This is a genomic window from Shimia sediminis (genome assembly GCF_003990645.1).
GTDB lineage: Bacteria > Pseudomonadota > Alphaproteobacteria > Rhodobacterales > Rhodobacteraceae > Shimia > Shimia sediminis.
Map to the genome: position 1 here is coordinate 282,879 of NZ_RYZK01000001.1, position 55,926 is coordinate 338,804.

The 55,926-nt window shown below is 59.0% G+C and carries 54 protein-coding genes and 1 tRNA gene (2 of these 55 running past the window's edge); 21 read left to right on the plus strand and 34 right to left on the minus strand.

All coding sequences use genetic code 11. The features are described 5' to 3' along the window. Positions 1-1,325, plus strand: partial view of an alpha/beta hydrolase gene (locus EK369_RS01385; RefSeq protein ID WP_127111895.1) — the 3' portion only. The gene continues 337 nt to the left of window position 1, outside the view; the window shows 1,325 of its 1,662 coding nt (coding positions 338-1,662); its start codon lies beyond the left edge, outside the window; the stop codon is at positions 1,323-1,325. Between the two features lie 85 nt (positions 1,326-1,410). Here the strand turns inward: EK369_RS01385 and EK369_RS01390 are convergent, their stop codons facing one another. Together EK369_RS01390 and EK369_RS01395 are read right to left on the minus strand one after the other, a co-directional pair. After that, positions 1,411-4,470 carry an efflux RND transporter permease subunit gene (locus tag EK369_RS01390; protein WP_127111896.1) on the minus strand — a complete coding sequence of 1,020 codons (3,060 nt, stop codon included), beginning with the start codon at positions 4,468-4,470 and terminating at the stop codon, positions 1,411-1,413. Between the two features lie 6 nt (positions 4,471-4,476). Beyond that, positions 4,477-5,544 (minus strand): efflux RND transporter periplasmic adaptor subunit, encoded by a 1,068-nt coding sequence (locus EK369_RS01395; protein ID WP_164726784.1) that lies wholly within the window; start codon positions 5,542-5,544, stop codon positions 4,477-4,479. Between the two features lie 175 nt (positions 5,545-5,719). Here EK369_RS01395 and EK369_RS01400 point away from each other — a divergent pair, with 175 nt between their 5' ends. Continuing rightward, positions 5,720-6,448 carry a Hint domain-containing protein gene (locus tag EK369_RS01400; RefSeq protein WP_164726786.1) on the plus strand — a complete coding sequence of 243 codons (729 nt, stop codon included), beginning with the start codon at positions 5,720-5,722 and terminating at the stop codon, positions 6,446-6,448. Here the strand turns inward: EK369_RS01400 and EK369_RS01405 are convergent. Together EK369_RS01405 and EK369_RS01410 are read right to left on the minus strand one after the other, a co-directional pair. Beyond that, a complete protein-coding gene (locus EK369_RS01405; RefSeq protein ID WP_127111899.1) occupies positions 6,445-7,038 on the minus strand; it encodes a nucleotidyltransferase family protein in 594 nt (197 codons plus the stop codon). The genes EK369_RS01400 and EK369_RS01405 overlap by 4 nt on opposite strands. A 90-nt stretch (positions 7,039-7,128) precedes the next feature. Then, positions 7,129-9,546, minus strand: coding sequence for a GcvT family protein (locus EK369_RS01410; RefSeq protein ID WP_127111900.1), 2,418 nt, complete (start codon positions 9,544-9,546; stop codon positions 7,129-7,131). Positions 9,547-9,699: 153 nt separating this feature from the next. Here EK369_RS01410 and EK369_RS01415 point away from each other — a divergent pair, with 153 nt between their 5' ends. Beyond that, entirely contained in the window at positions 9,700-10,251 is a 552-nt protein-coding gene (locus tag EK369_RS01415) for a YceI family protein (RefSeq protein ID WP_164726788.1), read from the plus strand. Between the two features lie 2 nt (positions 10,252-10,253). On the opposite strand, the gene EK369_RS01420 is transcribed toward EK369_RS01415, so the two are convergent. Next, complete coding sequence (locus tag EK369_RS01420) at positions 10,254-11,123, minus strand: hypothetical protein (RefSeq protein ID WP_127111902.1); 870 nt, start codon at positions 11,121-11,123, stop codon at positions 10,254-10,256. Positions 11,124-11,321: 198 nt separating this feature from the next. Here EK369_RS01420 and EK369_RS01425 point away from each other — a divergent pair, with 198 nt between their 5' ends. After that, positions 11,322-13,745: a GcvT family protein gene (locus EK369_RS01425; protein ID WP_127111903.1), complete on the plus strand. Its 2,424-nt coding sequence runs from the start codon at positions 11,322-11,324 to the stop codon at positions 13,743-13,745. Positions 13,746-13,751: 6 nt separating this feature from the next. Here the strand turns inward: EK369_RS01425 and EK369_RS01430 are convergent, their stop codons facing one another. Further along, a complete protein-coding gene (locus EK369_RS01430) occupies positions 13,752-14,618 on the minus strand; it encodes a LysR family transcriptional regulator (RefSeq protein ID WP_127111904.1) in 867 nt (288 codons plus the stop codon). Positions 14,619-14,741: 123 nt separating this feature from the next. Between EK369_RS01430 and EK369_RS01435 the strand changes: the two genes are divergently transcribed. Next, a complete protein-coding gene (locus EK369_RS01435; RefSeq protein WP_127111905.1) occupies positions 14,742-15,149 on the plus strand; it encodes a GFA family protein in 408 nt (135 codons plus the stop codon). 16 nt (positions 15,150-15,165) lie between these two features. After that, positions 15,166-15,366, plus strand: a complete 201-nt coding sequence (locus tag EK369_RS01440; RefSeq protein ID WP_127111906.1) for a DUF1059 domain-containing protein — start codon at positions 15,166-15,168, stop codon at positions 15,364-15,366. 4 nt (positions 15,367-15,370) lie between these two features. Here the strand turns inward: EK369_RS01440 and EK369_RS01445 are convergent, their stop codons facing one another. Continuing rightward, positions 15,371-15,781, minus strand: coding sequence for a Fur family transcriptional regulator (locus EK369_RS01445; RefSeq protein WP_127111907.1), 411 nt, complete (start codon positions 15,779-15,781; stop codon positions 15,371-15,373). A 344-nt stretch (positions 15,782-16,125) separates the two neighbouring features. Between EK369_RS01445 and EK369_RS01450 the strand changes: the two genes are divergently transcribed. After that, positions 16,126-17,415, plus strand: a complete 1,290-nt coding sequence (locus EK369_RS01450) for a DEAD/DEAH box helicase (protein WP_127111908.1) — start codon at positions 16,126-16,128, stop codon at positions 17,413-17,415. A gap of 52 nt (positions 17,416-17,467) precedes the next feature. Here the strand turns inward: EK369_RS01450 and EK369_RS01455 are convergent, their stop codons facing one another. The 3 genes from EK369_RS01455 to EK369_RS01465 form a co-directional block, all read right to left on the minus strand. Further along, positions 17,468-18,310, minus strand: a complete 843-nt coding sequence (locus tag EK369_RS01455) for a PhzF family phenazine biosynthesis protein (RefSeq protein WP_127111909.1) — start codon at positions 18,308-18,310, stop codon at positions 17,468-17,470. Beyond that, positions 18,310-19,572: a cation:proton antiporter gene (locus EK369_RS01460; protein ID WP_127111910.1), complete on the minus strand. Its 1,263-nt coding sequence runs from the start codon at positions 19,570-19,572 to the stop codon at positions 18,310-18,312. The genes EK369_RS01455 and EK369_RS01460 overlap by 1 nt, the downstream gene beginning before the upstream one ends. A gap of 64 nt (positions 19,573-19,636) precedes the next feature. Beyond that, on the minus strand, positions 19,637-20,332 hold the full coding sequence (locus tag EK369_RS01465) for an endonuclease/exonuclease/phosphatase family protein (RefSeq protein WP_127111911.1): 696 nt from the start codon (positions 20,330-20,332) through the stop codon (positions 19,637-19,639). A gap of 129 nt (positions 20,333-20,461) precedes the next feature. Between EK369_RS01465 and EK369_RS01470 the strand changes: the two genes are divergently transcribed. Then, the gene (locus EK369_RS01470; RefSeq protein WP_127111912.1) at positions 20,462-21,337 is read left to right on the plus strand and encodes a DMT family transporter; all 876 of its coding nucleotides are present in this window, start codon (positions 20,462-20,464) and stop codon (positions 21,335-21,337) included. Between the two features lie 52 nt (positions 21,338-21,389). On the opposite strand, the gene EK369_RS01475 is transcribed toward EK369_RS01470, so the two are convergent. The 4 genes from EK369_RS01475 to EK369_RS01490 form a co-directional block, all read right to left on the minus strand. Beyond that, on the minus strand, positions 21,390-22,796 hold the full coding sequence (locus tag EK369_RS01475; protein WP_127111913.1) for a protein adenylyltransferase SelO: 1,407 nt from the start codon (positions 22,794-22,796) through the stop codon (positions 21,390-21,392). Positions 22,797-22,940: 144 nt separating this feature from the next. Beyond that, positions 22,941-23,390, minus strand: coding sequence for a GNAT family N-acetyltransferase (locus tag EK369_RS01480; RefSeq protein WP_127111914.1), 450 nt, complete (start codon positions 23,388-23,390; stop codon positions 22,941-22,943). Continuing rightward, positions 23,387-24,328, minus strand: coding sequence for a nucleoside hydrolase (locus EK369_RS01485; protein WP_127111915.1), 942 nt, complete (start codon positions 24,326-24,328; stop codon positions 23,387-23,389). Before EK369_RS01485 ends, EK369_RS01480 begins: the two co-directional genes overlap by 4 nt. Positions 24,329-24,475: 147 nt before the next feature. Further along, positions 24,476-25,651 carry a trans-sulfuration enzyme family protein gene (locus tag EK369_RS01490; RefSeq protein WP_127111916.1) on the minus strand — a complete coding sequence of 392 codons (1,176 nt, stop codon included), beginning with the start codon at positions 25,649-25,651 and terminating at the stop codon, positions 24,476-24,478. Between the two features lie 163 nt (positions 25,652-25,814). Between EK369_RS01490 and EK369_RS01495 the strand changes: the two genes are divergently transcribed. Further along, entirely contained in the window at positions 25,815-26,276 is a 462-nt protein-coding gene (locus EK369_RS01495) for a GNAT family N-acetyltransferase (protein WP_127111917.1), read from the plus strand. Positions 26,277-26,324: 48 nt separating this feature from the next. Here the strand turns inward: EK369_RS01495 and EK369_RS01500 are convergent, their stop codons facing one another. Next, the gene (locus tag EK369_RS01500) at positions 26,325-26,915 is read right to left on the minus strand and encodes an HD domain-containing protein (RefSeq protein ID WP_127111918.1); all 591 of its coding nucleotides are present in this window, start codon (positions 26,913-26,915) and stop codon (positions 26,325-26,327) included. A gap of 102 nt (positions 26,916-27,017) precedes the next feature. On the opposite strand from EK369_RS01500, the gene EK369_RS01505 reads away from it, so the two are divergent. Then, a complete protein-coding gene (locus EK369_RS01505; RefSeq protein ID WP_164726790.1) occupies positions 27,018-27,893 on the plus strand; it encodes a LysR family transcriptional regulator in 876 nt (291 codons plus the stop codon). Here the strand turns inward: EK369_RS01505 and EK369_RS01510 are convergent. The 3 genes from EK369_RS01510 to mazG form a co-directional block, all read right to left on the minus strand. Continuing rightward, on the minus strand, positions 27,890-28,903 hold the full coding sequence (locus EK369_RS01510; protein WP_127111920.1) for a Fe(3+) ABC transporter substrate-binding protein: 1,014 nt from the start codon (positions 28,901-28,903) through the stop codon (positions 27,890-27,892). The two genes, EK369_RS01505 and EK369_RS01510, sit on opposite strands and share 4 nt — an antisense overlap. Positions 28,904-29,056: 153 nt before the next feature. Then, the gene (locus EK369_RS01515) at positions 29,057-29,485 is read right to left on the minus strand and encodes an acyl-CoA thioesterase (RefSeq protein WP_127111921.1); all 429 of its coding nucleotides are present in this window, start codon (positions 29,483-29,485) and stop codon (positions 29,057-29,059) included. A 31-nt stretch (positions 29,486-29,516) separates the two neighbouring features. Further along, a complete protein-coding gene (mazG, locus tag EK369_RS01520) occupies positions 29,517-30,341 on the minus strand; it encodes a nucleoside triphosphate pyrophosphohydrolase (RefSeq protein WP_127111922.1) in 825 nt (274 codons plus the stop codon). Positions 30,342-30,405: 64 nt separating this feature from the next. Here mazG and EK369_RS01525 point away from each other — a divergent pair, with 64 nt between their 5' ends. The 3 genes from EK369_RS01525 (at position 30,406) to EK369_RS01535 (ending at position 33,223) form a co-directional block, all read left to right on the plus strand. Beyond that, positions 30,406-31,566, plus strand: coding sequence for a M20 aminoacylase family protein (locus EK369_RS01525; protein WP_127111923.1), 1,161 nt, complete (start codon positions 30,406-30,408; stop codon positions 31,564-31,566). 81 nt (positions 31,567-31,647) lie between these two features. After that, positions 31,648-32,613, plus strand: coding sequence for an agmatinase (speB, locus tag EK369_RS01530; protein WP_127111924.1), 966 nt, complete (start codon positions 31,648-31,650; stop codon positions 32,611-32,613). 205 nt (positions 32,614-32,818) lie between these two features. Then, positions 32,819-33,223: a DUF1499 domain-containing protein gene (locus EK369_RS01535; protein ID WP_127111925.1), complete on the plus strand. Its 405-nt coding sequence runs from the start codon at positions 32,819-32,821 to the stop codon at positions 33,221-33,223. On the opposite strand, the gene EK369_RS01540 is transcribed toward EK369_RS01535, so the two are convergent. After that, on the minus strand, positions 33,146-33,463 hold the full coding sequence (locus EK369_RS01540; RefSeq protein ID WP_127111926.1) for a hypothetical protein: 318 nt from the start codon (positions 33,461-33,463) through the stop codon (positions 33,146-33,148). The genes EK369_RS01535 and EK369_RS01540 overlap by 78 nt on opposite strands. 61 nt (positions 33,464-33,524) lie before the next feature. On the opposite strand from EK369_RS01540, the gene prfA reads away from it, so the two are divergent. The 4 genes from prfA (at position 33,525) to EK369_RS01560 (ending at position 37,967) form a co-directional block, all read left to right on the plus strand. Beyond that, complete coding sequence (prfA, locus tag EK369_RS01545) at positions 33,525-34,580, plus strand: peptide chain release factor 1 (RefSeq protein ID WP_127111927.1); 1,056 nt, start codon at positions 33,525-33,527, stop codon at positions 34,578-34,580. A gap of 17 nt (positions 34,581-34,597) precedes the next feature. Next, positions 34,598-35,404 carry a peptide chain release factor N(5)-glutamine methyltransferase gene (gene prmC, locus EK369_RS01550; protein ID WP_127111928.1) on the plus strand — a complete coding sequence of 269 codons (807 nt, stop codon included), beginning with the start codon at positions 34,598-34,600 and terminating at the stop codon, positions 35,402-35,404. A 215-nt stretch (positions 35,405-35,619) separates the two neighbouring features. Continuing rightward, positions 35,620-36,204, plus strand: coding sequence for a DUF4167 domain-containing protein (locus tag EK369_RS01555; RefSeq protein ID WP_127111929.1), 585 nt, complete (start codon positions 35,620-35,622; stop codon positions 36,202-36,204). A 185-nt stretch (positions 36,205-36,389) separates the two neighbouring features. Further along, entirely contained in the window at positions 36,390-37,967 is a 1,578-nt protein-coding gene (locus EK369_RS01560) for a trimethylamine methyltransferase family protein (protein ID WP_164726795.1), read from the plus strand. A 3-nt stretch (positions 37,968-37,970) separates the two neighbouring features. Here EK369_RS01560 and rsmA read toward each other — a convergent pair whose 3' ends face one another. From rsmA to lptF, 6 genes are read right to left on the minus strand one after another with little or no spacing between them, the layout of a single operon-like run. Next, positions 37,971-38,810: a 16S rRNA (adenine(1518)-N(6)/adenine(1519)-N(6))-dimethyltransferase RsmA gene (gene rsmA, locus EK369_RS01565; protein WP_127111931.1), complete on the minus strand. Its 840-nt coding sequence runs from the start codon at positions 38,808-38,810 to the stop codon at positions 37,971-37,973. Positions 38,811-38,832: 22 nt separating this feature from the next. After that, on the minus strand, positions 38,833-39,810 hold the full coding sequence (gene pdxA, locus EK369_RS01570) for a 4-hydroxythreonine-4-phosphate dehydrogenase PdxA (protein WP_127111932.1): 978 nt from the start codon (positions 39,808-39,810) through the stop codon (positions 38,833-38,835). After that, positions 39,807-41,039, minus strand: coding sequence for a peptidylprolyl isomerase (locus EK369_RS01575; protein WP_164726797.1), 1,233 nt, complete (start codon positions 41,037-41,039; stop codon positions 39,807-39,809). Before EK369_RS01575 ends, pdxA begins: the two co-directional genes overlap by 4 nt. 23 nt (positions 41,040-41,062) lie before the next feature. Next, positions 41,063-43,237, minus strand: coding sequence for an LPS-assembly protein LptD (locus tag EK369_RS01580; protein ID WP_127111934.1), 2,175 nt, complete (start codon positions 43,235-43,237; stop codon positions 41,063-41,065). Continuing rightward, positions 43,234-44,331 carry an LPS export ABC transporter permease LptG gene (gene lptG, locus EK369_RS01585; RefSeq protein ID WP_127111935.1) on the minus strand — a complete coding sequence of 366 codons (1,098 nt, stop codon included), beginning with the start codon at positions 44,329-44,331 and terminating at the stop codon, positions 43,234-43,236. The genes EK369_RS01580 and lptG overlap by 4 nt, the downstream gene beginning before the upstream one ends. After that, positions 44,328-45,551: an LPS export ABC transporter permease LptF gene (lptF, locus tag EK369_RS01590; RefSeq protein ID WP_235871313.1), complete on the minus strand. Its 1,224-nt coding sequence runs from the start codon at positions 45,549-45,551 to the stop codon at positions 44,328-44,330. The genes lptG and lptF overlap by 4 nt, the downstream gene beginning before the upstream one ends. A 16-nt stretch (positions 45,552-45,567) precedes the next feature. Between lptF and EK369_RS01595 the strand changes: the two genes are divergently transcribed. Then, positions 45,568-47,049, plus strand: a complete 1,482-nt coding sequence (locus EK369_RS01595) for a leucyl aminopeptidase (protein ID WP_127111936.1) — start codon at positions 45,568-45,570, stop codon at positions 47,047-47,049. Then, positions 47,050-47,520: a DNA polymerase III subunit chi gene (locus EK369_RS01600; protein WP_127111937.1), complete on the plus strand. Its 471-nt coding sequence runs from the start codon at positions 47,050-47,052 to the stop codon at positions 47,518-47,520. It begins immediately after the preceding gene. Positions 47,521-47,530: 10 nt separating this feature from the next. Here EK369_RS01600 and EK369_RS01605 read toward each other — a convergent pair whose 3' ends face one another. Genes EK369_RS01605 through EK369_RS01620 form a run of 4 tightly spaced genes read right to left on the minus strand, consistent with a single transcriptional unit; the run spans position 47,531 to position 50,975 of the window. Further along, complete coding sequence (locus tag EK369_RS01605; protein WP_127111938.1) at positions 47,531-48,112, minus strand: retropepsin-like aspartic protease family protein; 582 nt, start codon at positions 48,110-48,112, stop codon at positions 47,531-47,533. Positions 48,113-48,164: 52 nt separating this feature from the next. Then, positions 48,165-48,785: a MarC family protein gene (locus EK369_RS01610; RefSeq protein WP_127111939.1), complete on the minus strand. Its 621-nt coding sequence runs from the start codon at positions 48,783-48,785 to the stop codon at positions 48,165-48,167. Positions 48,786-48,789: 4 nt separating this feature from the next. Then, a complete protein-coding gene (locus tag EK369_RS01615; protein ID WP_127111940.1) occupies positions 48,790-50,646 on the minus strand; it encodes an ABC-F family ATP-binding cassette domain-containing protein in 1,857 nt (618 codons plus the stop codon). Between the two features lie 47 nt (positions 50,647-50,693). Then, a complete protein-coding gene (locus EK369_RS01620) occupies positions 50,694-50,975 on the minus strand; it encodes a hypothetical protein (protein ID WP_206198008.1) in 282 nt (93 codons plus the stop codon). 195 nt (positions 50,976-51,170) lie between these two features. Here EK369_RS01620 and ndk point away from each other — a divergent pair, with 195 nt between their 5' ends. Beyond that, positions 51,171-51,593 carry a nucleoside-diphosphate kinase gene (gene ndk, locus EK369_RS01625; RefSeq protein ID WP_127111941.1) on the plus strand — a complete coding sequence of 141 codons (423 nt, stop codon included), beginning with the start codon at positions 51,171-51,173 and terminating at the stop codon, positions 51,591-51,593. Positions 51,594-51,661: 68 nt separating this feature from the next. Here ndk and EK369_RS01630 read toward each other — a convergent pair whose 3' ends face one another. The 3 genes from EK369_RS01630 to EK369_RS01640 all read right to left on the minus strand — a co-directional run bounded on the left by EK369_RS01630 (position 51,662) and on the right by EK369_RS01640 (position 53,392). Further along, positions 51,662-51,994, minus strand: coding sequence for a TfoX/Sxy family protein (locus EK369_RS01630; protein ID WP_127111942.1), 333 nt, complete (start codon positions 51,992-51,994; stop codon positions 51,662-51,664). 328 nt (positions 51,995-52,322) lie between these two features. Next, a tRNA-Asn gene (locus EK369_RS01635) sits at positions 52,323-52,397 on the minus strand. A gap of 80 nt (positions 52,398-52,477) precedes the next feature. Further along, a complete protein-coding gene (locus EK369_RS01640; RefSeq protein ID WP_127111943.1) occupies positions 52,478-53,392 on the minus strand; it encodes an MBL fold metallo-hydrolase in 915 nt (304 codons plus the stop codon). Between the two features lie 39 nt (positions 53,393-53,431). Here EK369_RS01640 and EK369_RS01645 point away from each other — a divergent pair, with 39 nt between their 5' ends. Further along, a complete protein-coding gene (locus EK369_RS01645) occupies positions 53,432-54,745 on the plus strand; it encodes an ATP-binding protein (RefSeq protein ID WP_127111944.1) in 1,314 nt (437 codons plus the stop codon). On the opposite strand, the gene EK369_RS01650 is transcribed toward EK369_RS01645, so the two are convergent. Continuing rightward, positions 54,742-55,677 (minus strand): NAD(P)-dependent oxidoreductase, encoded by a 936-nt coding sequence (locus EK369_RS01650; RefSeq protein WP_127111945.1) that lies wholly within the window; start codon positions 55,675-55,677, stop codon positions 54,742-54,744. The two genes, EK369_RS01645 and EK369_RS01650, sit on opposite strands and share 4 nt — an antisense overlap. A 124-nt stretch (positions 55,678-55,801) precedes the next feature. After that, positions 55,802-55,926, minus strand: partial view of a tyrosine-type recombinase/integrase gene (locus tag EK369_RS01655; protein WP_127111946.1) — the end only. The gene runs 949 nt beyond the window's last position; the window shows 125 of its 1,074 coding nt (coding positions 950-1,074); its start codon lies off the right edge, out of view; its stop codon occupies positions 55,802-55,804.

Sequence of the window (55,926 nt, forward strand, 5' to 3'; positions counted from 1 at the left end):
TGGGGCAGCGCGATGCCGCCCTGACCACCGCCCTGCGCGCCTATAACGCGGCCGAGGCACGGCTTGGGTCAACCAATCCGGCCTTGTTGGACCGGCTGAAGCGATTGGAACCTGAGATCGCGGAGCTGCGGCCCAACCTCTTGGCCCCTGTGCAGGCGATGCGCCAGACGATCGAGAAGGGCAAAGAAGCCAAGCGCAACATCGGTGACACTGATCCAACTGCGGTAAAGGTCTGGTTCGGCACCAATCGGGTGGCTACCGGCGCGACGGATCCGGCGCAGATGTTCGGCAGCGACCGTGGCGAGCTGACCGTGGGCAGCCTGACCGTGACCATCCCGCCGGGGCATATGGCGGGCATGATCGAGCGGCCGTCGGGGTGGTTTTTCACCGAACATCCCGATCCCACCAAACATGTGGTGCTGGAAAGCCTGAAAGCGATGGCAGAGGAGGCCTTTGCCGAAGGGTGTTGCGGGGATCGCGACAGGCTGTTGTTCATTCACGGCTATAACGTGACCTTTCATGACGGGGCGCTGCGGGCGGCGCAGCTGGCCTTTGATCTCGAGTTTCCGGGCGAGGCGATGTATTACAGCTGGCCTTCCAAGGCCTCGCTTTATGGATACCTGAGTGACTCGAACGGGGTTCTGGCCTCGCGGCCCGCGATGGAGACGTTTTTCGAGATGGCAACACGGGGCGAAGGCAAGCTGCATGTGATCGCCCATTCCATGGGCAACCGCTATGCCATCGAGGCGCTGGAGACGTTTTTCCTGCGCCATCCCGATCGCCGCCTTGGACAACTGATCCTGGCCGCCCCGGATGTTGACCGCGCAGAGCTGAAGGCGCGGTTTCCGGGGTTGAGCGCCCATACGGATGGCATCACGCTCTATGCCTCGAAACACGACAAGGCCTTGCAGGTCTCGAACATGGTCAACGGCGGGCGCCGGGCAGGGGATGCCAATGGCGAGCTGGTGAGGATTGCCGGGCTGGACACGGTGGATGCCTCGTTGATCGAGGCGGACACGCTGGGGCACTCCTATTTCGGGGATGCACCGCAACTGCTGGGCGATATTCTGGGGGTGGTCCGGCTGGGCTGGTCTGCGCCCGAGCGATGCGGGGTTCAGAACCGCGAGGTGGTTGATGGCGGCGGTGGCGTCTGGGACGTGCGCGCCGACGGGTGCCGTGTGTCAGAGGTGCGCACGGCGAGTGACCTGATGCGGATTTTTGGCGAAGAGGCGCTGGGTGAGGCCGAGACCCGCATGAGCCTGGATCAGGACACCATGCGCGAGTTCTGGTTGGGGGTCATGGACGTGATCCGCGAACGCACCTGAGAAACACGGCCCCGGAAATGAACCGGAAAAGAAAAAGGCCGACGCAAAGCGCGTCGGCCTTTGAGTTTGTCGGCTCGCCCGGTGATCAGGTCGCCTTGGTTGTCTCGCCCATCCCGATGCGGAAGAACACCATGTAGAGGGCCGGTACCACCAGCAGTGTCAGAACCGTTGCAAAGCTGAGGCCAAAGACCAGAACCACTGCCATCGACTTGAAAAACGGGTCCAGGAACAGCGGCAAGACGCCCAGCACCGTGGTGAGCGACCCCATCATCACGGGACGTACCCGGCTGGCGGCGGAATCCACCACCGCGTCAAACCGCGCTTTGCCGTCGGCAATCTCGAGGTCCATCTGATCCACCAGAACAATGGCGTTCTTGATCAGCAACCCGGACAGGGACAGGACCCCGAGGATCGCCATGAACTCCATCGGTGTGCCTGTGGTAAGCAGCCCCACGGTTACGCCGATCATGGCCAGCGGCACGGTCAGGAAGATGATCGCAGGCTGGCGCAGGGCGTTGAACAGCAGGACAACGACCAGCACCATCGCGCCAAACCCGGCTGGCAGGGTCGAGGCGAGGTCTTCGTTGGCCTCGGACGAGTCTCCATACTCGCCCTCCCACTTGAGCTTGTAGCCCGGGGGCAGTTCGATGGCTTCGATCTGCGGGCGCAACTCGTTGAAGAGCACACCAGAGAGGATGCCTTCGGCCGGGTCACATTGCGCCTGGATCGCCCAAACCCGGTCCACCCGGCGGAACAACGCGTCCTGCCAGACAGTCTGAAAGCCATCCACAAGTTGCAACAGCGGGATAGTGCTGCCGGTGACGGGCGAAGACACCTGGATGGTCTCGATCGACGACAGGCCAATGCGTTCGTCCTGAGGCGCGCGTTGGATGATCGGGATCAGGTAGTCATCTTCGCGATACAGTGCGACCTGTTTGCCGGTGAAGTTGATGTTGAGCGCATTGGCCACGTCCTCGCGCGTGACACCCAGGCGGCGCGCGCGGGTCTCGTTGACAAGGGGTTCGATGACCGGCACCTGTTGCCGCCAGTCGTCTTTGATCGAGATCGTGTTGGGATTGGCCGCCATGATCTCTTGTGCCTGATCGGCCAGCTGACGCAGGACAACCGGGTCAGGACCGGTAAACAGCGCTTCGATCTTCGAGCCGCCGCCCGGGCCCAACTGGAAGCGCCAGGTCTTGGCCTGGGCGTTAGGGTAGTTGGCATCGACATGGGACTGGATCTCGGGGATCAGCGTGTCGATCTTGCGCCAGTCGTCAACCTTGACCAGCAATTGTCCATAGGCCGCTGTGGGATCCTCGGGAGAGTAGACCAGCATGAAGCGCAGGGTGCCTGCGCCCACCAGTGTGTGCACGTCGGTCACGCCCTCCAGCTCGGCAATCTCGCCTTCGAGCTGGGCCATTTGCCGGTCGGTCTCGAGGATATTGGTGCCTTCGGGAAGGAACATGTCCACAACGATCTGTGGGGTTGTGGAACTGGGGAAAAACCCCGGCTTGATATAGGCCATACCCGCAACCGCAGCTGCAAATGCCGAGAAACTGACCGCGATCACGATCCAGCGGATCGCCAGCAGGCGTTTCATGAAGGATTTGTAGAGCACCATCAGTTTAGCGTCAGGCTTGGGGCCGGAGGCTGTCGCGTCTTCCTTGAACAGAAGATCGGCAAAGACCGGCACGGCGGTCAGGGCAAAAATCCAGCTGAAGCCAAGCGAGATCATCACCACCCAGAACAGGTCGCCGGTATATTCGGCGGTTGAGCCGGGGGCAAAACCAATGGGCGCAAACGCGATGATGCCCACGATGGTCCCGCCAAGCAGGGGCCATTTGGTCTTGGCCACGATGTCGACGGCCATGTCGAGTTTGCGTTTGCCTTCTCTGACCCCGACGAGGATGCCTTCGGTAACGACGATGGCGTTGTCCACCAGCATGCCAAGCGCGATGATCAAGGCGCCAAGGGAAATCCGGTGCATCGGAATCCCGGCAAGATCCATCACCGCCAGCGTCGCCGCAATGGTCAAGAGCAGCACACCGCCGATGACAAAAGCCGACTTCAGCCCCATGAACACCCCGAGGGTAACCAGAACGATGGCCAGTGCGGCACCGACGTTCTTGGCAAAAGCCTTGACCGAAATGTCGACAACCTCGCCCTGGTGGTAGAAGGTTTCAATCTCAAGACCCACCGGGCGGTGATCGGCGGTGGCGGCGATGACGCTGGAGATGTCTGCGCCCACCGCGACGATGTTTTCCCCCGGCAGCGCCGAGACGCCCAGCACCACGGCAGGACGCCCATTATAGCGGAAAATCTCGGACGCCGGATCCTCATAGCCGCGCACCACATTGGCAATATCACGCAAACGCACAACGCGATCTTCGTCACCGGTGGTGACCACGGTGTTCATCAGCGCCGTGACCGAGTCGGTGACCTCGGGCAGCTGGATTCGAATGCGCTGCTCGCCAATCTGGGCTCTGCCGGACGACACAACCGAGGTGTGCTGTTGGATCTGTCCAAAGACCTGATCCAGCGAGATGCCGCTGACCGACATCTGCGTCTGATTGAATTCGAGATAGATCGCCTCGTCCTGAACACCGTCGATGGCCACCTTGGCCACACCATCCACCGCAAGAAGTCGCGTGCGCACAGCCTTGGCGTAATCGTGCATTTCGCGCGGAGAGAAGCCGTCGCTGGTCAACACATAGTAGAGGCCGTAGACGTCCGCATAGTCGTCATTCACAAAGGGTTCCGAGGCACCGGGCGGCAGATTGCGCGCGGCATCCCCGGCCTTGTTGCGCAGTTTGGTGTAGATGACGGCGAGGTCATCCTTGTTCTTGGAGAAGCTGTAGAGAATATCAACCGAAATCGTGGAAAGCCCGGCTTCGGATTTGGACCGGATCTCTTCGACCTCGAGCATTTCCTGAAAGGCGCTTTCAAGGGTTTCGGTGACTTCGTTGGCTACCTCAAGTGGGGTTGCGCCGGGATAAGAGGTGATGACCTGTGCCGTGCGAATGATGAATTCGGGGTCCTCAAAGCGGGGCATGTTCTTGTAGGCGAGCCAGCCGCCCAGCAGCGACAGGATCACGACGATGGCCGCGATAAGGCGGTTCTTGATTGAAAACTCAGCGATAGACATGTCGGATCAGCCTCCGAACCGGCGGATCTGCATACCTTCGAACAGGTAAGAGGCCCCGGCACCAACGATTTCGTCGCCTTTTTGCAGACCTTCCTTGACCAGAAGGAGTTCGCCGATGTCCTGGTCGATGACCACATCGCGGCGGGTGACGGTCAGTGCATCGCCGCTGCCCTGAACCAGCCAGACATATGAAAACTCACCATCATACTGGATCGCGGACATGGGAACCTCGACAACCGGGACATGTTCGGCGGACACGTTGGGAATGACCGTGGCATAGACCTGACCGGTCATTCCGGGCAGCACGACGAGGCCTTCGGGGCGGGTGAAGCTGAGTTCCGCCTGATAGGTCTGCGAAGCAGGGTCAGCCTGTTGCGCCAGAGAGCGGAAGTTGGCCGGAATGTTGACCAGCGGCGCTACATCCAGGTTGAGGTAGCTGTCGCGCACCTCGACGTCGGTGGCATCGACGATCTGGCTGGCCGGAACATGCATGACTGCAACGAACAGGGTCTCACTTTGCAGGGTGATAATATCCTGACGCGGATCGACGGTTTGGAACTGGTCAACATTGACCAGCGCAACGACACCGTCAAACGGGGCCAGCAGGGTGGCATCGCCAAGGCGTTTTTCCGACGCCTCGACATTCAGCTCCGCCAGTTCATATTCCGTAGCACGCTGATCATAGACACTTTTCGAGATGTTGTCCTGTTGCAGCAGAATCTTGGCCCGGTCGAACTCGACCTTGGCCTGGGCCAGTTGCGACCGCGCCTGATTGAGGTTGTTTTCCAGAATGCGCGTGTCGACACGGGCAATGAGATCGCCGCGTTTGACAATGTCCCCTTCGCGGACCGGCAACTCTTCGATCACGCCGCCCTCGAGCATGGTCAGCACTGCCGATTGCAGCGGTTCAACCACGATGGGCTGGGAAATCTTGTTTTCACGGGGGCGTGTCAGGACGGTTACGATTTTGGCCGGTCTTGGCGGGCGTACTGCAGCTTCGTCTTCTGCCAGGGCCGGCAAAGTGGGCGGCAGCGTCAAAACCCCCAGGAAAAACAGTCCGCTCAAGAGTTTCATGAGACAGTTGCGCATCATAGTTCGGCCTTTCGATTCCAATTACCATCAGTTGACCCCATCAAAGGTAAGTTTTCAAATGAACTCTTGTCCTTTGGGGGGCTGCGGAGTGTACGCAGCCGCACAATCGCCCTGCTTCTTTCCCCGGTGGGTCCCATTTCCGCCTAACTTCGCAGTCATGAATTGGCAACCGGCAGATTGCGTCGGAATGGTTTTTGTTGGGCATTTCATGTTGAGAGATACGCAAAATTATCTGGAAATCGACGGGGCCGAAATTCAGGCGGCACCGGATTTTCGTATTTGCAGGACGGAAAATCAAAAAGTCGAGCACAAGCGCCCTACGCAGGCGCGGACAGGTGGTCTGTCGGTGGACGCCGGGATCAAGACCCTGTTGGGGGAAAAGCGGCTGGGTGATCTGACACCTGGCGATCTGGTGCTGACACGTGACAATGGTTTTCAGCCGGTGCGATGGGTCGGGCGTTGCAAGGCTGGCCCGGGGTCGCGCGCCATGGTGGTGCTGAAGGCGGATGCGTTGGGGCCGGGATTGCCGTCGCGGGATCTGATCCTGTCCGAGGATCAGCGGCTATTGACCAGCGGCGGGGTCTTGCGAGAGCTGTTTTCCAAAGCAGAGATGCTGATTCCCACGCGCGCGCTGCGCCAGCTCTCTGCCCTGTGCCACGAGCGGGTCGACGCCGATGTCTGGCATGTCCTGATGCAGCGCCACGAAGTGATCCTGGCCAATGATGTCTGGACCGAGAGCTTTCAGCCAAACCGGCAGTTCTTCGACACGGCAGAAGAGAAGGTGCGGCGTCAGCTTGAGCGGTTTTGTCCGAAACTGGTACAAGGCGATGCCAAGCGGGCGTTTCCCGCGGCGCGGGCGCAGACACATCTGACGACGCGCGTCTAGCGGCGCGCATTGCGCCATGTCGCCCAATCTTCCGGAGTATCCAGATCGGTCAGCGCATGGTGATCGGGCAGGGGGACCAGGTGGACCCGGTCTGCGTTGGCCCTGAGGAGGCCACGTGCCCCTTGATCCCCTGACAATGCCTGCAACTCAGAAAAGTCTGATCGTGGAAAGATGACTGGGTGGCCGGGCTGGCCTTTGGCAGAGCTGCCGCGCAGGATGGTTTCCGGCGGCGCCTTGCGCCAGGCCGATATCATGGTGTTCAGGTCCTGCACCCCGAGGTCCGGCATGTCTGAGGGCAGAACCATCAGGGCCGTAACCTCAGGCCGCAGAGCCGCCACAGCGGCGCGGATGGAATGCGCCATGCCCTTGTCGGCATCGGCCACAGGGCAGGCTTGAAAGGGCAGCCCGGCGAGGGCCGATTGGCGGGGCCCGGGGTTTGGGGGCAGTGCGATGATGAGGGGACAGCCGGTGTCACGTGCACGGGTTGCCATTGTGCGGATCAGGGGCTGGCCATCCACCTCTTGCATCAGCTTGTCCTGCCCGCGCATGCGGGACGAGGAACCGGCGGCGAGGAGGAGGATGGTGAGCATTGGGGCCTTTCCCTGAGGCGAAGCGTCGGAGGCCCGGTTGGGAGCCTCCGGCGGGAGTATTTTTAGCGAAATGAAGCCCGGGGGAAAGACCTATCCCCGCATGCGCGCGCCATCTGCATCAAAGAGCGGCGTGGTGATCAGCCGTGCCTTGCGCATGTGCCCGAGGATTTCGATCTCGACTTCGAGGCCTTCATGGGCCTTGTCGATGGGGACAAAGCCTTGGGCGATGGATTTCTGCGCGTAATGGCTGTAGCCGCCCGAGGTGCAGAAACCGACCACTTCGCCGTCGAGCCAGATCGGTTCATAGGCGTTGACGTCGGCGTCCTCGGCTTCGACCTCAAAGGCGCAGAGTTTGCGCGCTGGCCCTGCTTCGCGCTCGGCTTCGGCGGCGGCGCGGCCGATGAAGTCGGTGTTCTTCTTGAAGCTGATAAAGCGGTCGAGGCCGGTTTCGGCGGCCGTGTAGTCGGGCGAAAATTCCGAGAGCCACGAGCCAAAGAACTTGTCGAGCCGCAGGGACATCATGGCGCGCATGCCAAAGGGTTTCATGCCGTGATCCTGACCGGCGGACCAGAGCGTGTCCCAGAGGGATCGCTGCGAGGGCAGGTCGCAATAGATTTCATAGCCCAAGTCACCGGTGTAGCTGACGCGCTGGATGATGCAGTCGCACATGCCCACCGTGGCGCGGCGCACATCCATGAACGCCATGTCCGACATGTCCTGACGGGTGCAGGCCTGCAGCACTTTCAGCGCATTGGGGCCTGCGATCTGGAAACCGTTCACCGTGTCTGAGACATTCTCGATCTTTACCCCATGTTCCTTGTGCTGGAGGAACCAGCGCATGTGGTAGGCTTGGCTGCCGTAAGAGGCGGTGAGCTGGAATTCGGTCTCGGACAGGCAGGAGATGGTGAAGTCGCCGATCAGGCGGCCCTTGGGCGAGAGCATCGGGGTCAGCGACAGGCGGCCCGGTTTGGGCACACGGCCTGCCATGATGCGGTCGAGCCAGGCGCGGGCCTCGTCGCCGCGAATGCGGTATTTGCCAAAGTTGTGCACCTCGTTGATGCCGACCGCTTCGCGCACCGCTTTGACCTCGCGCGCGGTGGCGTCGAAGGCGTTTGAACGGCGGAAAGACGGGGTTTCAAAGCGCGGCTCGTCCCCCGTGGCGAAGTAGTTGGGGATTTCGATGCCATATTGGTGGCCCCAGACCGCGCCCATCCCATCAAAGATGTCGTACATCGGCGTGGTGCGGAAGGGGCGTGCGGCGGGGAGTTCCTCGTTCGGGTAGGAGACGGAGAAGCGTTTCTGGTAGTTTTCGATCACCTTGGGACGGGTGTAGCCGGGGGTGATCCAGTCGCCAAAGCGGGCGCAGTCCATGGCAAAGGTGTCGCGCTCGCATTCGCCTTCGACCATCCATTGCGCCAGCATCAGGCCGACGCCGCCGCCTTGAGAAAAGCCAGCCATGACGGCGCAGGCAGACCAGTAGTTGCGCATGCCGGGCACCGGGCCGACCAGAGGGTTGCCGTCGGGGGCAAAGGTGAAGGGGCCGTGGATCACGGATTTGATGCCTGCCTGTTCCAGCGCGGGGAAGCGTTTGTAGGCGAAATCGATGGAGTCTTCGATCTTGTCAAAGTCGTCTTGCAAAAGTTCATGACCAAACCCCCAGGGCGTGCCGTCGACGGCCCAGGGTTTGCAGGGCTGTTCGTAGAATCCAATACACAGGCCACGGCCTTCCTGGCGCAGATAGCTTTCGCCAGCCGGGTCCATGACGTGGGGGTGTTCGCCGCCCGCGTCGATGATCTGGGCGATCATCGGCACCTCATCGGTGACGACATATTGGTGCTCCATCGGGTGCAGCGGGAAATAGACGCCGGCCATGGCGCCAACCTCGCGCGCCCAGAGACCCCCGGCGTTGACGATATGCTCGGCATGAATGGTGCCCTTATTGGTGACCACGTCCCATGTGCCATCGGCGCGTTGGTTGGTTTCCTGCACCATGCAGTGGGTTTCTATCGTGGCGCCGCCCATACGTGCGGCCTTGGCGTAGGCGTGGGTGGTGCCCGAGGGGTCAAGGTGGCCGTCGAGCGGATCATAAAGACCGCCGATGATGCCGTCCGTGTTGGTGACAGGGGCGATCTTGCGGATGTCTTCGGGCGAGACGATCTCGGTCTCGAGCCCCATAAAGCGGTGTTTGGCGCGTTCGGCCACCAGCATGTCAAAGCGGTCCTGATTGTCGGCCAGTGTCACGCCGCCCACGTGGTGCAGACCGCAGGACATGCCGGTGATCTCTTCCAACTCTTTGTAAAGCCGGATGGTATAGCCCTGAAGGGCAGCCATGTTGGTGTCGCCGTTCAAGGTGTGAAACCCACCGGCCGCGTGCCATGTGGAGCCTGACGTCAGTTCCGAGCGCTCGAGCAGCATGACGTCCGACCAACCCAGCTTGGTCAGGTGATAGAGAACCGAACAGCCGACAACTCCGCCGCCGATCACGGCCACACGCGTGGTGGTTTTCATGGGCGCGCCCCTTTCATGGTTTTTGTGATTGTCTTCACAATCGCGGCATTTTGACAAGGCGCTGGCCACTTTGCGACGGGATGTGTCGCAAATGGCGAATTGGGTGGTGGACGGGATCAGGCGGCGTGGTAGGTCTGGGATATGTTGAAGCAAATGTTGTTCGTATTTGGCCTGACCCTTGCCGCGACCGTCGGTCTGGCCGGACCGGTGCCCTATGCGCTGGACCTGAAGGCGTCGAAGGTGGCGTTTTTCTATGCGATGGGCGGGCGCGAGACCCGGGGCGTTTTCCCTGTGCAAAGTGCGGCAACCATGGTGGACCTGCAGGATGTGCGACGCTCGTCCCTGGATGTGACGATTGCCACAAAGTTCGTACAGGCCGGAGACCCCCTGGTGACCATGGCGATGCGGGGGCAAGAGCTGTTGGCGACGGGGCAGCATCCGACGGCGCGATTCGTCAGCACACGGGTTGTGCCCAACGGCAATGGGGCCCGGATCACCGGTGACCTGACGCTGAAAGGGGTGACGCGGCCGGTGACGCTGGATGCCGTCTTTCAACGGCGGGCGGATGCGCCTGCGGACAATTCCGAGTTGATCCTGCAGGTCGCGGGATCCGTAAGCCGAAAAGCCTTTGGGGTGATCGGCTATCCCAAGCTGGTTGAAGACGAGATCGCCTTGCGCTTTCAGGTGCATCTGGTGCGCGAATGACCTCAGGGCGTTCCGGGAGGGATGATTGAGACAATAGGCAGGTTGCTGGTGATTTCGGGGGCTTCGCGCGACAGGTCGTAGCCTTCGAGCACGGTGTCATCGACTTCATGTATCAGGTCGGGCATCCATTCCCCTAGGTCGATGACGCCGATCAGGCGAATACCGCCAAAGTCTTCGTCGGTCAGACCAAGTTCCCAGTAGAACTCATGTCCGTAATCTGTGTGGCTGTCCTCGTCGATCAGACCATCCAGGCTTTCACCCTCGGGGATATAAAAGATCAAGGCGGACTCCAGATGCCTTGAGCCGAAATGGTGGCTTACCCGCCAATCGGTTTCGACCTCGACAACTTCGAGATGACCGCCGATGCCCTCTTCAAACGCGATCTCCAGCGTATCTTCTGACCCCATGACAATGTGACTTGCTGCAGGCAGTTCAAGCCCGGGGATGCCATCGGTCTGTGGGGCCGGCACGGGCAGGTCTTCCAGTGCATCTGCGGTGACCGTCAGGGTGATGTGATCGCCATCTTCGCCTTCGATGTCGTCCGCGGTGTCTTCACTGTCGGACAGGGTGTCGACGTCATCGCCCACGCCAATTTCCACCACGTCCAAGCCATCGCCTGCGTCAACGAATTGCGACACATCGTCGAAGATATTGGTTTCGATCAGCTGATCGAGGTCGACACCCTCTTGCGCGTCACGTGAAACGACTTCGGCATCGACAAGCTCGGGGGCTTCGCCCTCTTCGGTGACGCGGATCTGGTCAGAGTCCCAGTCATCGGGATTATCCTCTTCCGTCGGGGTGTCAGAATCGTCTGACGCAATGGCCGGGATCAGGGCTGCGCCAAGGGCGGTGAGGAAAATCAGGTAAAGCATTTTGGTCAATCGTTATGTTGTGTGGTGGTGATTTTATTCGCTTTTTACGGGAAGGTGAAGCCATTCACTGGGAAACAGGCCGTTGGTGCCGTGGAAACGCGCGCGTGTTGTCAGCCTGCGACAGGAAGTGTCGGGTTTGGGCAATTGCGCGGCGGGTTGCGGGGTCAAGTTTAACAAAACAAACCCCGGAGGCCGAAAATGAGATCCCACGCCCAAGCAGTCGTCATCGGTGGCGGCCTGATCGGATGCTCAATTCTTTACCACCTGACCAAACTTGGCTGGACAGACGTTGTGCTGCTGGAGCGCGACGAACTGACCAGCGGCAGCACATGGCACGCGGCGGCGGGCATTCACGGGTTGCATGACAGCGCCAATATCAGTCGCATTCAGCACTATACGATGAACCTGTATAATCAGCTTGAGGAAGAAACCGGGCAGAGCTGCGGGGTGTTCCAGCCGGGCGCGCTCTATCTGGCGCAGACTGAAAACCGCGAACATCAGCTGAAGCTGCAGGCGGCCAAGGCCAAGCTTTACGGCATGAATTTCCACGAGATCAGCCGGGATGAGGCCGAGCGCCTGCATCCATTGGTCAATTTCGACGGCATCCGCACCATCATGTGGGAAGAGGATGGCGGCAATGTCGACCCTTCGGGCGTGACCCATGCCTATGCCAAGGGCGCGACGCAGCGGGGCGCCGAGATCCATCGGTTCACGCCGGTGACCGGAACCGAACAACAGCCCGATGGCAGCTGGATCGTGCGCACGCCCAAAGGGGATATCAAGACGCCCTGGGTCATCAATGCCGCCGGTCTCTGGGGGCGCGAGGTGGCCAAGATGGCGGGGCTTGAGATGCCCCTGCAGCCCACCGAACACCAGTATTTCGTGACCGAGACCATTGCCGAGATTGACGGCATGGATCGCCGCTTGCCCTCGGTCGCGGACCGCGATGGCGAATACTACATGCGGCAAGAGGGCAAGGGGCTGCTGATTGGCGCTTATGAAAAGGACATGCGGTTCTGGGCCGAAAATGGCACGCCGCTGGATTTTGCCCATGACCTGTTCCCCGATGATCTGGAACGCATCGAAGAGAACGTGCTGCGCGCCATGGACCGGGTGCCGGTGGCCGCGACTGCCGGGATCAAACGCGTCATCAACGGCCCGATGATCTGGTCACCGGACTCGAACGTGATCCTGGGGCCGGTGCCCGAGCTGGACGGCTATTTCATGTGCGGCGGCATCATCCCCGGATTCTCGCAATCGGCGGGCATGGGGCTGATGGTGGCGCAATGGATCATCGAAGGCGAAATGCAGTACGACATGTTCCCCTGGGACGTGGCGCGGTTTGGTCTCTGGGCGAACAATCCCGATTTTGTCCGGGCCAAGGTGCGAGACGTCTATTCGCACCGTTTCGCGATCCATTTCCCGAACGAGGAACGCGCCGCCGGGCGGCCTCTGCGCACGCGACCGGTCTATGAAAAGCAGAAATCGATGGGTGCGGTCTTTGGCCTGAACTACGGCTGGGAGCATCCCTTGTGGTTTGCAGATACGCCCGGCGTGACGGATACCAATGGGTTCACCCGCCAAAACTGGTGGGGACCTGTGGGTGAAGAATGCAAGATGCTGCGCGAGCGTGCGGGTATCATCGATATCTCGAACTTTGCCAATTACATCTGCAAGGGGCCGGGGGCCTCGGGCTGGCTGAACGCGGTCTTTGCCAACAACATGCCAAAAGCGGTGGGGCGGTCTTGCCTGACGCCGCTGATTGGCAAACGTGGCGGGGTTGCGGGGGATTTCACCGTAACCAAGGTCTCGGACGAAGAATTCTGGATCATCGGCTCGGGCATGGCGGAACGTTATCACAAGCGGTTCTTCAAGCAGGTGCCGCTGCCCGAGGGCACAACGTTCGAAAGCAAGACAGATGTGATCTGCGGTTTCAACGTCGCCGGGCCAAAGTCGCGCGAGCTGTTGCAGCGGCTGACCAATACCTCGCTGAATACCGAGGATTTTCCCTTTATGCGCTCGAAAATGATCGACATTGCAGGGGTTGAGGCGCTGGCGCTGCGGGTGTCGTTCACCGGTGATCTTGGCTGGGAAGTGCATTGCAAGGTCGAGGATCAGGCCAAGCTCTATGACGCGCTGCTGACCGCGGGTGCCGAATTTGGCGCAGGTCCGGTGGGTGGACGTGCCTTGATGTCCCTGCGGGTGGAAAAGGGCTATGGCTCGTGGAGCCGCGAATACAGCCCGGAATACTGGCCGCAGGAGATCGGGCTGGACCGGTTGTGCAAGATGGACAAGGAGTTCCTGAACAAAGACGCCGTGGCCGAGACGCTGGCACAGGACGCGCGCGAAACCCTTGTGCTGTTGCATCTGGATGAAGCCGACACGGCGGCCTCTAACGCCGATGCCACCGGCGGCGAGCCGATCTTCAAGGACGGCAAAGGCGTGGGCAAGGTGACTTCGGGCACCTATGGCTACACGGTTGGCATGTCACTGGCGCTGGCCCATGTGCGCGGCGTGGCCCCAGGCGATGAGGTCGAGGTGATGGTGCTGGGTCAGCCACACAAGGCGCGCGTGCTGTACGAGCCACCGTTTGATCCCAAGGGTGAAAAGCTGCGGGCTTAAGTCGCTTCAGTCAGCCTGCCTCTTCAACCAGCGAATGAAGCTGCGCAGGGGCGGGCGGGCCGCACCGGGCCGGGTCTCGATGTAAAAGTTACCCACGTTCGGCTCGATGAACCGGGCCACAAGACGTCCGGCCTCAAGATCATCCTGCACCCAGCGGGTGAGCGTATATGTGATGCCGTCGCCGCGCTGAACTGCGTCCATGATCAGATTGCCGGGCATGTGCAGAATTTGCGGTGACCGCAACGGGTGTACGCCGTGGCGGCCAAGCACCTCGGCAACCTCGTTGGTTCCTAGCTCTTGAAGCCAGGGCAAGCGGGTCAGGTCCGAGGGTCTTTGGATGCTCTCGTCCATAAGGTCGGGCGTGCCAACAATCGCAAGATCCCCTGAGACCAGCACATCCGCTCCGTCTGGCAGGGACTCTTGTCGACTGTAGCGCAGGGCAATGTCGGTCTCGCCGGGTTTCAGTTCAAGAAACCGACCGGTGGGGTTCAACAGCAACGTGATTTCCGGGTGGGCCGTTTGGAAGTCCGCGAGGCGGGGCATCAGCCACTTGACCGCAAATGCCGGGGACATGGTGACCATGACCGGGCGTGCGAGACCAACATCCGTCAGTTCGTCTACCCCTCGGCGAATTTGGTGAAACCCGGACTCGAGATGGCGCGCGAGAGCGGCGCCTTCGTCGGTCAGGGAAATACTACGCCCCGAGCGGGTGACCAGTTCGACGTCCAGAAAGGTTTCAAGTGCGCGTACCTGCTGCATCACCGCGGCATGGGTTACATTGAGCGCCTGACCCGCGGCGGTGTAAGAGCCGCACTCGGCCAATGCTGCGAAAGCCCGCAGGGCGTTCATCGGGGGCAGGTTGGTCCACTTCATCTATTAGAAATTCTAACATGTTGGGAAAATTCTTCAATCGTGAAGTCAAAAACGGCGTGTATTATGGGTTTGACCGGAGTTCTTCGGATATAATGTATTAGAAATTCATTCGGGAGTCTTACCATGACTGGCAAAGACCTGCCTCTGGAGGGGCGCTGTAAATGCGGTGCTGTTCACTACAGGGTTCTGGCTGCGCCGACCTACGTTGGCAACTGTCACTGCGATGATTGTCGACGGGCCACTGGTGGTGCGTCCGTGCCCTGGATCGGGGCAAGACCTGAGGACTTTGAGGTTGTCAGGGGAGACATCCGGGAATTTGAATCGTCGCCCGGAATACTGCGCGGGTTTTGCGGGACCTGCGGAAGTTCTCTGACGTTTCGCGGTGAAGGATGGGATGAAGTTGGCATCACGATTGCCTCACTGGACAATCCTAATGCCATTACGCCGCAATCGAACGTTTTCCTCAAAGAAAAGCTGCATTGGCTTCTGATCAATGAAGACATGAGGAACTATGACGGGTTTCCGTCTTGAAGGGGGAGTGTGACCAATGACCAAAGCCTATTCTTACGCCTGCCGCGACTGTGAAGGTATGGAAACGTGCCCGGCCAGCATGACAGCGGAAACCAAAGAAGAGTTATGGCAACTCACCGGGCTGCACGCGCAGATTGCCCATGGTGAAAACCCCGCAGACTGGGATGCTGAAACGCGCGCCTATCTGGAAACGCTAATCAAAGAGGTCGACGTTTAGCGCGTCACTTGCGGATCGGAACGCCGTAAAGTTCCAGTTTATGCCCCATGAGGCGGTAGCCCAGTTTTTCGGCGATCTTTTCCTGCAGGGCTTCGATATCGGGATCGACGAATTCGATCACTTCACCGGTCTGGATGTCGATGAGATGGTCATGATGCTCGCGTTCAGCGTCTTCGTACCGCGCGCGGCCATCGCCGAATTCGAGCTTGTCGAGGATACCGGCCTCTTCAAACAACTTCACAGTGCGATAGACCGTGGCCAGCGAAATGCCGGCGTCACGGGCCGAGGCCCGGGCGTAGAGCTCTTCCACATCGGGGTGGTCGCTGCTTTCCTGCAAAACACCTGCAATCACGCGGCGTTGTTCGGTCATGCGCAGGCCCTTGGCTTCGCAGCGGGCGAGAATCGTGTCGCTCATGGGGTCGTCCTGTAAACTCTTGACCCCCGGTTCTATCGTTCCGTGCGGTGAGTGGCTACCTCTTTGTCGTCACCGCTCAGGGCTTTCTTGGTTGACATGTGAAGCGTCAGGCCCCATGTGCAAGCCAACCGCCTTCTGCCGCGTGAGCAGTCAAGAAAGACCGGAACAAAAAATCCGGCCCGAACCCAAGGCGATAGTTAGATCCCAATATCACGCGTGGGGCCATGGTTTTGAAGGACCGTCCGACAGGGACGGAGCGCTTCGGGGCCAACCACCGAAACGCGCCCCATTTAGGACGGGCGCAAAATTGGCGTTGCCCGTGGGGTGCGCCGGAAAGACGATTCATGACGACGTTTTACGACCTCGGCCTGCCCAAGAAGCTGGTCGACAAACTGGTAGCCACTGGCATCGACACACCAACCCCCATTCAGGAGCGTGCCATTCCGCATGCGCTGGAAGGGCAGGACGTGATGGGGCTGGCGCAGACCGGCACCGGCAAGACCATGGCCTTTGGCCTGCCACTGATCGCCAAGCTGCAATCTTATGGCCGCCCGCCGGAAGCCAAGACCGTGCGCAGCCTGATCCTCGCGCCGACGCGCGAGCTGGCCAACCAGATCAAGGACAGCCTGGCTGCCTTGGTTGAGGGCACCCCGTTCAAGGTGGGGCTTGTGGTTGGTGGCGTGGCGATCAACCCGCAGATCAAACGCGTGGGCAAGGGCACGGATGTGCTGGTGGCAACACCGGGCCGTTTGATCGACCTGATGGAGCGCCGCGCGCTGGACCTGTCGCAAACCGATTTCCTGGTTTTGGACGAAGCGGATCAGATGCTCGACATGGGGTTCATCCATGCGCTGCGTCAGATCGTGGGCTGGCTGCCTGAAAAGCGCCAGACCATGTTGTTCTCGGCCACCATGCCGAAGCTGATGGCCGAGATTGCCGGTTCCTATCTGAACAATCCGGTGCGGGTGCAGGTGGCGCCTCCGGGCAAGACCGCGGACAAGGTTACGCAAGGCATTCACTTTATCGCCAAGGCTGAAAAGACCGCGTTGTTGATTGAGCTATTGGCGGATCACCGCGACGAGGCGGCAATTGTATTTGCGCGCACCAAGCATGGCTCGGACCGGTTGATGAAAGCCTTGGTCAAGGCGGGGTATGACGCGATTGCGGTGCATGGCAACAAGAGCCAGGGTCAGCGCGAACGCGCCATCAAGGCGTTCCGGGCTGGTGAAGTCATGGTGCTCGTGGCCACGGATGTGGCCGCACGTGGTCTGGACATTCCGCAGGTGCGCCATGTCTATAACTTTGATCTGCCGAACGTGCCTGAAAACTATGTGCACCGGATCGGCCGCACGGCGCGTGCCGGTATGGACGGGGCGGCGGTTGCGTTCTGTGCGCCGGATGAAGTGGATGAGTTGAAGGCGATCCAGAAGGTTCTGAAAATGGATATCCCGATCCTGTCGGGACGGCCATGGATGGGCATGGAAGATCCCTCGCACAAGTCCAAACCCAAAGGCCCGCGCGGCAAGCAGGGTGGACCGCGTCGTGGGGGCGGTGGCGGTGAGAAACCTGCCGGGACCGGTCAGCGTCGTCGCCGTCGCGGACCGCCGCGGGGTCGGGGCACCAAAGCCGCCTGAGGCGGCTTGGCCTTCGGCGAGAGTATGTTTGGCAATTCGAAGGGGCGGGTCGTCAGTAGACGAGCCGCCCTTGTTTCATTTTGACCGCCTGGCCGCTGACCGTGATGGCGGAGCCTTCGGTGGTGACGCCGATGACGGAGGGCCGTCCCATGTCGTCGCCCTGATGGATACGCAGGGTGACGTCCTGACCGCCAACTTGTGCGAGCAAGGCACCGAGGGTGGCGCAGGCGCTGCCGGTGGCGGGATCCTCGGGGATATTGTCGAGCGGCGCGAACATGCGGGCGTGGATGACGTCGCCTTCGCGCACGTAGGCGAATTGCGCGAAATCAAGGCCTGAGGGGTAGGCGGCGTTGCCCTCGCGAAAGGCGGAGACGTCGGTTTGCAGGGCCGAGAGCGTATCGCGACAGTCAAGTTCGGTGATGGTGAAGGCAAGGCCGAGCGAGGCCATGGTTGGCGGGTGCGTGGTGGTCAGGATGGCATCCTGTGTCGTGCCAAGCGCGCGGGCGACAAGTGCGGGGTCTGGGTGTTCGATGAGTTGCAGCTCTGAGGTGGTGGTGAACTGGGCGGCATCCGCTTCGGCCTGTGCTGTGAGGGGGCCAATGCCAAGTTCCAGAACCATCTCGGGACCAAGACCGAGGTCGGCAAGTGCGATGGCGGTGCCGATGGTGGGGTGGCCGGCAAAGGGCACCTCCATCGTTGGTGTGAAGATGCGTACTTTGGCTGTGTTTTCAGGGTCTTCCGGGGGGTAGACAAAGGTCACCTCGGAAAAATTGAACTCGGCTGCGATCTTTTGCAGGTCGGCCTCGGGCAGGTTGCTGGCATCCGGAAAGACCGCCAGTTGGTTGCCGCCAAAGGGGCGGTTGGTAAAGACATCATAGACAAGGTAGTCACGCATCACATCAACTCCGGTTGGCGGCCCACGCGTTTGGCGAGCGGGGCGACGGTGAGACCCTGGACGATGATCGAGAAGATCACAACGATGTAAGTGGCCGTCAGGATCAGGGGTTTCCAGTCATTTTCGGGCAGCGAGAGTGCCAGCGCCACCGAGATACCGCCTTTGAGGCCGCCCCAGGTCATGATTGGCACCACGCCGCGGCTGAACTCGCGGAAGGGTCGCAGGGCGAGCACGGGCACGGCGACAGCGGCCAGGCGCGCCAGCAGGGCCAGTGCAATGGTGGCGACGCCGGTGGCGAGGTAGGTCATGTCAAAGGCGACGGCAAAGACCTCGAAGCCGATCAGCAGGAAGAGGACGGCGTTCAGGATTTCGTCGACGAGTTTCCAGAAGGCATCGACATATTCGCGGGTTTCGGCGCTCATCCCGTGTTTGGCACCGATGTCCCCGATCAGGAGACCGGCGCAGACGGCCATGATCGGGGCCGAGACATGCAGCGCGACCGCCAGTTCGTAGCCGCCAAAAGCCAAGCCAAGGGTCAGGAGAACTTCGAGAGAATAGTCGTCAATCAGGCGCATCACGCGAAAGGTGAGCCAGCCGAGAGCAATGCCGAGAAAGGCACCACCAACGGCCTCTTGCAGGAACAGGATCGCGGCGTCATCGATCTGTGACTCGCCGTGATCCACGGCACCATGGCCGTGGGTGGCAAAGGCCATGCCAGAAAGGACAAGGAACACCACATAGCCGACGCCGTCGTTGAACAGGCTTTCCCCGGCGATCTTGGTTTCAAGGGATTTCCTGAGATCGGCCTCGCGCAGCACGCCAAGAACGGCGACGGGATCGGTGGGTGAAATCAGCGCCCCAAAGACCAGGGCAATCATCAGCGGCATACCGGTAAGCCAGCTGAAACCAACGCCGACGATCACCGTGGAGAGCCCCACGCCGACGGTTGCCATCAGGGCCACGGGGATCCACTGCGCACGCAGGTCATGCAGTTTGACATGCAGCGCCCCGGCAAAGAGCAGAAGGCCCAGCATACCTTCGAGCAGCGCGTCCGAGAATTCGATTTCGGTGATCACATGGCGGGCCGCATCGGCGATACCATATTGCGGAGCGATGAGGTCGATGGCGAGAAGGCCAAAGCTGGCAAAGAGCGCCACCACGAGGATGCCGATGGCGGCGGGGAGTTTCAAAAACAGGTAGTTGATGGCACCAAAGGCCCCGGCCAACACAATCAGAGCCGAGGTGATCTGGAGAAAGTTCATGGCCCTGTCCCTTGTGCTGCTGCCATTTGGCTAGCATGGGCCTTGGGACGGAACAAGCGCAGGTTCAGGCGGGCGTGAACTCGGCCCAGGCGGGCAGGTGGTCCGAGGCGCTCGCGGCAGGGCGCGCACGGTGGATGCCGCTGCGCAGCACCCTGAGATCAGAGCTATGGGCAAAGCTGTCGAGTGCGGCGACGGGGCGCGGTGCCGGAAAGCTATGACCCGGATCGGCGAAGTCGAGACCGGGCGTGGCGGCGTCAAGAGCGGCCTTGGGCCCCCATTCGTTGAAATCCCCGGCAATGAGGGTGGGCATCACAGGCCGTCGGCGCAATTCGCGGGTGATTGCCATGAGCTGCATCAGACGAAAGCGCCGAATGAGGCCAAGGTGCACACCGATCACGCGGAGCGGGCCGATGGTGGTTTCGAACTCGGCCAGGATGGCGCCGCGCGGCTCAAGACCGGGCAGGTCCAGACGCGAGGTGTGAAGGGGGTTGAGGCCATCGCGGATCAACATGGCATTGCCGTGCCAACCAAGAGACCCGCCGGGCTGGCCAAAGGGCAGGGCCTGCCAGCCATGTGTCTCGATCAGATCATGCGGGAGGGCTGCGGGGCGCGGTGGCAGGCGTTTGTCGACCTCTTGCAGCACTACGAGGTCCGCCTGTAATGCGTCGATAACCTGCATAGACCGATCCGGGCGACGGCGCATGTCCATGCCGATGCATTTTTGCAGGTTGTAGGTGGCAATGCGCAGGTTGGTGGTCATCGGTGGTCTCGAAAGTTTGCAGCCGGTTTTGGCATGCCGCATCGGGAAAGGCGAGCCAACAGGCTGTCGCATGGGTCATTTCTGTCTAAGTTGCTTGACAACTTAACAAATTTCCGCGCGTCTGGCCGCATGGAACGCAAAACGCATATCGACGCCTTTGGGGCAAGCTCGCTGATTTTCTTTGCAACGGTTTTGGCGTTCAACCAGGTGGTGATCAAGGTCACAAACGGTGGGATTTCCCCGGTGTTTGTTGCTGCACTGCGGTCTGTCATTGCCGTCTTTGTCATGGGGGCGTGGATTTGGATCCGCGGCATCCCCTTTAAGACCAAGGGTGGGTTACTGTGGTTTGGCATTGCCTCGGGTTTGCTTTTTTCTATTGAATTCATATGCCTGTATATCGCTCTTGATCTGACGGATGTGTCGCGCGCCAGCGTGATATTCTATTCCATGCCGGTCTGGTTGGCGCTGATGGCACATGTGTGTCTGCCGGGGGAAAGGCTGACTGCCTTGCGGCTCCTTGGATTGGGGCTGGCCATGGCGGGCGTCGCGGTGGCGTTGATGGATCGTTCTGCCGGAGAGGCCAATATCTGGGGGGATCTGGCCGCGCTCGGCGCCGCCTGGGGATGGGCCGGGATCGCATTGATGTTGCGGTTCAAGCCGCTGAACCAAATTGCGCCGGAAGCCCAGTTGATGTGGCAGATCATGGTATCAGCGGTGGTTCTGAGTGCTGTTGCGCCTTTGTTCGGCCCGCTGCTGCGGGAGCCGGAAATGATCCACCTCGCTGGTGTGGCGTTTCAGGCCCTGGGGGTGGTGTGTTTCGGCTATGTCTTCTGGTTCTGGTTGCTGACTGTCTATCCCGCTGCATCTGTGGCCTCGTTCAGTTTTCTTTCACCTGTGTTGAGCGTGCTGTTTGGTTGGTGGCTTTTGGGAGAAGCGGTGGGCGTCAGCATTTGGGCTTCGCTGGGCTTGGTGGTGCTGGGATTGATCCTGATCAACCGGAAGTGAGCGAGGCGCCGGTCGGAGCCTCCGGCGGGAGTATTTTTGGCAAGATGAAGGCTCAGGTGCCGCAAAAGGTGGCGCGGACGCGTTCCTGTTCTGTCGGGGCGTGGGTGAGGTCAGTGAATTCCGGATCTCTGTCAAAGGGGCGCGCATAGGCCTGCATGAGGCGCGTAAAGGGGGCCATGTCGCCGGTCACGGCGGCCTGGATCATGTGCTCGATGCGGTGGTTGCGCGGGATCAGGATCGGATTGGCCGCCTGCATGGTGGCCTCGGCGTCGGGGGTCGATTTGATGCGGGTGTGCCACTTGGTGGCCCAGGTATCAAAGGCCTCTCGGTCCGTGAATTGATCGCGCGCTGTGTCCCCGCTCAGGGCCGCAAAAGTATTTGTGAAATCAGCGCCTTGTGAGGACATCATCTGTAAGAGCTCCGTGGCGAGGTCTTGGTCGCCCGGTTGGCCTCTGGCAATGCCGATCTTACGCAGGAGCGTGGCGTTCCACAGCGTGTTCAGGCGGTCAGGCATGGCGTGCACGGCCCCGGTGAAGGCTTGGATCGCCTCGTCCTGATTGGGCATCAGGGGAACCAGAGCGGTGGCCAGTTGCGCCATGTTCCAGACGATGATGTCCGCCTGCCGGGCCCAGGCATAGCGGCCCTGGCGGTCGATCGAGGAGAACACCGTCATCGGGTGGTAGGCATCCATAAAGGCGCAGGGACCATAGTCGATGGTTTCGCCGGAGATGCTGCAGTTGTCGGTGTTCATGACGCCGTGAATGAAGCCGACGTTCATCCATTTGGTGACCAGCTGGGCTTGTCGTTCGATCACGCCGCTCAGAAAGTCGAGCGGATCGGTTGCTTCGGGATGATGGCGGGCGACGGCGTGTTCGTAGAGCGCCTGTAGCCCGGCATAGTCCTGACGAGCTGCGAGAACCTGAAATGTGCCAACCCGGATGTGGCTGCTGGCTACGCGGGTCAGGATGGCGCCGGGCAGGGTGGTTTCGCGCTGGATGGTCTCTCCTGTTGCCACTGCGGCGAGGGCACGGGTGGTGGGGATGCCCAACGTGTGCATGGCCTCGGAAACCACGAACTCGCGCAGCACAGGGCCGATCCAGGCGCGCCCATCGCCGTTGCGCGAGTATGGCGTCCGACCGGAGCCCTTGAGCTGGATGTCAAACCCGGCCGCTTCGCCAAGAAGGATTGCGCGACCATCGCCCAGTTGCGGGTTCCAGTGACCGAACTGGTGGCCTGCATAAAGCTGCGCAAGCGGGTCTGCTCCCGCGGCGATTTCATTGCCCGAAAACACCCGTCCCAATTCGTCGACATCATCGTCGCCGGTTATCCCCAGATCCTGAGCCAGCGGGTGGTTGAAGGCCAAAAGCTCGGGCGCACGGACGGGTACGGGTGCCTGGCGCGTGAAGAGTGGCGCAGGAAGCCGGGCGTAGGTGTTGTCAAAAGGGATGTGCAAGGTCATGGGGGAAACATATATCCAAAATGACGGATTACCAGAGGCGGCGGGCTGCGAAGAGTGATCTGAAAGCAGAAACAGGTGCGCCATGACTTTGACGATCGGGGCGCGAATGACGGGCATCAAAACCGCTTGGCGATTGGCCCAGTTTCAGAGACGCTTGGTCATGAGCATGTAGCGTTCGCGTGGCTCGAAGCCCGCGCGCTGATAGAGGCGGCGCGTACGATCTTTGGTGCGGTCGACTTCAAGGTGAAACGCCCTGACTCCGGCGTCCCCGAGGGCACCGGACAGGGCGGTCAAGGCATCGCCGCCCATGCCGCGGCCCCGCACCTTGGGACGAATGAAAATCTCGTCGACAAAGGCGTCCATGCCGCCGAATTCGACGGACCAGCCAAAGGTGATGACCACATAGCCAACTGGTGCGCGGGTAGGTCCGATCAGGTAGATGGCCCCCAAGGGTGAGCCGTCAAGCAAGGGCATCAGCGCCGCACGGCGTGTTTCGTCGTCTTGCAAAATGCCTTCTTCCGAGTGAAAGGCCTCGACCAGCGGGATCAGACGGTCAAGATCATCGGGGCGGGCAAGATGCAGGGCGGTGCTCATAGTCGCGACAGCCTCTCGGTCAGGAGGGCGAAGAAGCCATCAGCATCGATGTCACCCATGAACAATGCGTTAGGGGGGCGGTCGGTGACGCGCCACCAATCGGCGACGGTCATGCCAAGGGTGAGTTCGGAGTGGGTTTCGATCTCGACGTTGATGTGGCGTCCGGTGAAGAGATCGGGGCGGATCAGGTAGGCGGTGACGCAAGGATCGTGCAAGGGCGCACCGTTGGAGCCGTACTTTTCCTTGTCAAATCTCTCAAAGAAATCAGTCATTTCCGCGACGGCGGTGCCAACCGCACTGCCGATGGCACGAAAGGCGTCATTGCGGGGTTTGGTGACCAGCGCTTTGTGGGTCACATCCAGCGGCATGACCACGATAGGCGCACCAGAGGAAAACACGATGTGAGCCGCCTGAGGGTCAACATAGATGTTGAATTCCGCCGCCGGAGTGATATTGCCCACCTCGAAATAGGCACCACCCATCAGAACGATTTCCTGAACCTTTTCAATGATATCCGGGGCTTTCTCAAAGGCCATGGCGATGTTGGTGAGGGGGCCGAGGGGGCATAGGGTGACGGTGCCCGCATCATGGGCCCGCAGGGTGTCGATGATGAAATCGACGGCGTGCTGCTCTTGCAGCGGCATCACCGGGTCAGGCAGGACGGGTCCGTTGAGACCGGTTTGGCCGTGGACATGCTCGGCTGTGACCAGTTTGCGGCCCAACGGGCGATCGCAGCCGGCAAAGACAAGCGTGTCAGGTTTGCCTGCTAACTCGCAGACAATACGAGCATTTTTCGAAGTCAGGGACAGCGGGACATTGCCTGCAACAGCCGTGATTCCGAGGACGTCGATGTCTTCGGGGCTGGCCAGTGCCAACAGGATGGCCACGGCGTCGTCCTGGCCGGGATCGGTGTCGATGATGATTTTGCGTGCGGTCATATTCTTTTCTCAAACCTATCGATGAACACTGTCAATTGCCCCGGCGCTTGTCCAGAAAAGAAGCAAAAAACGGCGTCTGCATCACGTCGGTATTACGTCGGTATCACGTCGGTATTTCTGCCGACGTCGCTGTCCTGTGCTGTGGTCTTAGCGAAACGCCTCTTCAAGGTCGGCGATCAGGTCGGTGACGTTTTCTATGCCGACAGATAGTCGGATCATGCCGTCTGAGATCCCCGCTGCGGCGCGCTGTTCCTCTGGCACGGCCTTGTGAGTCAGTGACGCCGGATGCTGGATCAGGCTTTCCACGCCGCCCAGGCTGACGGCGAACTGAAACAGTGAGCTGCGTTTCAGAACTTCGTCGGCGCGGGCTTCACCGCCGTTAACCTCGATTGTGACGATGGCCCCAAAGTCGTGCATCTGGCGAGCGGCAATGTCATGACCCGGATGGTCGGGCAGTCCGGGATAGCGCACGTCGTTCAGGCCAAAACGTGCGCGGTTCTCGGCAAAGTGTTCGGCCACGGCGCGGGCATTGCTGCAATGGCGATCCATGCGCACGGGCAGGGTTTTCACGGACCGCAAAAGCTGTGCGCAGTCCGGCGGAGACAGGACCGCGCCAACCGAGTTTTGCAGGAAGCCAAGGCGTTCGGTGATCTCGGTCGAGACATGCGGCGCAACACAGGCGACACCCGCCATCATGTCGGAATGACCACAGAGGAACTTGGTGGCGGAATGCACAACGATGTCTGCGCCCAGGGCAAGTGGGTTTTGCAAATAGGGCGAGCAAAAGGTGTTGTCGCAGACCGTCAGAGCGCCGGTATCGCGGCCAATCTGCGAGATTGCGGCGATGTCAACGATGCGCAGGGTGGGGTTCGAGGGGGTCTCGTACCAGAGCATGGCGGTCTTGTCGGTGACGGCAGCGCGCACGGCGTCGGTGTCGGAGAAATCGACAAAGGTCACGTCAAACCCGGCGGAGCGCATGCGCACCTGGGTCAACAGGCGATGAACGCCCCCGTAGAGGTCGCCATGGGCAACAACATGCGCGCCGGCATCAAGCAGTTCCAGGACCGTCGCTGCCGCCGACAGGCCGGTGGGAAAGGCATAGCCAGCCTCGGCGCCTTCGAGGTCGGCAATACAGCGTTCAACCGTGTGACGGGTGGGGTTGCCGGAGCGGGCGTAGATATAGCCACGGTTTTCGCCAATGCCGTCTTGAACAAAGGTAGACGCCTGTACGATCGGGGTTACAACAGCCCCGGTCAGCGGATCGGGTTCCTGTGCCGCGTGGATGGCGCGGGTTTCAAAGGCGTGACGGTTTGATTTGTCCATGATGCGGGTCCCTGGGGGTTATGTTTCGTGGAACCCTAGGCCAGGGACTTTGGGCCGCGCAATCGCTTTCCCATGCCGGAGATGAAGGAAACCAGTGATTGCTGTGTCATTGACGGGGAAACACGTGCGGAATAATTTGATCAAATATGACATCGGAGGTGACATGCAACACTCAAGACCCCTAAAAACACGCAACGCAGCCTATGCAGATGCGCCTGACGTGGCACGGCTGGTTGGGAGTTTGCTTGAGGAACTCGGCGGCACAGCGCCAGACCGGGATGCCATTCTGAAAACCACCAGTGCGTTGATGGAAGAGGGCGCGGTAATTGCCTTGCTGGCCCATGACAAAGATGAGGCCATCGGGGTGTTGATGCTGAATGAATGCGCCGCGATCTATGCGGGTGGTCGTTTCGGAGAGATCACTGAGCTTTATGTGGACCCCCGATACCGCTCGGACGGGGTGGCCGTAGCTTTGTTGAGCGCCGCAAGGCGGGTGGCGCAAGCCAAGAACTGGACCCGGTTTGAAGTTGGTGCCCCGAACCAGCCCGCGTGGAACCGAACGCTCCAATTTTATTTGCGCGAAGGGTTTGAGGAAGTGGGGCCCCGCCTACGCAAAGTGTTGTAGGCAGGGCTGATTGATGCGCGCGTGGCGGGTTTGGAACGCAAGTCGCCCCTAATCGGCGGCAGTCTCGTTCAACTCCATATGACCGCCGGACTTGGAGAACACACGACGCAGCATCGGTTCAAAGAATTCGAGCGGCTTTGATGGGTAGTCTGGATCAAAAGCGTTCTGGTCGTAGTTGTGGCAGAAATAGACGGCGTCGTCGTAGTAGGGGCTGTCTTTGTATTTTTCGCGCGCGTGGCGGTCTCCGCCCAGCATGTGGTTGTAGTAATAGCCCTGAAAGACGCAGTGGTGTTCGATGATCCAGCGGGCGCGCTCGCTCATGTAGGGACGCACCATGGCGGCGGCGAGTTCGCCGTGGTTGTAGGGGGACAGGATGTCGCCAATGTCGTGAATGAGCGCGGCCACCACGATTTCCTCGTCCGCACCATCTGCGTGTGCACGGGTCGCTGCCTGCAGGCAGTGGTGGTAGCGGTTGATCGGGTAGGGGGTCCAGTCTTCGTCCAGCGATTTCAGCATGGCAAGGATGCGATCCACCAGTTCGGCGTTGAACTGTTCTTCGTAGTCCATGACGGCGTCCCAGTCGGCCTGTGTGGCCTCTTCGAAACTGGTCCATGTGGGTTTATGCGATTTGTCGAGCATGAGAGTCTCCTTGGGTGTCCTGTTGGGGACAGGGCTAGCAGAGGATATACGATAAGAAAAACGTATTGTTTTTATCAATCTGATCGAGTTTTCTGTTCGGTAATGGACGAGAAACTATTGCAGACCTTTCTGGCGGTGGCTGACACGCAGAGCTTTCACAGGGCCGCCAAGCGGCTCAATGTCACGCAGGCTGCGGTGAGCGCGCGGGTGCGCGCCCTGGAAGACGCGGTTGAGGTGACATTGTTCGAGCGCGGGCCGGGTGGTACGCGCCTGTCCGAAGCCGGGGTGCAGCTGCGGCCACATGCAGAACAGCTCTTGGGGCAATGGGCGCAGGTGCGCGCGGGCCTGGGGCGCCAGTTTGCCGGGCGGATTGCGTTGCGATTGGGGTGCCAGTTGTCGATCTGGGACGGGCTGTTGGTGGATCTGACGATTTGGGCCGAGGAAACCTTGGACAAGCTGCCGCTGTCGCTGAATTTTGACCACGACAGCAACGCCCTGGACATGGTGCGGGACGGAGCAGTTGACCTGGTCATCACAGGAGAACGCCCGGCGGGGCAGAGATTGGAATGCGTGGAGTTGCCGCCAGAGCAGATGGCACTGATGGCGTCGCACCCCTGTTCGATCAAAGATGCGGAACTGCCGCTATTTCTGAACCTGCAGTTGGGGCCGGAATATGATGCGGCGGTCCGGGAACAGTTGGGGGACCGATCCGGTCACTTGTTTCTGGGCAATGCCTTGATGGCCTTGAGGTATATGGGTCGGCGGGGTGGAATGACCTTTGTTCCAACACGCATGTCACATGAGTTGCACGCTGTAAGTCACTCAGACAATTTTGAAATTCCCAGATTTGCCGTGTACAATCCGAACGGGCCGTCGGCGGATTTGGTGAAACAGGTTGTTCCGGGATTGAAGGAGCTGACAAAAGAAAAAGGGACACCGCAGGGCGTCCCTTATCCGTTCGAGGGTGATGGTTCTTAGCCGTCGAAGTCGACCTGTTCGGTGATTTTCAGAGCGGTTGAGCGGTGACCTGCTAGAGTCATCAGGTTCACATCATCCGCAGCGAACTCACCCCAACCCTGAACCAGTGGATCAGCATTGGTGCCAGGCGCGATAGGATACTCAAAGTTGGCTTTGGCGTAGATTTCCTGGGCTGCGGGCGAGGTCAGGAACTCCATCATCTTAAGAGCATTGTCGGCATTGGGAGCGTGTTTTGCCATGGCGATACCCGAAATGTTCACGTGGGTGCCCGCACCTTCAAAGGTTGGGAAGAGAACATTGACACTTTCGGCCCATGCTTTTTGTTCCTCGTCGCTGAGCATCTTGCCCATGTAATAGGTGTTGCCGATCGCAATGTCGCATTCACCCGCCCAGATCGCCTTCACTTGCGCGCGGTCGTTGCCTTGGGGCTTGCGTGCGAGGTTGGCCTTGACGCCTTCGAGCCATGCCTTGGCACCTTCTTCACCATGGTGGTGAATGACAGCCGAGGTCAGGGCGACGTTATAGGCGTTGGTGCCGGAACGGGTGCAGATGCGGCCTTTCCACTTGGGGTCGGCCAGATCTTCGTAGGTGGTGACCTCACCCTCGGCGACGCGATCCTTGGAGGCATAGACGATCCGTGCGCGGGTGGTCAGGCCATACCAATGGTTTTCCGGGTCACGATAGATTCCGGGCACGTTTGTGTTCAGCGTGTCACTGGATACCGGCTGGGTGAGGCCGGCGTTTACAACACTTGCAAGGCGCGAGATGTCGACGGTCAGCACGAGATCAGCGGGTGAGCGTTTGCCCTCGGCCTGCATGCGTTCGATCATACCCTTTTTGAGGTAGGCGACGTTCACCTTGATGCCGGTCTCGGCAGTGAAGGCGTCGGTCAGCGGCTTGATCAGCTCGGGCTGGCGGTAGGAATAGATGTTGACCTCATCAGCCATCGCTGGAGTGGCGACCGCGAGGGCGGTGACGGCAAAGGCGGCGGATTTCAGGTGGGCGATCATGCGACTCACTCTCAATTGCGTTTCTCTCTGAGACCGGAATTACCCGACCAAATTAGTCGGGTCAATACCTGAATAAAGTAGTTGGGTATTTGATCTGAGTCAAAAAACGCCGACACAGAAGGTGCAGTTCGAAAACCCTGCGCCGCGCGGGATTTATTCTGCGTCCTTCTGTTCAACCAAACATGCCTCGAGAGCGGCACGCACATCATCAGGCCAGGGCATTGAGGTGTGTTTGTCGAGGTCTGATGCTGCGAGCACCTGCGTTGAGGACCAGCGCTTTTGTCCGTTGCAACTGATATCGTGGTGCACGGTGACCGAAGAGCGTCCAACCTTTTGTATGGTGACTTCGAATTCCAGTTCTTCACCAAAGAATGAGGGGCTGGAGAAGTCGGTTGTGATGTGTACGGTTGGTGTGCCCCAGCGTTCTTCCCAGATGATTTTGTGCCAAGGATACCCGAGACGTAGCCAGAACTCTTCGTTCACGCCGTTCAGGATGTTGAGGTAGGCGGGGTAGTAGGCGGTGCCGGAGATGTCGCAATCTCCAAATGCGAGTATCCGTTTGGTTTTGAACGGAACATCCATGATAAACCCTTTCTTTGTAGTGCTTTGCGTGTCACTTCTGACGTAATTTTTCTTCCTGCTTCACGGCATCCCACAGCGCGTCCATTTCCGCGAGATCGCTGTCTTCGGGGCGTTTGCCTACGGCTGCGAGTTTGGCCTCGACCGCTTCAAACCGGCGCACAAACTTGGCGTTGGTGGCGCGCAGGGCGGCTTCGGGTTCGATGTTGAGGTGCCGTGCGAGGTTGGCAATCACAAACAGCATGTCGCCAAATTCTTCTTCGATCTCTTGTTGTCCCATCGTGTCGCGGGCCTCGGCCAGTTCTCCGGCCTCTTCCACGATCTTGTCGACAACCTGAGAGATGTCGGGCCAGTCAAAGCCCACGCGGGCCGCGCGTTTTTGCAGTTTCACGGCGCGCAAGAGCGCCGGCAAGCCCAGCGCCACACCGTCAAGCGCGCCACTCAGCGCCTTGCCAGCGCGTTCGGCAGCCTTGACGGTTTCCCAATCGCGGGTCTGCTGTTCGGCCGATTTGTCCCGACTTTCATCACCAAAGACATGCGGGTGACGGGCGACCATCTTGTCCGACATGGTGTCGGCAACCTCGTCAAAGGTAAAAAGCCCGAACTCACTGGCCATCTGGGCATGAAAGACGGATTGGAACAAGAGGTCGCCCAACTCGCCTTTGAGTTCATCCCACGCCTCGCGCTCAATGGCATCAGCGACCTCATAAGCCTCTTCGATGGTGTAGGGCGCGATGGTTGAGAAATCCTGTTCGATATCCCAGGGGCAGCCGTTTTCCGGATCACGAAGGCGGCGCATGATCTCGATCAGGCGGGGCATGCCGCCATTTGGGTTTAGGATCAGCGGGTCTTCGGCCATTGCAACTCTCTCAACTCCAGTGTTCAGTTGCATATCAGATGAACCTTTGACCGGAGTCCAGCCCATGCCCGTGGTGAACCGCATTGCTGCTTATGCAGACGAGATGAAATCCTGGCGTCGCCATCTGCACGCCAACCCGGAGATCGAGTTTGACTGCCATAAGACGGCGGCGTTTGTTGTGGAGCGGCTGCGCGAATTTGGCATCGATGAAATCCACGAAGGGATTGCGACAAGTGGCGTGGTCGCGATCATCAACGGCAAAGGTGAGGGCGGCACGATTGGTCTGCGCGCCGATATGGATGCGCTGCCGATGCCAGAGATGACGGGTCTGGAGTATGCCTCGACCGTGGAGGGTGCGATGCATGCCTGTGGGCATGACGGGCATACGACGATGCTGTTGGGTGCGGCCAAGTACCTGGCCGAGACACGGAATTTCTCGGGGCGCGTCGCGCTGATTTTTCAGCCGGCGGAAGAGGGTGGCGGCGGTGCCGGGGTCATGGTGCAAGAGGGTATTCTGGATCGGTTCGACGTGGACCAGGTCTATGCGTTGCACAATATTCCTGAGATCGAAGTTGGGTATTTCTATTCAACGCCGGGGCCGATCATGGCAGCAGTGGACGAGTTCCACATTGATATTCAGGGCAAAGGCGGGCACGGTGCCTATCCGCAGGACACCGCCGATCCGGTTGTTGCGGCGCTGGCGATTGGCAACGCGCTGCAGACCATCATCAGCCGCAACCACGACACGCGCAGCGAGGCGGTTGTTTCACTGACCCAGATCCACACCGGATCAACCGACAACGTGATTCCCGACACGGCCTATCTGAATGGCACGGTGCGCACCTTTGACAAGGCGGTGCAGGCCATGATCATCCGGCGTATGGAGGCCATCGTGGCCGGCCAATCGGCGGCGTATGACGTTGAGGCCGTGCTGCGCTATGAAAAGGGGTATCCGGCAACCGTCAACCATGCCGACAAGGTTGAGTTTGCAGCGGAAGTCGCCCGTGAGGTGTCCGGAGACGAGGCGGTGAACGCCAATACTGGCATGGAAATGGGGGCCGAGGATTTTGCCTATATGCTCGAAGAACGGCCCGGTGCCTATTTTTTCCTGGGGCAGGGCGACGGGCCTATGGTGCACCATCCAAAGTATGACTTTAACGATGAGATTTCGCCCATAGGCGCGTCCTTTTTTGCGCGTTTGGTGGAAAAGGCACAGCCGATTTAGCGTGGTGTCGTAATCAAATCTTGACCTTTGGCCCACTGCCTGTAGAAATTTGATCAAATTTTTAGGCGAGGAGCTGAAGAGATGGCGCTGGAAGATTCCAAGACTTATGTAGACGAAGCGTTTACCCGCAAAGATATCAGAGGCTGCTCGTTCGAGAATACGTTTGGCGGGGCCACGTCTTTCCTGCGGCGGCGTTACACCAAAGACCTGACCGGCGTGGATATCGCCGTGACGGGCGTGCCCTTTGATCAGGCGGTGACCAATCGGCCCGGTACGCGGCTGGGGCCACGGGCCATTCGAGAGGCATCGGCGCTGCAATCGCCTGACGCGCCTTATGGTTGGGATTTCAACGTGTTGGACGAGGTCTCAATTGTGGACTATGGCGATGTTGCCTTTGACTACGCCAAGGTCAGCGAGTTTCCGGATACGCTGACCAACCATATTCGGACGATCCTGAACGCGGGCGCTGCGAGTATCACATTGGGTGGGGATCACTATATCTCGTTCCCGATTCTGAAGGCCTATGCCGAGAAGTACGGGCCGATCTCGCTCTTGCAGTTTGACGCGCATTCGGACACCTGGGCCGATGACGACATGGACCGCATCGATCACGGCACCATGTTCTACAAGGCCGTAAAGATGGGCATCGTGGACCCGAAACGCTCGGTTCAGGTGGGTATTCGCACGACCAACGAGGACAATCTGGGTGTGCCGACCATTGACGCGCGCGAGGTGCACGAGACAGGGCCCGCCGCAGTGGTTAAGAAAATCAAATCCATCCTTGGGGATCATCCGACCTATGTCACTTTTGACATCGACTGCCTTGACCCTGCGTTTGCGCCGGGCACCGGCACGCCGGTTTGGGGGGGGCTGACCTCGGGGCAGGCATCTATCATTCTACGTGATTTGGCAGGCATCAACATGGTGGGCGGCGATGTGGTCGAAGTCTCGCCCCCGTTTGATACCACTGGCGCCACTGCAATTGCCGGGGCACATGTCGCAACAGAATTGCTGTCGATCTGGGGCTCGCGTCACAGGGGCAGATAACTGTCTTTTCTGACAGTGGGTCTTGGTTTTGTCACGATAGAGCCGCTAAACTTGCCGTGAACTGCCTTGGAAATGGCAACGACCTGATGTCTGATGACGTCAGGCTGCGGCGCTTTGGCGTCGAATGTATTGAAGTATTCCGGTGACCAGTTCTGGTCATTGTGTCGTAGCCGCCCATATGTTTTTTATGAAAAGGTTCTTGCGCATGACCATTGTTTGGATCGCAGCCATCGCGTTTTTGGCGTGCCTGGCTTATGTCCGTCTCGCCCCCAGCGATCCTGCCGCCTGGCACGTTGAGCCACAAGTCACTGGGGATAAGAACTTTTCCAATGGCGTTACACGTCGCGTCACGACCGGACCGGACGGTTTGCGACGCATTGACTCGGTCATCGGTGCAGAGCCGCGTACACATGTCCTGGACGGTTCCGTTCTGCAGGGCATGATTACCTACGTCACACGCAGTCGTATGATGGGGTTTCCTGACTATACCACCATCTTGCTAAACGGGGATGAGTTGCTGATTTTTGCCCGCTCACGTTTTGGACGGAAGGACTTTGGCGTCAATCGACAGCGTATCGAGCGCTGGATTGGTGCTTTGCCCGCCCATTGAGGGGCCGAGGTCCGAAGATAGGCAGGCGGGCGCGATCTCGCGCCACATCGGTACGTTCAGCGACATCTGACATTGGGCCATGAAACTGCGCCCATCCACGTGCATGCAAATCGTTTCGCCGACGTCAACGCGGCTGCCTTGCGTGTCCGTGCAATAGCAATCGATCACCTTGCCGTTCAGGTTGTAATCGGCAAGCGCGGGTTGGGCGACAACGGCCAGAAGGAGCATGAGCTTTTTCATGGTATCAGTATACCGCAAAGCCCCCCCTTGACCAAGCCAGCCGATTGTCCCACTTACCCTTATGGTTCCGATAGAACGATTAGAGCAGATCACCCAGCGCTTCGAATTTCTGGAAGCGCAGATGGCCGAGGGCACAGCGGGCAGCGATATTGCCGTGCTGGCCAAGGAATATGCCGACATGAAGCCCGTTGTAGAGCAGATTGTCGCGTATCGTCAGTTGCTTGCTGACCTCGAAGAGGCCGAGCTGATGCTGGGCGATCCCGACATGAAGGAGTTGGCGGAAGAAGAGCTGCCGGTTCTGAAAGAGCAGCTGCCCGCGGCAGAGCACGCGCTTCAGCTGGCACTTTTGCCCAAGGACGCAGCGGATAAGCGACCCGCGATGGTGGAAATCCGCCCAGGTACAGGTGGGGATGAAGCAGCCCTTTTTGCTGGTGATCTTCTGCGCATGTACCAACGTTACTCGGAAAGTCGAGGCTGGCGGTTTGAGATCATCGAAGAGCAGATGACAGAGTTGGGCGGCGTCAAAGAGGTTGTTGCCCATGTGAAGGGCGAAAACGTCTTTGCGCGACTAAAGTACGAATCCGGTGTGCATCGTGTGCAAAGGGTGCCAGAGACCGAAAGCGGCGGGCGTATTCACACCTCGGCAGCGACGGTGGCGGTGCTGCCGGAAGCAGAGGATGTCGACATTCAGATCGATGCCAATGACATCCGGATCGATACCATGCGCTCGTCCGGTGCCGGTGGGCAGCACGTCAACACCACAGACTCGGCTGTGCGGATTACACATATTCCAAGTGGGATTGTGGTGACCTCGTCCGAGAAGTCGCAGCACCGTAACCGCGAGATAGCCATGCAGGTGCTGAAAACGCGGCTTTACGATATGGAACGACAAAGGATCGACAGCGAGCGATCCCAGGATCGTAAGTCGCAGGTGGGCTCGGGTGACCGGTCGGAGCGCATCCGCACCTATAACTTCCCACAAGGTCGCATGACGGATCATCGGATCAACCTGACGCTCTACAAGCTGGATGCGGTGATGAATGGCGATCTGGACGAGATTGTCGATGCGCTGACGGCGGACGATCAGGCACGGATGCTGGCGGAGATGCAGGGGTGAACGTCCAGGCGGCGCTGATGCTGGCAACGCAAATGCTGAAAGAGGCCGGGATCGACGGCGCACCCCGGGACGCGCGCAAGCTGATGGCGGCCAGCCTGGGCATTGATGCGGGACGTTTGACGCTGCATTCGCAGGATGTGTTGGAAGCCGGGTCTGAAGCGGCGTTCTTTGCATCCATTCAAGACCGGGTCGACCGAAAGCCGGTCTCGCACCTGCTTGGGTGGCGCGAGTTTTTTGGCCGCCGGTTTACCGTGACGCCTGACGTTCTGGACCCTCGGCCCGAAACAGAAACACTGATCGAGGCGGCGCTCGCGCATGAGTTTCGTGAGGTTTTGGACCTGGGAACCGGCTCTGGTTGCATCCTGCTGACCCTATTGGCAGAGCGACCGGAGGCCACGGGAGTCGGTGCAGATCTTTCTGGCGCTGCCTTGTCGGTTGCTGCGCAAAACGCCCGGGACTTGGGGGTGGACGCACGCTGCGAGTTGGTTGAAAGCGACTGGTTCAAATCCGTGGAAGGTCAGTTTGATCTGATTGTGTCCAACCCGCCCTACATTGCGCTTGAGGAAATGGCAGGACTGGCGCCTGAGGTGAAATACGAACCCCGTATGGCGCTGACCGACGAAGGCGATGGGCTGACGGCCTATCGCGCCCTGGCTGGAAATGCGCGCGATTATCTGAAACCGGGTGGTCATTTCCTCGTCGAAATCGGGTGGAGACAAGGGCCGGATGTCGCGGCTTTGTTTGAAGCAGCCGGGCTGACCGGGGTCGTGACACTGACAGATCTCGATGGGCGTGATCGTGTGGTGATGGGGCAGAATCCCTGAGATGCGGCGAAAAAACCACATCTTGTGGAGGGTTTTAATCGAATACCCCTTGTGCCCGCGCGGCAACCGATTTACTCAAGAGGTGTCCGGACGGTGATGCCCTAGCGCGGCTCCCCGGACGCCAAGCCCAAAAGTCGAAACTCGGTCATTCAGAGCGCAAGAGGCGTGAAACGGGTTTTAAGACATCGAATTGGACCAAGGCTGGACCAGAATACATGAGATCTTCCAAATCCCGTTCGCGCAAGAACAACCGCAGTCGGCCCTCGGGCAATATCGTCAACCGTGTGTTTGACAGCTCAGGCCCCGAAGGCAAAGTGCGCGGCACCCCGCAACAGATCATTGATAAATACAACCAGCTGGCGCGCGACTCGCAATTGGGTAATGACCGGGTTGCGACCGAAAACTTCCAGCAGCACGCAGAACACTACATGCGGTTGTTGTCCGAGGCTCAGCGCGAACAGGAAGCGCGTCGCGAAGAGCAGGAACGCCAGAACCGCGAACGCCAGGCCGACCGCGATCGCGAGCGTCAGGAACGCATGGAGCGTCAGGAGCGCGAAGCCAACGGTGCCGACGCAAAGTCCGCAGATCCATCTGAAGCGCCACAGCCTGATGTGATCGACCCTCAGGCCGATCAGGACGCGGGTCTTGTCGAGACCCCAGAGGCCAAGGCCGAAAGCAAACCCAAGCCAGCGCGCAAACCGCGGCGCAAACCATCCAAACCGAAACAGGACGCAAGCGTCGACGACCCAGCACCTCAGCCAGCGGCAGAGGGTGACGGTCCGGTAGAAGCCGCCGAGTAATCTGCCCCTCAGGTTCCAGACTTCATAGCCCGCGACCCGCAACGGTCGCGGGTTTTTCTTGTCACACAGGGCTTGACCGGTTTGACCTCGCGGGATTAGCGTCTAGCCAGCTCAAGTCGGCAGGCAGTGAGCGTAATCGGTGTGTGCCATAGCAATCCATGATCACTGGTCAAAAGGATAAAGTTATGGAAACCAGAGCACTTCAAACCAAACCCCGCCGTCGCGGGCGTCGCGACACTCCACCTGTTAATACTGCACCTGATGCCTTCAACCTGGCGTCCAAGTCTTGTGACACGACCCGGTTCGGGTTCCTGTCCGACAGCGAGATCGGCGCCATGCGGGATCGCTGTTTCGAGCTTTTGGACTCGTACGGCGTTGTCGTCATTCACCCGCAGGCGCGCGAGGCCCTGATCCGAGCGGGTGCCAAGCCTGGTCGGGATGCGGACCGCCTGCGGTTGCCACCGGAGCTGGTCAAAGAAGCCTTGGAAACAACGCCGAAGACGTTCCAGCTCTGCGGCAAGACCCCGCAATTTGATATGACGGTGCCCCGCGCAGATGGCAGTTTCATCATGCGATCGGGCACGGGGGCCCATGGCTACGTCGATCCGCGTGATGCCAGCTACCGCAACCTTGACCTGCAGGCGGTGCGTGAAATGGCGGCTGTCTGCAGTGATCTGAACCAGATCGGCTATATCGCGCATCCTTTTGTGCATGGTGTGCCAGAGGTCACCGCAGACATTCACTCGTTCGCGGAAATGACCGCGCATACGAACAAGCACTGCTGGTTGCAGCCCTATGGCAAAGAGAATGTTGAATACGTGATGCGGATCGCGGCCATTGCTGCCGGGGGCGAAGAGGCTTTGCGCGCGCGGCCAATCACCTCGGTCATCACCTGTTCGTTCTCACCGCTGGAGTTCAAGCATATGGACAGCGAGGTGATCATTCAGGCGGGCAAATACCGCATGCCGCTACATGCCTGTTCCTTGCCTTCAGCCGGGGGCACGGCCCCGCTGACCAGCGCAGGTCTGGTTCTGATGGCAGCGGCTGAAATCCTGTCGATGGTGGTGCTGGCGCATCTTCTGGCGCCCGGCACGCCGGTGATTGCGGTGCCGCTGATGTTCACACTGGACATGCGGACCGGTTCAGCGCTGCAATCCTGTCCAGAGTCGGTGCAGTCCGCGTCGATGGCCGTGCAATTGATGAAACAGGGCTTTGGTCTTCCTACCCACACCTATGGGTCAGGTTCGGACACGCCGGATGTGGATCATCAGGCCATGGCCGAACGGGCCATGCTGACGCAGACTGTGGCCCTGTCTGGTGCGGATATTCTTGGGGGAATCGGACAGCTGGAATGCGCCACGGTTTTCAGCCCGGTTCAGGCCGTGCTGGACAACGAGGTTGGCACCATGGTGCGCAAATTCATGCAGCCGGCAGATGTCAGCGCCGAGACGCTGAACTGGGAGGAAATTCTCAAAGTGCGGGCCGGTGGGCATTTTCTGGACAGTGCACATACTTTGGCGCTGTGTCGGGAGCAGTTCCAACCGGATGTCTTCTTGCGCGAGGGCCGCGATGACTATGAAAAGTCGGGACGGCGGACAGCGTTCGAAGCCGCACGGGACAAGGCCCTGGTCTCAATCAAGGCGGCCCCGGAGGGGGGCGTTCTGAGTGCGGATCAGCGCCGCGAGATCGCCGACGTAGTTGCGGCAGGTGACCGGCATATCGTCGAAGACGTGCGAACCGGCGCCGCAACTCAAGTGATCTAGGGCTTAGCGGGCCACCTCACGGGCCAGCGCGCAGAACTGTTCAAGAGACACTTGTTCTGCGCGTTCCGTGGGCTGGATACCGGCGGCCAACAGGCGATCTTCGATGTCCGGAGCAAGCCCTTTGAGCGCGGCGCGCAGCATCTTGCGACGCTGGTTGAAGGCTTTGGCGACCACATGGCTCAGGACGCCGGGATCGGCCGGGTAGCGCGGCTCGGGCAGGGCGGTGAGGTGCACCACGGCGCTGGACACTTTGGGCGGTGGGGTAAAGGCACCCGGAGGCAGATGCATGACAATCTTGGCCTCGGCCCGCCATTGCGCGAGAATGGCGAGGCGACCATAGGTTTTCGACCCCGGTTTGGCCACGATACGCTCGGCGACTTCTTTCTGGAACATCAAGGTGAGACTCTGCCAGAAAGGTGGCCAGTCCTTTGGGGTCAGCCAGCGCACCAAAAGCTCAGTGCCGACATTGTACGGCAGGTTGGCCGCGACGCGGATGGGCGGGGTCAGATGGGCCAGCGGGTCAATCTCCAAGGCGTCCCCGTTGATGACCTCGAGGCGACCGTCATACGCGGCACTGATCTCGGCCAAGGCAGGCATACATCGCGTGTCTTTTTCTATCGCCAGCACCTTGCGGGCACCTTCGGATAAAAGCCCGCGGGTCAGGCCGCCGGGGCCGGGGCCGATTTCCAAGACGTCACATTCCGACAGGTCTCCGGCCTGACGCGCGATCTTGGCGGTGAGGTTCAGGTCCAGCAGAAAGTTCTGCCCCAGTGACTTGCGCGCGGACAGCCCGTGATCAGAAATCACCTGTCTGAGGGGCGGAAGGCTGTCAATCGCACTCATGGCTTCATCTTTTCGAAAATACTCAAATGCCTGACCTCGCAGCCGCCATGCGGTCCGCCATTTTCAACGCTTCGATCAGACTGGACGGATTGGCGATCCCTTGGCCTGCGATATCAAAAGCGGTGCCATGATCCGGGGAGGTGCGAATGAACGGCAGGCCCAGTGTCACGTTCACGCCGCGGTCAAAGTCCAGCGTCTTGATCGGGATCAGCGCCTGGTCGTGGTACATGGCGATGGCAGCGTCATACCGCGCACGCGCAGCGGCGTGAAACATGGTGTCGGCGGGCAGGGGGCCGATCAGATCATGGCCTTCGTCTTGCATCTTGGCGACAAGCGCTGTCATCCAGTCGCGTTCTTCACGCCCCATGGCGCCGCCTTCTCCGGCGTGTGGATTGAGACCGGCAATGGCGATACGTGGCTCTGAAATTCCAAACTGGGTTCTCAGGCCATTGGCAGTGATCTCAATCGTTTCACGCAACAGATCCGGTGTGAGCGCGCTTGGCACGTCGCTCAGAGCGATGTGGATGGTGGCTGGCACCACCCGCAGCTGGTCGCTGGCGAGCATCATGACAACGCGGTCCGTACCTGCGAGATGAGCGAGGTATTCGGTGTGTCCCGGAAAAGGAAAATCGGCACCGTCCTTCAGCGCTTTCTTGTGGATTGGGGCCGTGCAAAGTGCGGAAGCCCGCCCCTTGAGGCACAGGTCTGTCCCATGAGCGATGGCCTGCATAACACCGATGGCATTGGCGGGGTCGGCCTGGCCTGGCCTGGCCTTGCCTGCAAAATCCAATGGCAGGACCGGCATCGCGTCATGCATCTTTGCTGTCGCCTCAGCGGGGTCAGTGATTGCAACCGCAGGCACCCTGCCGGGCAGATGACCCGGATCGCCGATCCAGAAAAAAGTCAATTCTTCTCGCAGGTTTTCCCACGCCATTTCAGCCAATTCGGGACCGACGCCGGCCGGTTCTCCGCAGCTCAGGGCGATAGGCAGGTGAGTCATTTCTCGATGATCACGGCGTCGGCTTTGAGCTGAGCGAGATATCCACGCGCAAAAGACAACAGACGCTGATTGCGCAAGGCCGCGGCCACCTGTTCGCGCGAGACTTCTTCGCTGAGTTCGGCCGTGCGTCCGCAAAGCATGACCATCAAGAGCTGTTTTTGGCCGCTGGTGGTTGTCTGGGTCAGCAAGGTCGACACTTCGTTGTCGTCGAGTTTGGCAAGCTCGAGTGCAATGTCACGTTGGATTTTACCTGGGGCCACGGATTCGCGGGTCAGGTATTCTTTCGGATATTCGCGAGCCTCGCCAAAGAGGTCATCACACGTGTCAATGCGACCGGCAATGCCGCGCGCAAGGGCGACGTTTTCTTCGGTCCGACCGCCGGGCAGGCGGAAGACCGCATAGTCAATCGCCGAATAGGAGGGCGAAGGAACCGAAGCTTCGGCCTTGCCACGCATCATGAAGAGTGCGACGGCATTCGGCAGTTGGATCGGAGCCGTAATCTCATTCGGGCCCAGCGCCATGATCGCCGGGCGTATTTCAGCGGGCAGTTTGGTGATCGAAAGCCAATCCAGCTTGCCACCGTTCTCTTTTGTTGCAGACTGCGAAAACTGCTGCGCAGCGATCTCAAAATCTGTGGGGGACGTGATGTTGGCCATCTGATTGGCGATCCCCATCACCTGGGCCATGGTCTCGGGGGTGGTCGCCATGACGATTTCCGAGAGCAGCACGTTCATACCACCAGCACCCGAGTTCGACGCGATGGCACGGTCAATTTCAGCTTCGGAGACTTGTACGTTGCGGCCATAGCGCGTTTGGATCAATCCACGCCAGGCAATACCGGAATAGATAAAGTCGCGCAGCGTTTCTTCTGATACGCCTTCCAGTTCCAATGCCTTGACGAGATCCTCTGCGTCCATGCCGACACGTTTCCCGAAGTTGGAAATGCCCGCCAGAACGCCCTCTTCGCTGGGTGCAATGCCAAACTGCTCTGCCTCGGCCACTTGCAGTCGCTCGTTGATCAGGGCGTCTTTCGCTTCCTTACGCACATCGCCAGTGGAGTTCATCAGCGTCATCAGGAGCGCACGCTGTTCGATCTCGTAATAGGTGATGACCTGATCATTCACCAGAACGGCTGGAGAAAACGCACTTTGCGCTGTGGCATTACCTGCCAGTCCCAGGGCGATGCATCCTGCACTGCACAGTTGGGCGAAAAAGGTCTTGGCGGTCATTGCTGCTCTTGTTCCTGCACTGTTTATCCGCATGAGCGGTGATAGCTCTTATCCGTGGACTTAACACTAAAGCCCAACAGGGCCACTGTCAGCCCGATATTCGTCCGGGGATCGCTGTTGGTGGTGTTGATGAAACTGCGTGAGAGGGAAAGTCCCACTTTTACGCATTCATTGCGGTATTCGATGCCGAAACCCGCCTCGGCGGATTGTCCGGCGTGCACGTCATAGCGCCAGTCGGCAAGCGCGGTCCAGTGACGGTTCATGCGATAGCGTGTGTCGATGACCCATTCTGACAAATTGTCCGTGCGGTTTTCCTGCGGATCGGCGCGCAGCCAAAAAAAGCTGGCATCGAGGAAGACCTTATCGTTGGACCAGGTTGCCCGGGCCGAAGCCTTGTCAAATTCACCGTTTGTGTCCACCAGACCGCGCGCCATGAAACTCAGACCGTTGTCGTTACTGATCTGACCCGCCATCAAAAAGTCCGACGGTGAGTCCTGAAGCCCTGAACTGCGGCTAAAGTCTGGATGGGGGTCCTCTTGGAAAACCTGGCCAAAGGACAGATGTGTGTTCCAACCATTGGGGTTGAAACGCGCCCAGTTTACACCCAGCGCTGCTGCCAGGCCACGTTCACGCCGATCACTGGAGGGAAAGCGAGAGAGTGCCAGAAGGTTGCCTTCGTCAAATTCGACCCGTGTACTTTCGTCATTGGCATTTTCCAGGGTGTCGCCGCCGCTCCAGCTGATCTGCGCCAAGGGTTCCAGAGTTTGCGTGCTGCCATCAGCGGCGATTTTGGTCATCGGATAACTTAGGTGCGCAGCGACCACGGGCGTGACCTGGGCTTCGGTGCCTTGATAGACAGCGTCCTGACTGGTGTGGAACCCATCAAACGCCACTTCAGATGTGACCCCGGTGCGCAGGCCGTTTTGCAGAGTCCAATTGCGGCGCCACCATAGGGCCGCAGTGGCACGCGTCACGTCGCGGCCGTCGGCATCCGTATCGTTGTCCGGGCCATCGACATCCGAGCTCGAGTCACGCCAATGGCTGTGCAGTTGCAGTTTCAGGCGCGCTTCGCCTCCGATTGCGGTTGGGAAATACCGCCGCTCGGTTTCGGCCAGCGCGACGAGCGTGGGCAAGGTGCTGTCGTCGTCGTTCGTGCGCAAAGACTTGTAATGTAGAAGCGCAAAGCGTGTGTTCTCATCACGGCGTGTGCGGCGCAGCGTAATGTCGCTGTTCAGGCGATCTTCATCGGAATAATCGTAATCCAGAAGGTAGGAGTCATCAGACACCATTTTGACATCAAAGCTAAGCTTGTAGTCCCGCTCCATGTCAAAGGCGCCTTCTCCGAAGAGATAGTAACGTGGCTGATCAGGGTAGATCGTGTCATCAGATACCGCACCTGACCACGTCATGCGCCCGTCCCGAAAGGCCTGGCGGTAGCGCAGTTCCAGTGTGTTACTGTTTTGCGAGATGAATGGTTTGATCAAGAGGTCGCGGTGGGGCCCAAGCGTCTGGAAGTAGGGGATCTTGATGCCAAACCCGAGTTCCGAGTTTTGGTGAATTTCAGGGATGAGAAAACCGCTGGTCCGGCGCAGCGTGGGATCAGGCATCCGCATCTGCGGAAAATAGAAAACCGGCACATCGAGAACGCGGAACTGTGTATTCTCAAAATAAAGCTGTCGTTCTTGTTGGTCGTGAATCACGCGTTCGGCACGCATCTCCCAAAGCGGGGCTTTGCCGTCATCGCAGACTTTGCATGAAGTGACTGTGGTTTTTTCGAGTACGTTGTAACGTCCTTCAACCCGGCGCATATGGCTTGATGCCAATTGGACCTGATCGGCCAGCACCACACGTGCACTGTGAAGTATCGCGTTGCGAAACTCGGGGTCCAGTTCGGCATAGGTGGCAACGAGGCGCATGTCGGGGCCATTTTGGATGTGGATAGGGCCTGTGACGGTCACCAGATTCGAGTTACCATTGTACTGAATGCGATTGGCCCGCAGCCGTACATTGCCCTGGACGGCTTCGACACGCCCTTCGGCAATCAGGACGTCATCACCATTGAGGTAAACCCGGTCAGCAATCAGAACCACGTTCTCAGAAGGTGGTGCTTCGGGCAGGGGTAGCAACTGCGCGAGTCCGGGAGTGGCCAGCCAGAGGGCCAGCACAACAAGACACATCTTGCGAAGGGCAGCGTTCATCCGTCCTCCATATGCAACAAAAGGCCCAGTGCCAACATGACACTTGCTATCGGTGGCGCCCAAGCAGCCAGAGCCACTGGAATTTGACCATTTTCCCCCAGAATCTGAGCGAAATTCCGAATGTAATAGAGCGCAAAACCTGTAAGCACGGCACCAAGCACCGCGATACCGGTTCGCCCGAATCTGGTGTGACGCATCGTAAAGGCTGAGGCGACCAGAACCATGGCACACAGGAACAAGGGCGAAGCGATCTCCATCATCAGCCAGACTTTATGACGGCGTGAGGAGAACCCTGCCTCTTCCAGTTCCGAAATGAACACCGGCAAATCCCAGACTGACACTACCGAGGGCTTGCCAAAACTGTCGCGAATACGCTCGTGCGTGAGGGTTGACTCAAATCTAAAAATGTCGTGCTGCTTGGCGAGCTCTTCGGGGTTGGTGCCGGGCCTCAAGGGCCATTCAGAGGCATTCCGCAACTCCCAGGCCCCGTCGACAAGTCTGGCGCTATCGGCTTCGATACGCACCCGAGGACCTCCGCCAGGCTCATAGGCCACGATACTGACATCATGAAAAACAGTGGCGTCGCGATTGGTAGAAGACGCGTGAATGACGGCTTGTCCGGCTTCCCCACCCTGACGCAGCCAAAGCCCTTCCGAACTGATCGACAGCGTGCTGCTGCCGCCTGAGCGCAGTTTGTCAGAGAGTGTGTCATAGTGCTCGGACGTCACGGCCACGATGGGATTGATCGTGGTCACTCCAAGGACACCAATCAATAAGGCAACCAGCACCGGCGACAGCAGAGACAAGAGCGCTGAGCGCCCGGCACTGCGCACCACAACAAGCTCACTGGAACGCGCGAGGCTTAGAAACAGGGCGATGGTGGATAGGATCACAACCAGCGGCAGAATCTGATAAAGACCTTCGGGCGCCGTCAGCAGGGTCAAGTAGAGAACTTTTGAAAAGCCGATTTCTTCCACGTCAAAGCGCCTGAGCTTTTCAATCAGGTCTACCATCATGAGAAGTGCCAGAAAAACCGCCTGCAGGCCCAGGAAGATCATCAGAAATCTACGCGCGAAATAAAAGTGGATGATCATGCTTTCACCTCGCGGCGAAATCGGATCGGATTGCTGGCAAGCCAAAGCAATCCGCCAGAAACAAGAAAGCCAAGTGCAGAAGGCAGATAGATCAACGGCCAAAGATCGCCGTTGGCACGGACAGGATCTAGTGTAGCAGAGTGCACCATCTCAACCACCACCAACAGAACAAAGGCAATCAGGATCTGCCGCCAGACACCGAAGCGGCTGAAGCCCCCCAAAAGTAGGGTGGAAAAGCCGATCAGCGCCGCTGAAACCACCATCAGAGGACGGTTGAAGCGGCCGTGCGCTTCTTCCAAGACCTCTCCGATCTCAGTGCCGGTCTCAGAAGCGATGGCGGCTGGATCACGAAGCAACTCGGGGGTGCTGATGAACTCGATGGACCTGGCGCGGGTTTCCGGACGTTTGACAAGAGCGCTGATGTCATAGGTAAAATCTGAGAAGTTCGTGGTAAAAAGTCGGCCTTCGATGTTGTTGTGGATTTGCGATAATCCGTCCACCATAACCATTTTGGGGCCGCTTTCGGTGTTGAGCAGGTAGGACTCAGCCGCCGTATAGGTGGTTATTTCTTTGGGGTTGCGACGGTCCGTAAGGAACACATCCTTGAGGACACCATCAGGAGTTATCTCGCGAATGTAAAACGTCATGCCTGCCGCAGGGTGCAGGAAGGTGCCCTCGGTCAAAAGCCGGGCTGTAACGTTTTCGGTTACATCCTTTTGTCGGTTTTTCAGCCGCTCACTGCTGGTTGGCACCAAAGCGTGCGATAAGACGGCCATCATCAGCATGACGATGATGCCAAAAAACAAAACGGGCCGCGCCATTCGCCAGGGACTAAAGCCTGTGGATTGCATGACCGTCAGCTCACTCTCGCTGCTCAGTCGGTTGGTCACGTAGACTGAGGCTGCAAAGACGGACATCGGGATCACAAGCCAGATCACTTTGGGCAGACTAAGGGCGGAAAACTCGAGGAACACCATTGCCGTCTGGCCATTGGCAATAAGCATATCGAACAACTTTACGGCCCGGTTCACCCAATAGACGGCGACCAGAACAAGCGCAAAGAAGCTGAATAGAATCAACAATTGCGACAGCATGTATCTGTCGAATCTGCTCACGGCGCAAGAATCCCCCAAGTGCCTTTTTTCAGGGGACAATAATGGAATTGAGAAGTCACGGAAACTGCTATCTGGCAAATGTTGTGTGTGCAGGGTAGGAATCACTCAACAATTGGGGAGTATGATTGTGGTTAAACCGGTAACTTTCAATTTTTGCGAAACTGAGATTGATGCTTTGGCCACTGCAGAGGGCCGTATTGCGGTGCTGGTTCCGCCCGAAGGTAAGATGGATGTGGCAGCCCGCCGGATCAATCGCTTGACCAAGGGCGCGCTGGCACGTCTGATCGAGGCGCGTGCGGCTGAAGCCAAACCAGGACAGGCCGTGACGTTGGCCTTTCCGACAGGTCTGGCTGCGGAGGCCGTTGATGTTGTGTTTCTGGCACGCAACGCCGATGTCGAGACTGCCCGCAAAGCGGGCGTAGCCCTGGCAAAGCTGCGAGGAAAATCTGCGCTGACTTTGTGTGCGGGTTCGTTCCGAAAGACCGCGCAAATCCTTATGGGGTTGGCTCTTCGGGACTATGAGTTTGACGATCACAAAAGCGAAGAAGCGCCTGAGGATGCCCGGGCGGTTCAGGTGATGGCCTCAAAGCCAGAAGAGGTGCAATCCGAGGCCGCGCCGCTTTTGGCAATTGCCGAAGGCGTCTTTATGACCCGCGATCTGACCAACGAACCGGCCAATGTGCTCACCACCACCGAGTTCGCCAACCGGCTTGTGGCGATGAAAGACATCGGTCTGGACGTTGAGGTTCTTGATGAGGACAAGCTGACCCAATTGGGTATGGGTGCGCTCTTGAGTGTGGGGCAGGGGTCAGACAGCCCGTCCAAGGTCGTGGTGATGCAATGGAGAGGTGGAGACAAGGACGCTGCGCCGCTGGCATTGGTTGGCAAAGGCGTGGTCTTTGACACCGGCGGGATTTCGCTGAAACCCGCGGCGGGCATGGAAGACATGACCATGGATATGGGGGGGGCCGGGGTTGTTGCCGGTGCCATGCGGTCATTGGCCCTGCGCAAGGCCAAGGCCAATGTGGTCGGTCTGGTCGGCTTGGTGGAAAACATGCCGTCTGGTGGCGCCACACGCCCCGGAGATGTTGTGACGTCCATGAAAGGTGACACGATCGAAGTCATCAACACCGACGCCGAGGGGCGCTTGGTGCTTTGTGATGTCCTGCATTACGCGCAAAAAGAGTTTTCGCCAGCTGGCATCATTGATCTGGCCACGCTGACGGGCGCGATTATCATTGGGCTTGGCCATGACAAGGCAGGTGTTTTTTCGAATGACGACACGTTTTGTAACCGTTTCCTCAAAGCTGCCGAGTCCGAAAACGAAGGCGCCTGGCGTATGCCTCTGGGACAGTCCTATGCCGATCTGTTGAAGTCGCGCATTGCCGATATGAAAAACACCGGTGGGCGACCTGCGGGCTCGGTCACAGCGGCGGAGTTCCTGCATCGTTTTATCGCCAAAGGAACACCTTGGATTCACCTGGACATCGCAGGTGTCGCCAGTGTCAAAGCGGATACGGCTTTTGCCCCCAAGGGAGCAACCGGATGGGGTGTTATGGCGCTTAATCGCTTTGTGTCGGACCACTTTGAAAAGGCCGAATAAATGGGCAAAGCCCTGTTCTATCACCTAACGCGAGATCCGGTTGAGATCACTTTGACCAAGCTGGCGGGGTTGGCGATGGGGCAGGGTTGGAACGTTCTGGTGCGGGCAAAGACGTCGGAGCGTATTGATTGGCTGGATCAGAAACTGTGGGTGATGGGGGGCGATGACAGCTTCCTGCCGCATGGGATGGCTGGGGGGACACAGGATTCCGACCAGCCGATCCTGCTGACCACCAATGGCGAAAACGCCAATGGGGCGGTCTACTTGATGAGCCTGGATGGGGCGGAGATCAGTGCGGCAGAGATTCAGACCGCAGAACGTGGTGTCATCCTGTTTGACGGCCACGACCCGGACGCCGTGGCCCATGCTCGTATCCAATGGAAGGCTCTGACAGACGCAGGCTGTGCCGCCGAATACTGGTCAGAGGAATCTGGCCGTTGGGAGAAAAGGGCTGAGAAAGCAGCAAGCTAGCGGACGCTCTTCACTTAACCAGCATGAGTTTTCCGCCCGAGATCGTGATTTCGCGAAAACGCTGAAGGTAGCTCATGCCAAGAAGCGATTGATCCAGATCGCCACCATTCACACTGGCAGGGACGTTATGGTCCACCAATCCGCCAAGCCGGATTTCATCTAGCCTCACGGGGGCTGTTCGTACCTCTCCATTGGCTGTGTAGGCCCGACCGTAGTAAGGCAGATTGTCAGGATCCAGACCTGCGCGAGCGGCATCGGCTTTGGAAAGAACGATTTCGCTGGCACCGGTGTCGATGACAAAATCGATACGCGTATCGTTCACGTCAAGAGCGAGTCGGTAGTGTCCATCGGCGCTCTGAGGAATGGAGATTGTGCCGGTCCGGTCATCGACGGTGGCTTGGACCAAGACCGTGCTGCGAATATCGCCCCACATGCCATAGGCAGCGATCACACCAACAAAGATCAGTCCCCAGGCCAGAGCCTGTTGCAAAGTCTTTCCAAGGCTGCCGCGATGATTGGTGACAAACCAGAAAATCACCATACTTCCCAGTATGATAAGATAGATCAGGTGACCCGTTTCAAATTCGCTCATGTGACCTCCTTAGACGAGGCATATATATGCATGGGCGGTTATCGAGAAAAGGTCATGTGGCAAAGCCGAAGTCTCGCAATCCCTCGAGGATAAACTGCACGGACAATGCGGCGAGCAACATGCCGAGAAGGCGTGTTGCGACGTTCACGCCAGTTTTCCCAAGCACCCGTTCGAGAATACCTGCGGACAAGAAGAACCCCAGAACCACCACCAGAACGGCAATCGCCACGCCCAGGACCAGCGCAGCGCCAGCGACGCCACTGCCAAGTTGGCCACTGAGGAGGATCACAGTCGCGATAGAGCCCGGGCCGGCAATCAAGGGGATGGCAAGCGGAAACACCGAAGGATCGGGGTGATCATCTTCTTCCGTGCGATCTTCGCGCCGTTTTGTGCGGCGTTCAAACAGCATGTCGAGTGCGGTCAGGAACAGCAACACCCCCCCAGCAATGCGAAACGCCGGCATGGAGATTCCGACAAAGCCCAGCACCGCTTCACCCAGGAATGCAAAGAGTGCAAGTATGGCAAAGGCCGTCAGGCATGATCGCAGGGCGATGGACCGTCGCGTGGCAGAGTCGACACCCTGAGTCAGGGCCACAAAAAGCGGCATCAATCCGATAGGATCGATGATCACGAAAAGTGTAACAAAGGCAGTGATAAGCGCGGCGCTGTCCATTCTCTCAGGTTACGCCGCGGCTCTCGGCTTTTTCAAGCTTCTCGAGGGCGCGCATCCAAAGGCCTTCGGCGCGGTCCATGCCATCGCGCACCTCGGCGTACTTTTTTTGCCAGACTTCCATCTCGCCCAGTTTACCGTCTTCGTAGAGCGAACTGTCCGCCAGTTTCTTGGCCAGCTTGTCAGACATTTCGTTCAGCTTTTCAACGCGCTGCTCGCATTTTCTGACCTCAGTTTTCAAAGCCTGCAGCTCATCGCGAGAGGCGCGTTTGACCGCTTTGGGTTTGTCCTTGGTCCTGGGCTTGTCGCTTTGCAGCAGCATGGAGCGATAGCTTTCCAGGTCGCCCTCATAAGGGGTCACCGTGCCGTCCGAGACCAGCCACAGACGATCAGCGGTCATCGACAACAGATGCATGTCATGGCTGACAAGGATCACGGCCCCCGAGTAGGCAGTGAGGGCCTCGACCAGCGCCTCGCGGCTTTCAATGTCCAGGTGGTTGGTGGGTTCGTCGAGGATCAGCAGGTGTGGCGCATCGAGCGTCGCAAGCAACAGAGAGAGACGGGCCTTTTGACCACCGGAAAGCTTTCCGACAAGGGTTTCTGCCTGATCTGCCATCAGCCCGAAGTTGGCAAGGATTGAGCGGTGTTTGCCGGGCAAAAGCTTGGGGCGTTCACGGCGCACGTGGTCCATCGGTGTTTCATCAATGTGGAGCTCGTCCACCTGATGCTGGGCGAAATAACCGATGCGCAGCTTGCTGGATCTAACCATTTGCCCTTCCATCAGCGGCAGACGGTCGGAGAGCAGTTTTGACAGTGTGGATTTGCCCTGGCCGTTCTTGCCCAAAAGGGCGATGCGGTCGTCCTGATCAATGCGCAGGTTCATGCGTTTCAGGACAGCGGTGTCGCCGTAGCCCGTCACACCGCTTTCGATTCTGATGATCGGAGGGGAAAGTTCTTCGGGCGAGGGGAAGGTAAAGGCACGCAGAGCGGCCTCTTGCGGCGACGAGATGGGCTGCATCTTGGATAGCGCCTTGAGGCGGGACTGAGCCTGTTTGGCTTTGTCGGCCTTGTAGCGAAAGCGGTCGACGTAAGATTGCAGGTGCGCACGACGGGCGTCCTGTTTCTTGGCCATCGCCTCGGCCTGGGCGAGCTTTTCGGCGCGCTGGCGGGCGAACTGGTCGTAAGGACCCTGATAGAAAGTCAGTTTTTTGTCTTCGAGGTGCAGGATCGCACCAACTGCACGGTTCAACAGACCGCGGTCGTGGCTGATGATGATGACCGTATGCGGGTATTTGGCGAGGTAGCTTTCAAGCCACAGCGCGCCTTCGAGGTCGAGATAGTTTGTCGGTTCATCAAGCAGCAAGAGATCAGGCTGCGAGAACAGTACGGCGGCGAGGGCGACGCGCATGCGCCAACCGCCAGAGAAATCAGAACAGGGACGTGATTGGTCCTCAAAGTCGAACCCGAGACCCTTGAGGATCGACGAAGCGCGGGCCTCGGCGGACCAGGCGTCGATATCTGCCAGGCGGGTCTGGATGTCGGCAATGCGGGCAGGATCAGTGGCGGTGTCCGCCTCGGCCATCAGCGCGGTACGTTCCGTATCTGAAGCAAGAACCGTGTTGAGCAAGGACACATCCGAAGAGGGCACCTCTTGTGCGACGCCGCCGATCCGCGCGCGCTGGGGCAGGGAGATTCCCCCGGTTTCGAGCGCCAATTCGCCTCGGATCAGCCGGAACAGGGTGGTCTTGCCCGTCCCGTTGCGGCCCACGAGGCCGACCTTGTGACCGGTTGGAATGGTGGCCGAGGCATTCACGATCAGTGGGCGGCCGGCAACGGAATAGGATATGTCATCAATACGCAGCATGGGGCCGAGGACTGATACAGGCCCCGCCTCATGTCAATCGCAAAGCGTCAGTTCAGCAGGGTTTCGACCCCGGAAGCCTCGTAAGATTTGAAACCCACAAGCGGGCTGTCGCCATCAAGGCTGAAGGCAAAGACGTGGATTTCCTCGTGAAGGATCGATGCGCGACAGAAGGTATCCTGTTTCGCCAGATCGGCAGGGCAGGTCTCCAGGTCAATGTGGGGGACGGCGGCCTCGAACATTTCATAAGTCAGAGGCTGGGCATCGCCTGCATCTGCGGCTGTGACAGTCAGTCCCAGAACGATGGCGGAAAAGGTCAGGATGAGTCTCATGGTGTCTCTCATGGTTTGGCGTCTCCTGAGAGTTGTTTAGCAAAAAAATCAGGAATGTAAATATATCAGACTAAAAAAGTCGGAAATAGCGACGAATGAATCATCTTTATCCCTGTCAGTGCCCGTGCTAAGGGCTGCGCCAATTCACATCTTTGGGCGGCAGGGTGCCGACCCGACCTCACAGGAGACAGAACCATGGCGCTGGAACGCACCTTTTCGATCATCAAACCCGATGCCACCCGCCGCAACCTGACAGGCGCAATCAACGCAAAGTTTGAAGAAGCTGGCCTGCGCATCGTTGCTCAGAAGCGTATTCACCTGACCAAAGCGCAAGCTGGCGAGTTCTATGCCGTGCACGCCGAGCGTCCTTTCTACGACGAACTGTGCGAATTCATGGCCTCGGCCCCGATCGTTGCGCAGGTTCTGGAAGGTGAAGGCGCCATCGCGAAAAACCGCGAAGTCATGGGCGCAACCAACCCCGCAGACGCAGCCGCCGGCACCATCCGCGCCGAGTTCGCCGAGTCGGTTGGTGAGAACTCGGTCCACGGTTCTGACGCTCCGGAAACCGCAGCGGTTGAGATCGCGTATTTCTTCTCGGGTCTCGAACTGGTCGGCTAAGGGCTGACAGTTTTGCAAGATTTAGAAGGGCCGCTCCGGTTGGGGCGGCCTTTTTCTTTGAGGTGGGATCAGGTGGCCTTAACCCGCACTCCAATTTTGTCCAGTTCGGCCTCGATTCCGGCCTGAGGATTGGCTTTAGTCTGCGCCTTGATCGTGTCAAAGCGTTTGCGCAGGGCGTCTTTCTCTTTGCCTTTGCAATCGTTCCACGGACGTCCCTGCAACCCCATGACCAGTGCAAAAAAGCCGATGAAATGCGGCCTGGTGCCTGCTTGCAGGAGGCGGGCATAGGCCGCGTCCGCGCCAAGGTCGCGCAGCTCTTCCGCTGAGTGAATACCAGCCTGCGCGCAGGCGGTTTCAAAGGCGGGACCGAGGTTGCGGATGGAGGAGATGGGAGTGCGCATGGGCAGATGTTAATCTGCATTCACAGCGATATCCACCGGCATCAAATTGGCACGAAAGCTTCTTGTTTCCGGCATGTCCTCGGCAGGATTGTCGGCTTTACTGAGGAAAGAGGGAGTGGAAATCAGGAGCAGGACATGTTGCAGGACAAGCAAACTCCAAAGCCAATGCGCTGGCCAGCGCCACCCGTGAAACAGACGGATCCAAGCGCCAAACGCCCCAAGCCGATCTTTGACGATTGGGCAATGATCTAGAGGGTGCCAGTAACGGGCGAGGTTTTGCCCGAACAACCAAAAAAGCCCTTAAGGTTCTGACCTTAAGGGCTTTTTATGGCTCCGGCGGTAGGGATCGAACCTACGACCAATTGATTAACAGTCAACTGCTCTACCGCTGAGCTACGCCGGAACATGGGGCGTGATATAGCGATGGAAAATTCTGGCGTCCAGAGGATTTTGTCAGATTTACCAAGTTTTCTGATTTTTTTCTCAGAGCCGTTCAAACACCGCCTCGGATTCCAAGTTGCCTTGTGGTGAAACCAGTTTTTTTCCTGTAAGATCAACAAGGTGAGCGAATACGTTCCGAGTGGCTGCTCCCATCAATGCGGTGGGGGTGTCAGTGTAGATTTGGCATGCCAGATCGTATGCGCGAGCAGGTCCATGTGAGAGTGCAGCGAGAATCTCAGCCTCGCGCCCCATGCGGTGCTCAATCAGCCAATCAAGTCGCGCATTTGGGTCTGTGATCGGGGCGCCGTGGCCGGAGTGAAAGGTCGCCCATTTGCGGGCATTCAGCCGGTGGCAGGAGCCCATGAAATCGGTGAGGTCGCCATCGGGGGGCGACACCAGGGAACTGGCCCAGCCCATGACATGGTCGCCGGTGAAACAGACGTCTTCCCAACCAAAAGCGATATGGTTGCCAAAGTGGCCAGGGGTGCAGATGGTTTTTAGGGTCCAACCGTCCCCATTGATCTCTTCTCCATCAACCAAACATCTGTCGGGCCGAAAATGCGCATCCACGCCTTCGCCCCCGCCAGCAAGGCCGCGCGCTGAGAGGTCTTGCATTACTGCGCTTCGACCAGCATAGGCGTCACCAAAAGCCCAAACCTCAGCACCACAGCGCCCAGCCAGGTCCGCCGCCAAGGGAGAATGGTCAACATGGGCATGTGTCACAAGGATATGGCTGATGGTTTGTCCTGGCTCCAATGCGGCGAGGATTGCCTCGAGATGTTTCGGGTCTTTGGGGCCGGGATCGATGACAGCTATTTCACGGGTTCCTACCAGATAGGTGTTTGTACCGCGAAAGGTCATGGGCGACGGATTGGGGGCCAGAACGCGGCGCAACCCGGGTGACAGGGTTTCAGCCACCCCGGGCTGGGGATCGAATTTCAGAATTTCCGGGTCCATGGGCTTTCCTTCTGTACCGTGTCGCGGCAAGGTTTAGCCATGTTGTTCAAATGGCTCAAACGCTATATGCCCCGCAGCCTCTATGCGCGCGCTGCAATGATCTTGATCCTACCAATTGTGACATTGCAACTGGTGGTGACAACGGCCTTTATTCAAAGGCATTTTGAGGGCGTGACAGATCAGATGACTCGCGCTACGGCGCGCGAAGTCAATCTGGTGGTCGAGGCAATAAACGATCTCGCAGAAGGGGGAACGCAAGAGGCCGAACTCGAAGAGATTTCCAACTATCTGTTGATCAGGCCGGTCATAGGCGTGGACGATCCGGAAGAAAACTTCCGGCGGTGGTTTGATTTTTCGGGCATCGTGGTTATCCGTACATTTGAAGAACGCGTTCCTGGGCTGCGCAGGGTTGAGTTGATCGATAATCGCCGCGTTGAAGTTTATGTCGATACCGACTTGGGATTGGCGCGTTTGGTTTTTGACCGCAAACGTGTGTCCGCACGTAATCCCCACCAGATGCTTGTGGTCATGGCGGCTTTTGGCGTGCTGATGACAGCAATTTCATTTCTTTACATGCGCAACCAGCTTCGGCCAATCACGCGCCTTTCTCGTGCGGCTGAGGCGTTTGGTCGGGGGCGAAATGTACCTTATGTGCCTGGAGGGGCAACAGAGGTACGCGCGGCCGGAAACGCCTTTCTGGACATGAGGGCGCGGATCGAACGCCAAATTGAACAACGCACGATGATGTTGTCGGGCGTCAGCCACGATCTGCGCACGCCACTCACGCGTCTGAAACTGGGATTGAGCCTGCTCGACAGTGAAGACGCCGCACCGTTGGAGCAGGACGTCGAGGATATGCAGCGTCTTCTGGAGGAATTCCTGAGTTTTGCCCGCGGTGCTTCGGAGGGTGAACCGGAGGAGGTAGATCCGGTGGCCTTGGTCAAGGCCATTGTCGAAGACAGCGCCCGTGGTGGAAGCGACGTCAAGGTGAACAAGATCATTGGCTCCGGCACGGTGATGATGCGCCAGATTGGTGTGAAACGCGCAGTTGAGAACCTTATCGGCAACGCGGTGCGTTATGGTAACAGGGCCGAGGTTTCTTTGGACGTGGGCGAGAAGTTCCTGCGCATTCGCGTGGAAGATGACGGACCTGGGATCGCCGAAGAGGACCGCGAAGAAGCGGTAAAACCCTTTGCCCGGCTCGAGCCAGGTCGCAACCAGAACAAGGGCACCGGAGTTGGGCTTGGCCTGTCAATTGCGGCTGATGTTGCCCGTGCACATGGTGGCGTTCTTAGACTAGGTTCCAGCGAGCGTCTGGGTGGCTTGTGCGCCGATATTGTTATCGGCCGTTAATAGCCGCGCTTGCGGTCGACTTCGTGCAAGAGCGGAGCACCTGCCATCAGGTTGCGGTAGTTTTGCGCAACATCCCCAAAAGCATCCCCCAGATGCCAGCCTGAAACATGTGGTGTCAGGGTTACTCTTGGGTGCTCCCAAAGGGGACTGGTGGTTGGCAAAGGTTCCTCACTCAGCACGTCCAATACCGCGTGGCCGGGGCAATTCCTGTCCAGTGCCTCGACCAGGGCTGTTTCGTCCACCAGATCACCGCGGCCTGCGTTGACAAAGGTGCTGCCTGATTTCATTTCATCAAACATGCCAGCATTGAACATGCCACGTGTCGCGTCTGTTGACGGTAAGATTGCGCAGACGTGATCCGCTCGGTTCAAAAGATTGCGTAGCCCCGTAGGTCCGTGAAATGTCTCTATGTCAGCGAGCTGTTTTTGGCTGCGGCTCCACCCCAAGACCTGAAAACCGAACTGGCGAAACAGCCGTGCTGTAAAGCCACCGATGTGACCGAGGCCCAGGATCCCGACGGTGGTCTTGTGATTCTCTCGAGGCGCGACCGAAGTCCAGCGCTGAGCTTTTTGTTCGGACTCGTGAAAACGCATGTTGCGTTGCTCACGGAGCACATAGGCGAGGCAGTATTCAGCAATCTCGCGCGCTGGGGCTTGGGGTTTCAGGCGCGCGACGCGAACGTGGTCGGGCAATGCAGAATGACCCACAATGGTTTCCACACCTGCACCGAGCTTTTGAACCAGCTCCAGGTTGGGCAAACGCGCTGGCAAATCCGGGCGCAGCCGAGACACCGCAATCATGCGAATCCCTTTTGGGTCCCAATCCTCGTCGAGGGTTCGAATTTCCAGTGTCGGATCATAGACCTGAACCGCATCACGCAGTTCGTCATCGGTGAACCATCCTTGAATGTCGCCGTCGATCAGCAAAGTCATGGGGCACCTATTCATGTTCAAGGGGGGAATATGGTAGGCCCGGCAGGTCTTTACCGGGTATTTATTTTCAATAAGTTAGGGGGAAAGTGGGAAACTTTTACCCCCATAGAACACCGTGAACATATCATGAAAGTTTCCCACTTTTCTTGTTCCAGATCTTGGCGAGTTCGGTTTCTGCGGCCCTTAGCCCGCGTGCGGCCAGTGCCTTGCGGTTGGCGTCCTGAATATACACGCGTGCGGCGTCTGCAC

Coding starts and splice junctions, on each gene's coding strand:
- EK369_RS01390 (WP_127111896.1), bottom strand. CDS start 4,470: ATGTCTATCGCTGAGTTTTCAATCAAGAACCGCCTTATCGCGGCCATC.
- EK369_RS01395 (WP_164726784.1), bottom strand. CDS start 5,544: ATGAAACTCTTGAGCGGACTGTTTTTCCTGGGGGTTTTGACGCTGCCG.
- EK369_RS01400 (WP_164726786.1), top strand. CDS start 5,720: ATGAATTGGCAACCGGCAGATTGCGTCGGAATGGTTTTTGTTGGGCAT.
- EK369_RS01405 (WP_127111899.1), bottom strand. CDS start 7,038: ATGCTCACCATCCTCCTCCTCGCCGCCGGTTCCTCGTCCCGCATGCGC.
- EK369_RS01410 (WP_127111900.1), bottom strand. CDS start 9,546: ATGAAAACCACCACGCGTGTGGCCGTGATCGGCGGCGGAGTTGTCGGC.
- EK369_RS01415 (WP_164726788.1), top strand. CDS start 9,700: ATGTTGTTCGTATTTGGCCTGACCCTTGCCGCGACCGTCGGTCTGGCC.
- EK369_RS01420 (WP_127111902.1), bottom strand. CDS start 11,123: ATGCTTTACCTGATTTTCCTCACCGCCCTTGGCGCAGCCCTGATCCCG.
- EK369_RS01425 (WP_127111903.1), top strand. CDS start 11,322: ATGAGATCCCACGCCCAAGCAGTCGTCATCGGTGGCGGCCTGATCGGA.
- EK369_RS01430 (WP_127111904.1), bottom strand. CDS start 14,618: ATGAAGTGGACCAACCTGCCCCCGATGAACGCCCTGCGGGCTTTCGCA.
- EK369_RS01435 (WP_127111905.1), top strand. CDS start 14,742: ATGACTGGCAAAGACCTGCCTCTGGAGGGGCGCTGTAAATGCGGTGCT.
- EK369_RS01440 (WP_127111906.1), top strand. CDS start 15,166: ATGACCAAAGCCTATTCTTACGCCTGCCGCGACTGTGAAGGTATGGAA.
- EK369_RS01445 (WP_127111907.1), bottom strand. CDS start 15,781: ATGAGCGACACGATTCTCGCCCGCTGCGAAGCCAAGGGCCTGCGCATG.
- EK369_RS01450 (WP_127111908.1), top strand. CDS start 16,126: ATGACGACGTTTTACGACCTCGGCCTGCCCAAGAAGCTGGTCGACAAA.
- EK369_RS01455 (WP_127111909.1), bottom strand. CDS start 18,310: ATGCGTGACTACCTTGTCTATGATGTCTTTACCAACCGCCCCTTTGGC.
- EK369_RS01460 (WP_127111910.1), bottom strand. CDS start 19,572: ATGAACTTTCTCCAGATCACCTCGGCTCTGATTGTGTTGGCCGGGGCC.
- EK369_RS01465 (WP_127111911.1), bottom strand. CDS start 20,332: ATGACCACCAACCTGCGCATTGCCACCTACAACCTGCAAAAATGCATC.
- EK369_RS01470 (WP_127111912.1), top strand. CDS start 20,462: ATGGAACGCAAAACGCATATCGACGCCTTTGGGGCAAGCTCGCTGATT.
- EK369_RS01475 (WP_127111913.1), bottom strand. CDS start 22,796: ATGACCTTGCACATCCCTTTTGACAACACCTACGCCCGGCTTCCTGCG.
- EK369_RS01480 (WP_127111914.1), bottom strand. CDS start 23,390: ATGAGCACCGCCCTGCATCTTGCCCGCCCCGATGATCTTGACCGTCTG.
- EK369_RS01485 (WP_127111915.1), bottom strand. CDS start 24,328: ATGACCGCACGCAAAATCATCATCGACACCGATCCCGGCCAGGACGAC.
- EK369_RS01490 (WP_127111916.1), bottom strand. CDS start 25,651: ATGGACAAATCAAACCGTCACGCCTTTGAAACCCGCGCCATCCACGCG.
- EK369_RS01495 (WP_127111917.1), top strand. CDS start 25,815: ATGCAACACTCAAGACCCCTAAAAACACGCAACGCAGCCTATGCAGAT.
- EK369_RS01500 (WP_127111918.1), bottom strand. CDS start 26,915: ATGCTCGACAAATCGCATAAACCCACATGGACCAGTTTCGAAGAGGCC.
- EK369_RS01505 (WP_164726790.1), top strand. CDS start 27,018: ATGGACGAGAAACTATTGCAGACCTTTCTGGCGGTGGCTGACACGCAG.
- EK369_RS01510 (WP_127111920.1), bottom strand. CDS start 28,903: ATGATCGCCCACCTGAAATCCGCCGCCTTTGCCGTCACCGCCCTCGCG.
- EK369_RS01515 (WP_127111921.1), bottom strand. CDS start 29,485: ATGGATGTTCCGTTCAAAACCAAACGGATACTCGCATTTGGAGATTGC.
- mazG (WP_127111922.1), bottom strand. CDS start 30,341: ATGGCCGAAGACCCGCTGATCCTAAACCCAAATGGCGGCATGCCCCGC.
- EK369_RS01525 (WP_127111923.1), top strand. CDS start 30,406: ATGCCCGTGGTGAACCGCATTGCTGCTTATGCAGACGAGATGAAATCC.
- speB (WP_127111924.1), top strand. CDS start 31,648: ATGGCGCTGGAAGATTCCAAGACTTATGTAGACGAAGCGTTTACCCGC.
- EK369_RS01535 (WP_127111925.1), top strand. CDS start 32,819: ATGACCATTGTTTGGATCGCAGCCATCGCGTTTTTGGCGTGCCTGGCT.
- EK369_RS01540 (WP_127111926.1), bottom strand. CDS start 33,463: ATGAAAAAGCTCATGCTCCTTCTGGCCGTTGTCGCCCAACCCGCGCTT.
- prfA (WP_127111927.1), top strand. CDS start 33,525: ATGGTTCCGATAGAACGATTAGAGCAGATCACCCAGCGCTTCGAATTT.
- prmC (WP_127111928.1), top strand. CDS start 34,598: ATGCTGGCAACGCAAATGCTGAAAGAGGCCGGGATCGACGGCGCACCC.
- EK369_RS01555 (WP_127111929.1), top strand. CDS start 35,620: ATGAGATCTTCCAAATCCCGTTCGCGCAAGAACAACCGCAGTCGGCCC.
- EK369_RS01560 (WP_164726795.1), top strand. CDS start 36,390: ATGGAAACCAGAGCACTTCAAACCAAACCCCGCCGTCGCGGGCGTCGC.
- rsmA (WP_127111931.1), bottom strand. CDS start 38,810: ATGAGTGCGATTGACAGCCTTCCGCCCCTCAGACAGGTGATTTCTGAT.
- pdxA (WP_127111932.1), bottom strand. CDS start 39,810: ATGACTCACCTGCCTATCGCCCTGAGCTGCGGAGAACCGGCCGGCGTC.
- EK369_RS01575 (WP_164726797.1), bottom strand. CDS start 41,039: ATGACCGCCAAGACCTTTTTCGCCCAACTGTGCAGTGCAGGATGCATC.
- EK369_RS01580 (WP_127111934.1), bottom strand. CDS start 43,237: ATGAACGCTGCCCTTCGCAAGATGTGTCTTGTTGTGCTGGCCCTCTGG.
- lptG (WP_127111935.1), bottom strand. CDS start 44,331: ATGATCATCCACTTTTATTTCGCGCGTAGATTTCTGATGATCTTCCTG.
- EK369_RS01595 (WP_127111936.1), top strand. CDS start 45,568: ATGATTGTGGTTAAACCGGTAACTTTCAATTTTTGCGAAACTGAGATT.
- EK369_RS01600 (WP_127111937.1), top strand. CDS start 47,050: ATGGGCAAAGCCCTGTTCTATCACCTAACGCGAGATCCGGTTGAGATC.
- EK369_RS01605 (WP_127111938.1), bottom strand. CDS start 48,112: ATGAGCGAATTTGAAACGGGTCACCTGATCTATCTTATCATACTGGGA.
- EK369_RS01610 (WP_127111939.1), bottom strand. CDS start 48,785: ATGGACAGCGCCGCGCTTATCACTGCCTTTGTTACACTTTTCGTGATC.
- EK369_RS01615 (WP_127111940.1), bottom strand. CDS start 50,646: ATGCTGCGTATTGATGACATATCCTATTCCGTTGCCGGCCGCCCACTG.
- EK369_RS01620 (WP_206198008.1), bottom strand. CDS start 50,975: ATGAGACTCATCCTGACCTTTTCCGCCATCGTTCTGGGACTGACTGTC.
- ndk (WP_127111941.1), top strand. CDS start 51,171: ATGGCGCTGGAACGCACCTTTTCGATCATCAAACCCGATGCCACCCGC.
- EK369_RS01630 (WP_127111942.1), bottom strand. CDS start 51,994: ATGCGCACTCCCATCTCCTCCATCCGCAACCTCGGTCCCGCCTTTGAA.
- EK369_RS01640 (WP_127111943.1), bottom strand. CDS start 53,392: ATGGACCCGGAAATTCTGAAATTCGATCCCCAGCCCGGGGTGGCTGAA.
- EK369_RS01645 (WP_127111944.1), top strand. CDS start 53,432: ATGTTGTTCAAATGGCTCAAACGCTATATGCCCCGCAGCCTCTATGCG.
- EK369_RS01650 (WP_127111945.1), bottom strand. CDS start 55,677: ATGACTTTGCTGATCGACGGCGACATTCAAGGATGGTTCACCGATGAC.